The following is a 47,429-nucleotide window of genomic DNA, read 5'->3' on the forward strand; positions in this document are numbered from 1 at the left end:
CCCGAAGCCCGCCCCCACCCCCGTTCACCCGCTCCCGGAGCACTACGCGCCGGTGCCCCGTCAACCGCACGCCGGGCACTCCACGGTGACCACGACCCTGCTGATCACCACCCCGGCCGTCCTGGCCGCCGCCGCCCTGCGCCCCCGTTCGCGCTCCTCGTCCGGCTCCGCCGGACGCCGTTCCCCGTAGGAGGTCCTCATGTCGCAATGGCTGGTACTGGGCATCGCCATAGCCTCGGTCTGCGGCGTCGTCCTGCTCATCATGGTTCTCAAGCAGCGCCGGATCGGCGACGACGACGATCCGTCCGACACCCCCGATGCCATCGAGTACATGACGATGATGGTCGGAGTGGTCTACGCGATCGTCCTCGGCCTCGCCATCGCCGGTGTCTGGGAGGCCCGGGGCGCCGCGGAGGACACCGTGCGGACCGAGGCGCAGTCCCTGCACGAGATCAGCGCACGGGCCCGCGCGTACCCACCGGCGGTACGCGATCACCTCCGCGCGGACGTCGACGCCTACGTCTCGTACGTGGTGCACAAGGAATGGCCGGCGATGGCCGACCGGGAAGAGGTCACCCGGCGCGGTACGGATCTGCTCGCGCAGGTGCGGGCCGATGTCACCGACTACCACCCGCGCAACGACTTCGAGGCGCGCTCCTACCAGCCCCTCACGGATCAGCTCGCGGTCGCCGACGGGGCCCGTACCTACCGTGCCGACAACGCCGGTTCGACGCTGCCCGGTGTGGTCTGGTTCGGACTGATCACCGGTGCCGTGATCACCATCGGCCTCATCTTCGCCCTCCAGATCCGCCGCTCCGGAACGGAGTTGCTGATGGCCGCGGTCTTCAGCACCCTGATCGCCCTGCTGCTCTTCCTGGTGTGGGACTTCGACGCCCCGTTCACCCGGGGACTCTCCGCCGGCCCCGAATCCTTCACCGGCCTCTTCCCGCATCTCTGAGGCCGTTCCGCCGTCCACGAGGCCGTTGCGGTTCCCGTAGCAGCGGGGAACGTACGCCGCCGGCCGGTCCGTCCCGTCGGCCGGCGGCGTGCACCGGCCCCCGGCCCGTCCTCCTCGCCGGGACGGGGCGGGGGCGGAACGCCGGGTCCGCCCCGCTAGTCGAAGAGATCCGGCTCGCTCCGGGCGATGTCCTGGTACAGGGGCTGGTAGTTGATCCACGCCACCAGGTCGCTGCCGAGCTGCTCGCGGGTACGGACGGCGTCGTGGTGGCCGATCGGCACCGGATTGCCCGCGGCCCTGGCGGTCAGCTGTACCTGGCAGGACCGTTCCATCGCGATGAACCACCAGGCCGCCGCGTCCACCGAATCGCCGACCGTCAACAGCCCGTGGTTGCGCAGGATCACGGCCTTGTGCGGCCCGAGCGCGGCCGCGATCCGGCGCCCCTCCTCCTCGTCCACGACGACGCCCGTGTACCGGTCGTAGAGCACATGCGCTTCGTAGAAGGCGCAGGCGTCCTGGGTGATCGGGTCCAGCAGTTCCCCGAGGGAGGAGAGCGCCCGCCCGTAGGTGGAGTGGCTGTGGGCCGCGGCGACGGCGTCCGGGCGGGCCCGGTGGACCTGCGCATGGATCACGAACGCCGCCTGGTTGACGTGGTGGCGGCCCTCGACGACCTTTCCGTCGTGGTTGACCAGGATCAGTTCGCGCACCGTGATGTGCCGGAAGGCCATCCCGAAGGGGTTGACCCAGAAGCAGTCGGTGAACTCCGGGTCGCGAACGCTGATATGGCCCGCGACGCCCTCCTCGAAGCCCAGCCGGCCGAACAGGCGCAGCGCCGCGGCCAGGCGTTCCTTGCGGTACTGCCGCTCGCCCTCGACGGTCGCATGCCTCGGCGGCATCGCGAACCGCAACTGCTCGGTGGGCACGGGCGTCGGTTCGGGCATCTCGGCTCTCCTCCTGGCGGTACGGCACGGCCCGGCCGTACGGGTCGCGGCCGCCGCACGGCCGGCCCCCGGCCGGCTCACGGCTGACTCACCGCGCTCGGGGCGGAAGCTATCCCCCACCGCGCGAGGAGGCCAGAACTCCGGCAGGCCCGGATGCCGGCGGGCCCCGGATGCCGGCCCGGCCGACCGCCACCGCAGTCCCCCGCCGGGCCCGTACGGTCCGGTTCCGCGACCGGGCCGTACGGGCGGGTGCCGCGGCCTACGACACCAGCCGGGCGCCCGGTTCCCGGCGCCACACCGAGCCGCGGCGCTCGTGTTCCAGGGTCTCTTCCATCTCCACCGCCAGGTCGGCGCCGAGTTCGCGCTGGACCATCCAGAGGGCCAGGTCGATCCCCGAGGTGATCCCTCCGGAGGTAACGAGGTCCCCGTCGTCCACCACGCGGGCGTCGCGCAGCAGCGCGCCCTGGGCCCGCAGGGTGTCCTTGACCTTGTGGTGGGTGGTGCAGGGGCGGCCCCGGGTGAGGCCGGCCGCGGACAGCAGCAGGGCGCCGGTGCACACCCCGGCGAGGGTCAGCCCGGGTCGGCGGGCGGCCGCCAGGGCCCGGGGCAGGGTGCCGCGGCGGATCTCCCGCAGCACTCCCGGGCCACCCTTCCCGTCACCGCCGCCCCCGGGCACCACGAGGATGTCGGCCGCGCCCGGCGACCAGCCGTGGCCGACGGCGATCCGGGTGCCGTAGACGGCCGTCACCGTCCGGGGCCCGTCGAGGGTGACATAGCGCGTCTCGACGGCGCCGCCGAACCGCTTCGCCCCCGAGAAGACCTCGTACGGGCCGATGAAGTCCTGCTCCTCCACCCCGTCGAAGAGCAGGACCTGTACGCGCAGCGGTCCGCGCCGGGGCCCGCCCGCCCCGCCCGTGGCACCGGCCCCGGGTGCCGGCCGGGCGGCCGCGGCGGCGCTGCCCGCGGTCCCGAACGCTCCCGCCACCGCCACCGCCGGTGCCGACCTCAGAATGTCCCTGCGACGCACTGTTCCTCCTCGTCCCCCGCGCCCCTCTGTCCTTGCCGGATCAGCCTCGCGCCCGGCGGCGGTCCGCCGAAAGTGGCACGCATGCCGCCGTGCGATAGGTTCTGGCCATGCACACCGTCGCCGTCCTCGCCCCCGACGGGGTGTCCGGATTCGACCTCTCCGCGGCCTGCCAGGTGTTCGCCAGCGCCCGGCTGCCCGATGGTTCGGCGGCCTACGAGGTCAGGGTCTGTGCGGCGGGCGACGCCACCTCCTTCGCGGCCGGTGTCCCCTGCTACCAACTGCGGGCGCCGTACGGCATGGCCGACGCCGCCGACGCTGACACGATCGTCGTCCCGGGGATCGGGGACTCCGCCGCCGAGCCGCCCGCCGAACTGCTCGCCCTGCTGCGCGCGGCCGCCGGGCGCGGGGCGCGGGTGGTCTCGATCTGCACCGGGGCCTTCGTGCTGGCCGCGGCGGGGCTGCTGGACGGACTGCGCGCGACGACCCACTGGGCCCTGGCCGGCCGGCTGGCCGAGCGGTACCCGCGGATCGAGGTGGACCCCTCGGTGCTGTTCGTGGACAACGGCCGGCTGCTCACCGCGGCGGGCGCCGCCGCGGGGTTGGACATGTGCCTGCACCTCGTCCGCGCGGACCACGGCGCGCGGGTCGCCGCCGAGACCGCGCGCCTGGTGGTCATGCCGCTGCAACGCGGCGGCGGCCAGGCCCAGTTCATCGCGCAGGCGATGCCGGAGGGCGGGGACGCGGGCGTGAACCTGCAACCGGTCCTGGAGTGGATGCAGCGCAATGTGCACCGCGCGCTCACCCTGGACGAGATCGCCCACCAGGCGCACCTGAGCGTACGCAGCCTCAACCGGCGGTTCCGCGCGCAGACCGGCACCACGCCCGTGCAGTGGTTCCTGCGCGCCCGGATCCACCACGCCCGCGCGCTGCTGGAGTCCACCGACCTCCCGGTCGAGCAGGTGGCCGCGGCGTCCGGCTTCCGGTCGCCGGTGACCCTGCGGCTGCACTTCCGGCGCCAGGTGGGGACGAGCCCGGTGGGGTACCGGACGGCGTTCCGGCCCCCGGCGCCCCAGCCGCCCGCCTGACCGGGACCGGTATACGCCGACGCCGCCGCTCAGCGGGTGAGCGACGGCGTCGGCGGGACGGGCGGGGTACCGGTCAGGTCACTCCCACTCGATGGTGCCCGGCGGCTTGCTGGTGACGTCGAGGACGACGCGGTTGACGTCGGCGACCTCGTTGGTGATGCGGGTGGAGATACGGGCCAGCACGTCGTACGGCATCCGCGTCCAGTCCGCGGTCATCGCGTCCTCGGAGGAGACCGGACGCAGCACGATCGGGTGGCCGTAGGTGCGGCCGTCGCCCTGGACGCCGACCGAGCGGACGTCGGCGAGCAGCACGACCGGGCACTGCCAGATCTCGCGGTCGAGTCCGGCGGCGGTGAGCTCCTCGCGGGCGATGGCGTCGGCCTCGCGGAGCAGGTCCAGGCGCTCCTTGGTGACCTCGCCGACGATCCGGATGCCCAGACCGGGGCCGGGGAACGGCTGCCGCTGGACGATGGCGTCCGGCAGGCCCAGCTCGGTGCCGACCATCCGGACCTCGTCCTTGAAGAGCTGCCGCAGCGGCTCGACGAGCTCGAACTCGATGTCGTCCGGCAGGCCGCCCACGTTGTGGTGCGACTTGATGTTGGCGGTGCCGGTGCCGCCGCCGGACTCGACGATGTCCGGGTAGAGGGTGCCCTGGACGAGGAACGCCACCGATTCGCCGCTGGCGCCGGCCTCGGCGACGAGCTCGGCCTGCGCCTGCTCGAAGACGCGGATGAACTCGCGCCCGATGATCTTCCGCTTCTCCTCCGGGTCGGACACCCCGGCGAGGGCGGTCAGGAAGCGCTCCTCGGCGTCGACGACCTTCAGCTGGACGCCGGTGGCGGCCACGAAGTCCTTCTCGACCTGCTCGGACTCGCCCTTGCGCTGAAGCCCGTGGTCGACATAGACGCAGGTCAGCTGGTCACCGATGGCCTTCTGGACGATCGCGGCGGCCACCGAGGAGTCCACACCGCCGGACAGCGCGCAGATGGCCCGCTTGCTGCCGACCTGCTTGCGGATCGCGGCGACCTGCTCCTCGACCACGTTGTGGGTGGTCCAGTCCGGCTCGATGCCCGCGCCGCGGTAGAGGAAGTGCTCCAGGACCTGCTGGCCGTGGGTGGAGTGCAGCACCTCGGGGTGGTACTGGACGCCGTAGAGCTTCTTCGCGTCGTTCTCGAAGGCGGCGACCGGCACCACGTCGGTGGAGGCGGTGACCGTGAAGCCCTCGGGGGCGGCGGAGCAGGCGTCGCCGTGCGACATCCACACCGACTGCTCGGCCGGGGTGCCCTCGAAGAGCGTGGAGGACGGGCGGGAGACGGTCAGCGGGGTGCGGCCGTACTCGCGGGCCCCGTTGTCGTCGACGACGCCACCGAGGGTGGTCGCCATGAGCTGGAAGCCGTAGCACATGCCGAAGACCGGGACACCGGCCTCGAACAGCGCACGGTCGACGCTGGGGGCGCCGTCGGCGTAGACCGACGAGGGGCCGCCGGAGAGAATGATCGCCTTCGGGTTCTTGGCGAGCATGTCGGCCACCGGCATGGTGGACGGCACGATCTCGCTGTAAACCCGTGCCTCGCGGACGCGGCGGGCGATGAGCTGGGCGTACTGCGCGCCGAAGTCGACTACGAGGACGACGTCCGGGGCGGCGGCAGGGGGTCCTGATGGCACTTCGGCGGCCTTCCGGCGGTGTGACAAGGGGTTGGACTTTCAATTCTAACGGGCTCATACTGAGCCTCATGTCCCAGCAGATGACCTTCGTCTTTACCTATGGCACCGGCCCGTCCGGCTGCCATGGTCGTTCTGCTTGATCAACTGACAGGCAACTTCCCAGGCGCCCCGGGCCGACAAGGCCCGGGGCGTCTGCGTGTGCCGGGCCAATTCTCGGCTCCGGGGCCATCACCCCAGGAGACACGGATATGAGCACCGACACCACGGCAGCGGTCACCGGCACGACGGCGGCGGCCGGCGCGGGCCCCGCCCCCGACACCGGGGCGCGGACCCCGGAGGCCGCCGGCGTGATCACCGATGCCCGCGGCCGGATCGACGATCTCGACGGCCGGATCATCGCCCTCGTACAGGAACGGATGGGCGTCTCGGCCGTCATCCAGCGCGAGCGCATCGCCTCCGGCGGGCGCCGGGTGAACCTCTCCCGCGAGATGGAGGTCCTGGCCCACTACCGCGACCGGCTGGGCAAGCCGGGCACCGCACTGGCGATGACCCTGCTGGAGCTCTCCCGGGGCCGGATCTGAGCGGTCGGCGCGGGCCGGCACGGGGTCCGGCGCACGGCACGGCCGCCGCATCTGAGTTCGGGTCCGCTCTCACCCGTACGGCGCGTGACCGGCCGCCGAGAGGCTTCGTTGTTCCCGGTGCCACGTCAGCCAGGCGCGGCCAGTGGGACTACGCGTAGACGCCGCCCCTCGGGCGGAAAGCCGGAGCGATGAGACGCCGACCGCTTGCCGTGGTCCGTGTCGTGGGACCTCGTTCCGGTGCGGTGGCCGGTCAGCAGGGGACAGCAGCCCGGTCACATCCGAGTGGGGTGGTCGGTCCTGGGGACGCCCGGGGCCGACCGCATCCGGTCGGAACGGTTGCGCCCGGTGAGGCGCGTCCAGGGCGATGCCTGACGAACCACCTGCCGTGCGTACGGTACGGGTCGGCGCCCGGTGCGCACCGTACGGCACCACCTCCAGCACCACCCCAGAGCCAGCGGTGCCACCCCCCGGCGCCGCCCGTCGGTACCGGCGACGCCCTGACGCCGGCGCCGAAAGCCAAGGGCCCCGTGGCCGGCCGCGAACCCCCCTCGCGGACGGCGTTCCGGGGCCCTTCGCTCTGTCCCGGACGCGACCCACGGCCCGTATCGCGCGACGGCTCGCCCGCCCTCAGGACACCTCGCCGTCCGCGGCTTTTCCTTCCCCGTCCGCCGTCCGTTTCGGCGGCACCGGCGGTACGGCCAGGAACGGCAGGTTCAGGGCGCCGAACGCCTTCTCGGGGACGGCGGGGCGGACCGGCGCGACCGGCGCGAGCCGCCGGTACGGCCGGCCCGGGGCGGGGCGGGGATCCCGTTCGCCCTTGTTGGGCCAGAACGACATCGCGCGTTCGGCCTGGGCGGTGATCGTCAGGGACGGGTTGACGCCGAGGTTGGCGGAGACCGCGGAACCGTCGACGACGGAGATGCCCGGGTGGCCGTGGAGGCGGTGGTAGGGGTCGATGACGCCGTGGTCCGCGTCCTCGCCGATCGGGCAGCCGCCCAGGAAGTGCGCGGTCAGCGGCGTACCCATCAGCTCGCCGATGTTGCTGCCCGCGAAGCCGTTGATCTCCCGGGCGATGAGGGTGGCCGCCGCGGTGGCCTCGGGGATCTGCTTCGGGTTGGGCGCGCCGTGGCCCTGGCGGGCGGTGAGCAGGCCCTTCCCGATGCCGCCGGGTTTGCGGTACGTGGTCAGGGAGTTGTCCAGTGACTGCATCACCAGGCCGATGATGGTGCGCTCGGACCAGCGGCGGTTGGAGAGCGAGCGGAGCAGCAGCGCGGGGTGGCGGGCGCAGTTGGCGAGCCAGGCGGCGGCGCGCGGGGCCCGGGTGCCGGCCGGCACCTGGAGGATGGACAGGGCGCCCATCGCGTTCGATCCCCTGCCGTAGCGGACCGGTTCGATATGGGTGTCGGCGTCGGGGTGGATGGACGAGGTGATCGCGACGCCGCGGGTGAAGTCGGGCCGGGTGCCGTGTGCCGTGCGGTAGCGGCGGTTGTCGGTCTGCGCGCCCACCAGCGCCTCGGAGTTCGTCCGGGTCAGCTCGCCCAGCCTGGCGGAGATGCCGGGCAGCAGACCGCTGTCCCGCATCGTGTGCAGCAGGGTCTGGGTGCCGTACGTACCGGCCGCGATGACGACCCGGCGGGCGGTGAAGGTACGGCCGCGGCCCCTGCGCCGGCGGCCGGTGGGGAGGGTGGCGACGGCGAAGCCGCCCCGGGAGTCCTCGGTGACGGTGACGGCGGAGGTCATCGGGTGGACGACCGCGCCGGCCTGCTGGGCGAGGTACAGGTAGTTCTCGTTGAGGGTGTTCTTGGCGCCGTGCCGGCAGCCGGTCATGCACTCGCCGCACTCCGTGCACGCGGAGCGGGCGGGGCCCTGCCCGCCGAAGTAGGGGTCGGGGACCTCGGTGCCCGGCGCGGCCTTCGCGGTGCCGGTCCTTTCCCCGCCGACGGCGTCCAGGCCGTCGCCGAAGAAGACGCCGACCGGGGCGAGGTGGAAGGAGTCGCCGACGCCCATCTTGTCGGCCGCGGCCTTGAGGTGGACGTCGGAGGGCGTCATCGTCGGGTTGAGGCGGACCCCGAGCATCCGCCGGGCCTGGTCGTAGTAGGGCGCCAACTCGGCGTGCCAGTCGGTGATGTGGCCCCACTGGCGGTCCTCGAAGAACTGCCGTGGGGGGACGTAGAGGGTGTTGGCGTAGTTGAGCGAACCGCCGCCGACACCGGCGCCCGCGAGCACCATCACATTGCCGAGCAGATGGACGCGCTGGATGCCGTAGCAGCCGAGTGCGGGGGCCCAGAGGTAGTTGCGGATGTCCCAGGAGTTCTTGGGGAGCGTCTGCCGGGTGAACCGCCGGCCGGCTTCGAGGACGCCGACGCGGTAGCCCTTCTCGGTCAGCCGCAGCGCGGAGACGGAGCCGCCGAAGCCGGAGCCGATGACGAGGACGTCGTAGTCGTATCCGGCGTACCCGTCGGCGCCGGTTTCGTCCGGGTCCGCCGCCCGGGTCCGGGCAGAGTGGTCCTGGGGCACTGGCTCTCCTGGGTTTCTGGTGGGCGGGTCCCGTGGCTCCCTCAGCGCAGCCGCAGTGCCTTCATCGCGCGCAGGCCGCGGGACATGAACCGGGCGTACTGCTCGTCCGTCATCCCGAGCGACGGCCCGAGCGGCAGCACCCGCTGCTGGGCGACGGTCTGCGCCTCCGTGTACTTGAGGATGCCCTCGGAGCCGTGCCGGCGGCCCAGCCCCGAGTCGCCCATGCCGCCCATCGGCGACTGGACGCTGCCGTAGCCCGCGGCGTAGGACTCGTTGACGTTGACGGTGCCGGTGCGCAGCCGGGCGGCGACCGCGTGGCCGCGGCGGCCGTCCTTGGTCCAGACGCTGGAGTTCAGGCCGTACGGGGTGGCGTTGGCGAGCGCGACCGCCTCGTCCTCGTCGCCGAAGCGGTAGACGGAGACGACCGGGCCGAAGGTCTCCTCCTCGCAGACGGCCATCGGTGCCCGTACGCCGTCGAGGATCGTCGGCTCGTAGAACAGCGGGCCGATGTCGGGGCGGGGGCGGCCGCCGGTGACCAGCTCGGCGCCCTGGGCGACGGCCTCCTCGACATGGCGGGTGACGGTCGCCAGCTGGCGTTCGCCGGCCAGGGAGCCCATCTCGGCGCCGTAGGCGAGGGCGGTGCCCAGCCGCATCGCCCTGGTGCGGGCGGCGAAGCGCCGGACGAAGTCGTCGGCGATGGACTCGTGGACGTACAGCCGCTCGATGGAGATGCACAGCTGGCCCGCGGAGGAGAAGCAGCCGCGCACCGCGCCGGCCGCGGCCTTCTCCACGTCGGCGTCGTGCAGCACCAGCATGGCGTTCTTGCCGCCGAGTTCGAGGGAGACGCCGACCAGCCGGGCGGCGGCGCCCTGGGCGACCTCGCGGCCCGTACGGGTCGAGCCGGTGAAGGAGACATAGTCGGCGTGCCCGACGACGGCCGGGCCGATGACCGGGCCCTCGCCGATCACGACCTGCCAGACGTCCTCCGGCAGCCCGGCCTCGATGAGCTGCTCACGGGCCCAGAGCGCGGTCAGCGCGGTCTCCGTGTCGGGCTTCATGACGACGGCGTTGCCCGCGGCGAAGGCCGGCAGCGCGTCGCCGACGGAGAGTTCGAAGGGGTAGTTCCAGGGGGCGATCTGGCCGACGACGCCGCGCGGCTGGCGCAGTTCGGTGACCTTGGTCAGGGTCGGGACGACACCGGTGTGGCTCCTGGGCCTGAGGTACGCGGGTGCCTTGCGGCCGTAGTGGCGGGCGGCGACGGCGACCGCCTGCACCTCTTCGTGGGCGTGCAGCCGCGCCTTGCCGGTCTCCAGCTGGATCAGGTCGAGCACCTCGGCCTGGCGGCGCAGCACCAGGTCGTGGAAGCGGAGCAGGACGGCGGCGCGCCGCTTGACCGGCACCCGGGCCCAGCGCCGCTGGGCGGCACGGGCCCGTTCGAAGGCGGTGGCGACATCCGCGGGGGTGGACTCCGGCAGGTCGGCGAGCTTCTCCCCGGTGAACGGGGTGTGGTTGGCGGTGCGGCCGCTGCCGACCACGCCGCGGGTGAGCCGGGCGGCCACCTCGGGGGTGACCACGTCCGCGGCGGTGCGGGTGCCCGCCGCGGTGGGCGCGACCGGGTTGCCGTCGGCGGGCGCGGGGGCGGGCGCCGGGGCCTCGTCGGCGGGGGCGGCGGCTGTTCCGGTGTCCTGCGAGTCCGTCATGTCGGCGAGGGTATTCCTCCCCGCGCGCTTTGTGTACCAGGGAGTAACGAGTTTTCGCGCGGGCCGCGGAATCGCGCCAGTGGCCGCTGGCCGTAAGGGGCCTGGTCAGCACGGATGGCGTGGCGCGCGGGCTCCGCGCTCAGCGGTCCGTGCCCTCGTACGCGTCCTCGTCCGGCTCCTCGTACGCGTCCGGGTCCGCCGCCCGGAAGGTGCCGAGCGCGGTGGCGAAGTGGCGCCTGGACTCGGCGAGTTGGCCGACGGGGGCGGAGACCCATACGTCGATCATCCGGCCGTCCTGGTCCCAGCTGAGGTCGTAGGTGTGGCGCGGGCCGCCGTCCTCGGGGCCGCCGTCCCAGGAGAACTCCCAGAGGGCGGCCGGATGTCCGTGGTGGGTGGTCCCGGTGACCCGGCCGGCGTGGTAGCCGGGGTAGCTGCCGGGGCCCTGTGCGTGCGCCGCGCGCATCGCGCCGAGCGGCCCGTCCGGCGCCGGCCGCTGGAGGTGGATGCCGAGCCGGAAGCGCCGGCCCGCGGAGTAGTAGTAGACCCGCGGCTTCTCGTAGGAGCGGGTGAACCCGTGCGGTACGGCGAGCGCGAAGCCGGCCGGGTCGCGGACGATGCCGTAGCCGGCGGGGGCGTCGGCGGTGTCGCCCGGGGCGGAGGGGACGGCAGTGACGGCGGTGCCGGGTGCGCCCTCCGGGTGCCGAGCGCCCGGGGCGGCGCGCCGGGGCCGGATGTCCTGGGTGGGATGCGGGTCCGGCGCCGGCCGGTACCGGCCGGTCCCGGCGCCCCTGCCGTCCGTTACGTCCCCGGTGTCCCCGCCGTCCGCGCCGCTCCGGTTCATGATCAGTACCGCGATACCCGCCCCGGCGCCCCCGAGCACGAGCACCGCCAGCACGATGAGCAGGACGGTGCGGATCCGGCCGGTGTGCGGGCGGGCGGCGGCGGCCAGCGCGCGGTCGTCCAGCGCGTCCGGGATCGGGACGCCGGGGGTCCGGCCGCCCGCCCGGCCCGCGGTGCGGCCGCCGCGGCCGAAGGACGGACGGCCGTGGGCGCGCCCGTCCGGAGTGCGGCCGGCCGGCCCGGGTCCAGGCGCGCCGCCCGCCGCCGGGAACCGGCCGTCGGCCGGGTCCTCGCCGGCCGGATGTCCGCTCGGCGGCCCGTCGCCGGGCCCGTCGTGGAGCGGGGCGTGGGTGGCGGGGCGGTCCGCCTCGGGGCGGTGGGCGGCCGCCGGTGCGCCGACGCCGCCCGGTCCGTGCCCCGCCGCCTCGCGTTCCGGGGCGCGGCCCGAATGGAGATAGCCGCGCAGCAGCCGTTCGGTCTCGCCGACGCCGAGCCGGCGCAGCGGATCGCGCTCCAGCAGGCCGCCGACGACGGCGAGCAACGGGCGGGCCGCCTCCGGGAGTTCGATCGTGTCGTGGATGACGGCGTGCAGGATGCCGCCCAACGAATCGCGGCGGAAGGGCGATTCGCCGCTGAGGGCGGTGCAGAGCAGCACGCCGAGCGACCACAGGTCCGCTTCGGGGCCGGCGCCCTGGCCCGCCATCCGCTCCGGCGCGGTGTACTCGGGCGAGCCGACGAACCCGCCGGTCTCGGTGAGCGTGCTGACGCCGGGGACCTTGGCGATGCCGAAGTCGGTGAGCACGACCCGGCCGGTGCCCGCCTCCATCAGGACGTTGGCGGGCTTGAGATCGCGGTGCAGCACCCCGCGCGCGTGCGCCGCCCGCAGCGCGCCCAGCAGCGCCACCCCGATCCGGGCCGCCTCGCGCGGGGCGACGGGACCGCCGCCGGAGAGCCGGTCGGCGAGCGAGGGGCCCTCCACCAGCTCCATCACGATCCACGGCCGGCCGTCCTGTTCGACGACGTCGTGTACGACGATCACGTTCGGATGTTTGATCCGGGCGACCGTGCGTGCCTCGCGCATCGTGCGCTCGCGCTGCACCTGCTGCGCGGGCTCGCCGGGGTCGTCGTCCAAGTGCAGTTCCTTCACCGCCACTTGACGATCCAGCAGCTGGTCGGAGGCCCGCCAGACCGTGCCCATACCGCCACGGCCCAGCCGTACTCCCAGGCGATAGCGGCCCGCGATCAGCCGGCCTTCGCCCCCGAAGCTCCCCATGGGCCCATCTTGCCGCACCGTCACCGCACCGGCAGTGGCGGCGCCCCGCACACCCGCCCCGTGTCGCCCGCCCGCCGCGCCGGCCGCCGGCCCGCCCCGGCGCCCGAGCCCGGCGACACACGGGCCGGGGCCCCGGCCGTACGGGAGCCGGCCCCCGCGACACGCGGCGCACAACCCCCGGCGCACCGGGCGCGCCGCCGACACACGGGGTGGAACCTCCGTCGGCCCGCGGGCCGTCCTTGACACAGTGAAGCTGCCGTACCGTACCGGACCGGCCGGTGCGGGAGCCGGCGCGGGCGGAGCGGGGGGTCGGCCATGGTGATGCAGGACGGCGGAGCGGTGGATGTCCGGCCGGACCCCGACCCCGGCCGGGCCGCCCAGGAGCACAGCGGCGGGTATCTCGCGGCCGGTCTCTGCCTGGCCGTGTGCGGTGGTGCGCTGGCGGCGTGGACGGTCTACGACACCGTCCAACGGGGCGCCGGCGCCGGTGATTTCGTCGAGAGCCTGTTCAACCCGGGCGCGTTCTCGGCGACGCAGGTGGTCGGTCCCGGCGAGTGGGCGTTCGCCGCGGCGCTGCTGGTCGTGGCGGTGCTGCTGCTGGCGCAGCGGCGGGTGGCGCGGACCGCCGCGCTGCTGTGCGGGTTCGTACTGCTGGCCGCCGCGCTGCGCGAGGGCGTGGGCCTGCTGGACGCCGCCTACCGCGCCCAGTACGACGCCGACCCGCGGGGCGGCTGGGCGCTCGCCACCCATGGGCTCGGCCTGGTGACGGCACTGGTGGTACCGGCCGCGCTGCTCCCGGCCACCGAGCGCCGCGACCCGCGCGCCCGGACCGGCGCCGGCGCCCGGCCCGGACCGGACGCCCGCAGCGGTCTCGCCCCCGGCGGCTGGTGGCGCCGCCCGTCCCGGATCTGCGGGGTGCTCTTCCTGGTCCTGGGGGTGGCGCGGCTCGCCTGGACCGTCTGGGATCTGACGTCCGGGAGGCTGGATACGGCGCGCTATCTGCGCGGGGTGGTCGACGCCGCCGCGCCCGGCGATCTCCGGCTGGCCGCCACCGCCGGGTTCACGACCGTGGGAACGGTGATCGCGCTGCTGCTGCTCGGGGTGCTGGCGTTCCGCGGCCGACGCGATGTGCGGGGCGCGCTGCTGGTGTGCGCGGCGGTGCAGCTGTATCTGACCGTCCGGGGGGTGGTGTGGCTGACGGTGTCGGGCTTCTTCAACCACGCCTTCGACACAGTGACGGGCGCACTGTCCATGGCGCTGACGGCGTACGCCCTGGCGGCGACGACCTCGGTGGTGGTGCTGGCCACCGGCCGCGCCCGGGGGCCGTACGGCGGGGTCCGCGCGGAGGCGTTCCGCGCGGCGCCGGACGGGCGGTACGGGGAGCGGTAGACGGCCGGATACGCCACATGGCGCATGCATGGCGCCACATAGGCTTGCGATGGCACCACGATGGTGCCATGATGACGTCATGGACCTCACCCCGTACGTCGACAACCTCCGGCACGAACTCGCGGTCGCCGCGGACGCCGGCGGCGACGAAGCCCGCGCACTGGCCGAACGGCTCACCGCCCCCCTGGAGTCGGCCGCCCGGCTCACCCTGCTGAACGTCCTCTCCGCCGCGATGGGCGAAGTCACCCGCGACCTGGCGCCGGGCTCGGTCGACGTACGGCTGCGCGGCCTCGACCCCGAGTTCGCGGTGACCCCGCCACCGGCTTCGGAGCCGTACCAGCCGGCCGGGGAGCGCGAGAGCGCGCCGAGCGGCGTACGGGCGTCCGCGCCGCCCGCCCCCGCGGAGGGCGACGAGGGCGGTACGGCGCGGATCAACTTCCGCCTTCCCGCCCACCTCAAGACCCGGGTCGAGGACGCCGCGGGGCAGGAAGGGCTGTCGGTCAACGCCTGGCTGGTCCGGGCCGTCGCCACCGCTCTGGAACCGGACGGGCGCGACCGCCCCACGGGCCGCAGCCGCCACGGGGGCCGGCAGGGCTTCACGGGGTGGGTCCGCTAGCCGGCCCCGGCGTACCGCGCACCGCCTCCCCTTCACCCCCATCGCCCCCTTCACTCCCTTCGCTCCTTCACCCGCCCGACCGGCGGGAACACACACCACAGCCATGAGGACGGGACAGCCATGCCTGCTTTCGACACCCCCGAACCGATCTCCGTCACCCTCGAATTCGAGATCGGGACCGCCCGCATCACCGCGGGCAGCCGCACGGACACGGTCGTCGAGGTCCTGCCGACCGACGACACCGCGGACGCCGACGTGCGGGCCGCGCAGCAGACCAAAGTCACCTGCTCGGACGGCACCTTGGTGGTCAAGGGGCCCAAGAAGCGCTCCCCGTTCGGCCGGAACGGATCGCTGGACGTGCGCATCGAGCTGCCGGCCGGCTCGGACGTCCAGGGCACCTCGCCCATCGGGGACTTCATCTGCGCGGGCCGCCTCGGGAGCTGCCGGCTCAAGACCTCGGTCGGTGACATCCAAGTCGACGCGGCGGCGGCCGTGTATCTGAAGACCGATCACGGCGACATCCGCCTGGACCACGCGGCGGGGGACGCCGAGATCACCGGATCGGGCCGGATCGACGCGGGTCTGTTCGCGGGTGCGGCGACGGTCAAGAACAGCAACGGCGAGACCACGCTCGGCGAGGTCACCGGCGAGCTGCGGGTGAACGCCGCCAACGGCCGGATCTCCGTCGGCGTCGCGCACGCCGGGGTCGACGCCAAGGCCGCCAACGGCGGCATCCGGATCGGCGAAGTGGCGCGCGGCCAGATCGTGCTGCAGACCGCCGTCGGTGATCTGGAGGTCGGCATCCGGGAGTCCAGCGCCGCCTGGCTCGACGTACACACCCGCCTCGGCGGTGTGCGCAACACCCTCGACCCGTCCGAGGGCCCCGAAAGGTCCGACGAGACCGTCGAGGTACGCGCCCGCACCGGGCTCGGCGACATCGTGATCCACCGCTCCTGACCGGCCACACCACCGCAGAGACAGGGAAGAGACACGACCGCCATGACCGTCACGACCGGCCCGACCACACCGACCGCAGCCGCCACGGCCACCCGTCCCCCGGCGATCACCGCCACCGGGCTGGCCAAGTCCTACGGCGACAAGGTGGTCCTCGACGGCATCGACCTGCGCATCCCCGAGGGCACCGTCTTCGCCCTGCTCGGGCCCAACGGCGCGGGCAAGACCACCACCGTGCAGATCCTCTCCACGCTCATCCCCGCGACCGCCGGCGAGGCGCGCGTCGCGGGCCACGACGTCACCCGGGACGCCGATGCCGTCCGCGCCGCGATCGGCGTCACCGGCCAGTTCTCGGCGGTGGACAACCTGCTCACCGCCAGGGAGAACCTGCTCCTCATGGCGGACCTGCACCATCTGGACCGCCGCGAAGGCCGGCGGCGCGCCACCGACCTGCTGCGCCGCTTCGAGCTGACCGAGGTGGCGGCCAAGCCCGTCGTCACCTTCTCCGGCGGGATGCGGCGCAAGCTCGACCTCGCGATGACCCTGGTCGGCGATCCGCGCGTCATCTTCCTCGACGAGCCGACCACCGGTCTCGATCCGCGCAGCCGCCGCACCATGTGGGAGATCATCCGCGGCCTGGTCACCGACGACGGCGTCACGATCTTCCTGACGACCCAGTACCTGGAGGAGGCCGACCAGCTCGCCGACCGCATCGCCGTCCTGGACCACGGGAAGCTGGTCGCCGAAGGCACCGCGGAAGAGCTGAAGCGGCGTATCCCCGGCAGCCACGTCCGCCTCCAGTTCGCCGACGCGGACGGGCTCGCGGCGGCCGCCGCGCTCTTCGGCGCCGGCACCCGCGACAGTGAGGCGCTCGCCCTGCACCTCCCCGGCGACGGCAGCATCCCCGCCCTGCGCGCCGTCCTCGACGCCCTCGACGCCGCGTCGGTCCGGGCCGAGTCGCTCACCGTGCACACCCCCGATCTCGACGACGTCTTCCTCACCCTGACCGGGCAGCCCCGGCCCGGCCACCCGGCCGGTTCACCCAGCACATCGAACTCGTCGAACTCGTCGAAGGAGAACGCGCGATGACCACCCTGTCCTACGCCGTCAGCGATTCGGCGACGATGCTGCGGCGCAATCTGAAGCACGCGCTGCGCTACCCCTCGATGACGGTCTCGGTCGTCGCGATGCCCGTCCTGATGCTGCTGCTGTTCAACTACGTCTTCGGCGGCGCCCTGGGGACCGGTATCGGCGGGGCGGCCAAGGGCGGTGCGGGCTATATCGACTACGTCGCCCCCGGCATCATCCTGATGGCCGCGACCTCGGGGGCCGTGTCCATCGCGGTCGGCGTCTGCGTCGACAAGACCGAAGGCATCGTCAACCGGTTCCGCACCATGGCGATCTCCCGCGCCTCCTTCCTGACCGGGCATGTCGTCGGCGGCGTGATACAGACGATGGTCAGCATCGCGTTCGTCATCGGCGTCGCGCTCCTCATGGGCTTCCGGCCCGACGCCACGCCCGTCGAGTGGCTCGCGGCCATCGGCCTCCTCGCCCTGCTGACCCTGGCCCTCACCTGGCTGTCGGCCGCGATCGGCCTGGTGGCCAAGACCCCCGAGACCGCCAGCAACATCCCCATGCCGCTGACGTTCCTCCCCTTCCTCGGCAGCGCCATCGTCCCCCCGGAGTCCATGCCGACCGGGCTCCGCTGGTTCGCCGAGTACCAGCCCTTCACCCCGGTCATCGAGACCCTGCGGGGCCTGCTGACGGGCACCGCGATCGGCGACAGCGCGCTCATCGCCGTCGCCTGGTGCGCCGGCCTCACCCTGGTCGGCTACCTGTGGGCGCGGGCGGTCTTCCGCCGCGGCGCCACACGCTAGGGGGCTTCTGACGGACCTCCGGGACGACCCCCTGGGGCTGTCGGAGCGGACCCCCAACGGCCGTCGCGTGCACCACGCGGCGGCCCTCGTCCGGTGGGGCCGCGCGAACGTATTCGGAGCCCGCGCGGAACGCGGGCAGCGCGTCATACGCCCGGCGGCGGCTTCCTCGTACGGGCGGAATTCCCGTACGGGGCCGGGCGAACGGGGCGGCGGAATCTCACGCGCCGGAGTGAATCAGCGGCGGGCGGCCGGGGTCCCCGGGGCCGGACCCGACCGGATCGGACCCGGAACGGGACGCCCGGAGAACGAGAGCGACCGACAACGGCCGGGCGGTGAACGGGTCGGGCCGCCGGCGGTACGGGCCATGAACGGGCCGGGCCGTCAACGGCGCGGGCCGCGACCGCGTCAGGCCGTCAGCGGTGCGGCCCCCTCGTCGACGGCCGTGTGCAGGTCGGGGTAGACCTCGAAGAGCCGGCGGACGCCGAGCGCCGCCAGCACACGGTTGACGTGCGAACCGTCGACGGCCCCCTGCGCGGGGAGGATCAGCCGCAGCCGCCCCTGGCAGGAGCGCATCAACCGGCGCGCGGCGATCAGCACTCCGACGCCGCTCGAATCGCAGAACAGCACCTCGGAGAGATCGAGCACGATGCTGCGCCGGCCGTCCGCCACCGCGTCGTGCACATGCTGGCGCACCGCGGGCGAGGTGACCAGGTCCATTTCACCGGAGACCTGGAGTACGGCCCATGCGCCCTGTGCGTCCTCCGCCACCTTCAATGACACGCGCTCGAAGCCTTTCGCTCGCTTTCGTGCTGGATGCTCCCCAGATGTACCGGGAAGTCATCCTTCCCCGGCACGAGTGCCCGGCCTCGCTCCCCTGAAACTCTTTCGAATCCTTAGCGCAAGAGGCCGTTCCCACCCAACTATGCCCATGAAGAGGCCCCCATTCCCACGGATCCGGTCACACACGGATAACACATCGCCCGATACGGGCACGAACGATCCACTTCGCTGCGCTTCGATCCGCCCCAATCGGGCATTACCACCACGAAATGATGCACCTCCGCCGCCTCGTCACCGCCCGCGTACTCCCGCGGGCACCGTTTGCGCGAAGGGGCATGCGTTGTCGGACCCGCGCACTACATTCGATGACACGGCGGACCGTGTGATCGTGAGCACAGATCCGGGCACGGGTACCGGCAGATGTGTGAGCACGGCGGCGACGGGCATGGATGGGGGTCCGATGGGAAACGACGCACCACCCCGCTGGGACAGGCGGATGCAGCAGCGGCTGGCCCGTGGCGAGGCGGCCGCGCTCGGCGAGCTCTACGACCGCTTCGCCTCGCTCGTGCACAGCCTGGCGCACCGCGTCCTGGACGACGAGGACGCGGCCGACCGCATCACCCGCGAGGTGTTCGGCTACATCTGGGAGCACCCGGACTCCTACGACCCCAAGCAGGGCTCGCTGCGCTCCTGGGTCGCCGCCCTCACCCGCCACCAGGCCGTCCAGCGGCTGCGGCAGACCGAGGCCGACTCGGCGCGCGACAGCGGTCCCGACGCCCCGGCGCCCGCCGAGATGGAGCGGAAGATCCGCGAGGCGTCCACCGCCGCCCGCGCCGACTACATCGTCACGTCCATGCCCGCACCGCTGCGCGCCGCGCTGGAACTCGCGTATTTCCAGCGGCGGGACTACCGCCAGACCGCCGCCGACCTCGGCGTCACGGAGGACGAGGCGCGCCGCCGGCTCCGCCTGGGCCTGCAACTCCTGTCCACCGCCCACAACCACCAGTCCCCGCCGCCCGTCGCATCCCGCTCCGCCCGTCCCCCGCACTCCCCGTCCGCGCCGTCCCCCGCGTCCCAGCCGCCGCACACTCCCCTCGGCCCCCGGCCGCACACCCCGCACGCGGGCCCGGGGATGAGCCCGCCGCCCGGCACGGACCACGGACGGCCGTGGTGAACGGCCCGGACGAGTACGGCGGTTACGACGGCACCGGGGAACCGCACGATCCGGAGGACCACGAGGGCCGCCCCGGTCCGCGGCCCGACCGGCACGGCCCGCGTGGACCGCAGAACCCGCAAGAGCCGCAGGGACCGCAAGGACCTCAGGGTGACGCTGTGCCCGGCGTGCCCTTCGGCCTGCCGCGGATACCGGCACCGCGTTCCGCCGCCGAGGACCACGGCCCGCTGCCCGACGTCGCACCCGCCCCCGGCCCGGTGAGCGGCCCCACCCGGACCGGCTTCGGGCACGCGCCCGCGCTGCCGTCCGGATCCCCGCCCGAGCCCGCCCCGGCGCCCCTCCCGTTCCCGGTCCCGGGCACGCCCGCCGGGTCCGCCGCGCCGCCGCACCGGGTCCTCAAGTCGCTGCTCGGCGCCTGGGCGCTGGCCGCCTGCTCCGCCGAGGAGACGGCCCTCGTCGAGGCGCATCTCACCGACTGCGCCTCCTGCGCGGACGAGGCGCTGCGGCTGCGCGACGCCGTCGGCCTGCTGCACCCCGCCGACAGCCTGGACCTCGATCCGCTGCTGCGCTCCCGCGTCCTGGCGGGCTGCCTCGGCCGCCGTCCGGCCCGTATCCCGGTGCCCGAGTGGGCGACTCCGTACGACGCCGAGACCGCCAAACTCGACGCGCTGCTCCGCGATATGGGCCAGGCCGAGTGGCGCGCACCGGTGCGGCTGCGCTGGTTCGAGGGCGACCGGCCGGTCGAGCGCGAGACGACCGTGGCCGGTGTCATCGGGCATCTGACGGCGGTGGACGGCATGGTCGCCGCCTCGCTCGGGCTGGCCGACCCGCTCGGCGCCGTCCCGCCGGACAACCGTGGGCCGACCGTCCGCACCGAGGCGTTCTGGCGGACGGCGCACGGCGAGCACCGCCCGTCGGCCGCCCACGGCCCGTGGCGCGAGCAGAGTCACACGCTGATAAGGACGGCGTCGTTCGGCGGCGCCCAGGTGGCCGAAACCGCCGTACCGTACGGCCATTTCGGCCTTCCCGTGCGCGACGCGTTCCTGGACCGCGCCTTCGAGTGCTGGGTACACGCCGGAGACATCGCGGACGCGGTGGACTATCCGTACGAACCCCCGGTCTCCGGGCATCTGCACCGGCTGGTCGATCTCGCCGCCCGGCTGCTGCCCCGTGCGCTGGCCCACCGGCGCCGGGCCGGGCTGGCCTCGCCGCCACGGCGGCTGGTCGAGGCGGGCACCCCGGGCCGTACGCTCCATCTGGAGGTCGAGGGCAACGGCGGCGGTGACTGGTTCATAGCCCTGGACTCCCCGGCCGCCCTCGGCACGCGGGAGCTCACCGTCGCGCATATCGCGCTGGACAGCGCCGAGTTCTGCCAGCTGGCCGCCGGTCATGTCGCACCGGACGAGGCCGCCGCGGGCCAGCACGGTGAACGCGAGGCGATCCGCGAGGTCCTCTTCGCGGCCGCCTCCCTGTCCCGCCTCTGACCGGCACCTGCGGGCGGGACGGCCGGGCCGGTCGGAGGACGGACCGGGCCGGCCCGCGCGAAGCCGGACGGGCTGCGGACTACGGGCGCGGGCTACGGGCTACGGGCTACGGGCTACGGGCTACGCGAAGACGACCGTGCGGCTGCCGTTCAGCAGCACCCGGCGCTCGCTGTGCCACTTCACGGCGCGCGCCAGCGCCTGGCACTCCACATCGCGGCCGATCGCCACGAGCTGGTCCGGCGTGACGCCGTGGCCGACCCGCTCGACCTCCTGCTCGATGATCGGGCCCTCGTCGAGATCGGCCGTCACGTAGTGGGCGGTGGCCCCGATGAGCTTCACACCGCGGGCGTGCGCCTGGTGGTACGGCTTGGCGCCCTTGAAGCTCGGGAGGAAGGAGTGGTGGATGTTGATGATCCGGCCGGACAGCGCCTTGCAGAGATCGTCGGACAGCACCTGCATATAGCGGGCGAGCACCACCAGCTCGACGTTCTCCTTGCGGACCAGTTCCAGCAGCTCCGCCTCGGCCGCGGCCTTGGTGTCGCGGCGCACCGGTACGTGGTGGAACGGGATGCCGTACGAGCCGACGAGCTCGGCGAAGTCCGTGTGGTTGGAGACCACGGCCGCGATCTCCACCGGCAGCGCGCCGATCCGGGAGCGGAAGAGCAGATCGTTGAGGCAGTGCCCGAACTTGGACACCATCAGGATGATGCGCATCTTCTCGTCGGCCCGGTGGATCTGCCAGTCCATGTGGAAGGAGTCGCCCACCGCGGCGAAGCCGGCCCGCAGGTTCTCGACGCTCGCCGCGGCGTCCGCGCTGAAGTGGACCCGCATGAAGAACAGGCCGGTGTCGTGATCGCCGAACTGCTGGCTGTCCTCGATGTTGCAGCCGGTGATGAAGAGGTAGCTGGACACCGCATGCACGATCCCCTGCTTGTCCGGGCAGGACAGCGTCAGGACGTACTGGTCGGGCCGACCGGGCTGGGGGGACTGCGACTCGCTCATGACCTCATAGGGTCGCACACCTGTGGGACCGGTCAGGCCGGGGAGTCCGCCCTGCGCGTCATGATGGCCAGGACCTCCAGCGAATGCGGCGGCACGTCCGGGTCCTCGCCGTCCGCCACCGCCAGCCGCACATGCGCCTCCCGGGCCGCCCGTACGGCCTCCGGCCAGGCGTGGTGCCCGACGTAGGCGGCGACCGGGGCATCCGCGCCCACCTGGTGCATGATGCGCAGCACCCGCAGCACGGCGAGGTCGACCAGGGCCGCTTCCTGGGTGTCCCGGAAGACCGTGCCGATGTATTTGTCGGCGGACCAGTTGTCCAGCCAGGTGTCCTCGACGAGGCGGTAGACCGCGTCGGTCACGTCTCCGTACCCGGGGAGACCGGCCAGCCAGGCTTCCTGCTGGAAGGCGGGGTCGGAGAGCATGTGCAGCGCGGAGCGCACATTGCTGCGCCAGCGCCACCACGGCATGTCTTTGAGTGGCATACCGCCCATGGTGGTCGAGCGGCGCCCGCGACGGGAAGACTTCTCCGAACCTTGCACAGTGTTCGATCGTACGTTCCCCGCCGATGGGCTGCGGCGGGCCCCCGGAGTTCACGACCGTGTCACTCTCCGTTGACCCGTCTTCACTCATCCGTTTCGAGCGGCGCGGAATCTTCCTGAGCATGACCGGACGGCGCCGTACCTTCCCCCGCCCCTTCCCGCCCGCGACCGCTTCGGCGGTGGCGTGTGCGGCGGCCGTCGCGTCGCTGGTGACGGGCTGCGGCGCCCTCCCCTGGGCCTCGGGCGACTCCGGGGACAAGTCGCCGGTCACGGTGATGACCTGGGCGCCGGAGGGCACCAAGGCGACCAATATGCCGGGAATGCCCGCCATGGCGCAGGCATACGCCCGGTGGGTCAACTCCCGGGGCGGTCTCGCCGGGCACCCGCTGACCATCCTGACCTGCAACGAGCGCAACGACTCGGTGGCCGCCGCCCGGTGCGCGCAGCGCGCGGTGGACGAAGGGGCCGTCGCCGTCGTCGGGTCGTACAGCCAGTTCGGCCGCTCGTTCATCTCGCCGCTCGAAGCCAAGGGCATCCCCTTCATCGGCGGCTACGGCGCCTCCGACGAGGAGTTCGCCAGCCCGCTCTCCTACCCCGTCAACGGCGGCCAGGCGTCGTTGCTCGCCGGGAACGGACGGCAGCTGGCGGCCGCCTGCAAGCGCGTCGCGCTGGTGCGGCCGGACACCCTCCAGGGCGACCGGATGCCCGAGCTGCTCAACTCCGGTCTGGAGAGCGGCGGCCGGGACCCGGCGAAGGACATCCGGGCGCCCGAGGACGGCACCGACTACGCGGACGCGGTGACGCGCACGCTGGACGGCGTACGCGCGGCGGCGGGCGGGACGGCGGCGGGCGGCTGTGTGACCGCCTCGCTCGGCGACCACACGGACGCCTTCTTCGACTCCTTCCGGCGGCTCCGGGACGACCGCGCCAAGGTGCGGATCTCCTCCGTCCAGGGCAGCGTGGACCAGTCGCTGGTGAACCGTACGGGCGGCCGGTCGGGGCCGCTGGAGGGCGCCTATCTCACCGGCTGGTACCCGGTCGCGAGCGACGCCCGCTGGAAGCCGATGCGCAAGGTCATCACCGATTTCGCGTTCGGCGACAACCGCATCGACCCGGCCGACCAGGGCGTCCAGACGACCTGGATCGCCTACACCGCGCTGCACGCCCTCGTCCGGCAGCTCGACGACGAGGGCGTCGAGGACATCACCTCGCACGCCCTCCAGACCGCGCTGGACCGCGGCGGCCGGGCCATCGACACCGGCGGCCTGACCCCGAAGCTGCGCTGGCGCGCCGCCGACATGCTGGCGGTACGGGACTTCCCGCGCATCGTCAACGCGATGGTGACCTACCAGACCGTCCGGGACGGCCGGGTGGTCGCCGCCCAGGACGGCTTCGTGAACGTCACGACGACGCTGGAGCGACGCCGCACGGGCGGCTGAGGAGGTACGGGACCGGCCGCGGATGACCGGGGCGGCCGGGGCCGGGAGCCGCGGGCCGGGGATCCGCCCGCCGCCCGGAACCGTCCGGCCCCCTCGCCGACCGCCCGGCCGCCGCTCAGAGCTGCTCGGGGCGGCGCTCCGTCAGACCGTACTTCTGGGCGATCGGGTTCCAGATCTTCGCCGCCTGCTGCTTGGCCTTGGTCGCCTCGCCGCTGGCGGTGTTGCCCTGGACGGCGCGCTCGGTGCCGCGGGCCTTGCCCTTGTGGCAGCCCTTGTCGCCGCCGACCTGGTCGGCCCAGGCCGCGTAGTGGTCGTCCGCCGCCGCGGACGACTGCCATGCCGTGGTCAGCGCCGCGGTCAGCTGGTCGTTGCCCGGGATCTTGTCGACGGGCAGCTGCTTCAGCCGGTTCACCAGATCGTTGCGCTGCCCGGCCGCGGACCGCAGGTCCTTGGCCGCACCGTCGAGGTTGTCGCAGCTCTTGATGTTCTTGACGGCGTTGACCACGGCGGAGCGGCTGCTGTTGCTGTCGCCGAGCAACGCCTCCAGGCCCTTGGCCTGCGCCTCGGCCGGATCGCCGGCGGACTGCGCCGGCGGCTTGTCCTTCGCCTTCTGCGCCGGCTTCTCCTCGCTCGTACCGGCGTCCGGCTTCTTCGCGGTGTCGTCGCCGCTGCCGCCGCTCAGCGCCCAGCCGACGCCGAGCCCCACCCCGGCCAGCGCGACCACGACGATGCCGATGACCAGGGCGGGCGCCGGTTTGCGGCGCCGCCCGTCGTGGCCGTCGTCGTACGACGCCTGCGGCTCATGGCCACCGCCCTGCGGCGGGACCGGCTGCTGCCCGTGGCCCGGCCGGCCGAACGGCGGCCGGCCCGGCTCCTCGAAACGCGGCAGCTGCGCGGTGGAATCCGGGGTCGCGGCCGGTCCCGGCGTACCCGGCCCGCTGCGGAACAGCCCGTCGAACTCGGCGGGCGTAGGCCGCTCCTCGGGCGCGCCGGGGCGGCTCCCGAACGGTGCGCCGGGCGGCGGGGTCGGGCCCCCGCCCGGCGGGGGCGGCGTACCCGGGCCGATCGGGGGGATCAGCTGAGTGGGCGCCGAACCGTCCACCGCGCCCGCGGCGAGCGGCTGGGACTGCCCCGGGGGCGGGCCCTGCTGCGGTTTGACGCGGCGCAGCATCGTGGTGGACTCGCCGGGCGTCTCGGGCCGCGCGTGCGCCCCGGGCAGCGGCGCGGCGCCCGGTCCGCCCGGCTGCGCGCCGATGGGCGGTATCAGCGCGGTCTCCTCCGCGTCGCTCACCGCGGGCGGCAGCGGCGCACCGGGCTGCGGGGTCGCCGGTACGAGCTGCCCGGAGGCGGCCTGCGGCGGCTGCTGCCCGTACGCCTGCGGCTGGTGCTGGGGAAGCTGCTGACCGTACGTCTGCTGCCCGTGCTGCTGGGCGAAGTTCTGCTGATGTCCGTAGCTCTGCTGCTGGGCGAAGTTCTGCTGCCCGCCGTACGACTGGCCCTCGGGCGGCAGCGCGCCGGGGGCACCGGGGCCGTCGTGCGCGGCGATGGGGGGCAGGAGGGCCGTCGCCTCGGCGTCCGCGGCGGGCGGGGGCGCCTGCTGCGCCATCGACGGCGGCGGCATGGGCGGCACCGGCGGCTGCCCCTGGGCCGGCGGGAACGCCCCGCCCTGCGGCGGGAACGGCTGTTGCGGCGGGAGCGGCTGCGGGGAGAAGGACTGCTGCGGTGCGAAGGGCTGCTGCGGCATGGGGGCCTGGCCGTAGGGCTGTCCCTGCCCCTGTCCCTGTCCCTGCCCCGGTATCTGGTGGGAAGGCTCCCCCTGAGGGGAGAACTGCCCCTGGTGGGGAGGCTGTCCCTGGACGGGCGGCTGCCCCTGGGCCGGAGCCTGGCCGTACGGCTGAGCGCCTGGCTGCTGGCCGCCGGGCTGCTGGGCGGTCTGGCCACCGGGCTGACCGCCGGAGTGCTGACCGGGTCCCCAGGGCTGGCCCCACGGCTGGCCGGGTGGCGGAGCGGCCTGGTGGTCGGGCGCCCACGGCTCGCCATGGGCGGGCAGCACACGGCCCTCTCGTGCGGGGCCGGCCGCAGAATTCTGCGGGTCCTGGCCCTGTCCGCTCTGCCTCACCGGGACTCCTACCATCGCGCAGACCTACGGAATCGTCGGCTCACGCTACCGGTTCGCAGCGGCGTTCGACCATGTCGCCTGGTCACCACCCCCGCCCTCCCCAAGGGGCGGCGGGCGGACCCGGGCCTCCGGTCCGCCCGCCGCGGACGGCCAACTCCCCACCATCCCCGCCATCCCCGCCATCCACCGATATCCCCGGCATCACCGAATATCCCCGGCACGCCGTCCTGTCCCCGGCCGGCCCCGCGGGCTTCTCCGGACCGCTTCCCTTCGCCGCCCCTGTGCCCGCATTCCTCGGGCGGAACGGCTGGGGGCTTCTGACGGATCTCCGTGGCGGAAGGAGCGGTGCCTGGTGCGTGCGATCGCAAGTCGCCGGGATGCCTTCACAGCGGAGCCATGGGGACATCCCGGCAACGCCGCGTGGGGGTACCTCCCGGCAGCAGCCGGGCGAGGGCGTGCCAGGCACCGCGACGCCGCGGAGACCGACAGAAGTCCGCTAGGCCGCCGCGACGGCCTTCAGCTCCATCCGGGCGCTGAATTCCCGTACCACCGGTTCGTCCCGGTACGGTTCGAGCCGCAGCTGGAGGTCCTCCACGTACTCCGCGCCGCGGTCCGAGCGCAGTCCGCTCAGCAGTTCCACCGCCTGCGTGCCCGTATAGCAGGCTTGCTCGATCTCGCGCTGCTGCGCCTGGGCCCCGGCCAGCAGCACCAGATCGATGGCGCGGCGCCGCACCCGGCCCTCCGGATGCCCGTCGAGCGCCTCCTGCGCACGCTGGCCGGCCGGACCCGGCTGTCCCAGGTCCCGGTGGCAGTGGGCGAGTTCATCGGCCAGGTACGCCTGGTCGAAGTGGCTGATCCAGGCCGGGTCGTCGCCCGCTTCGGACGCCGCCTCGGCGCGCTCCAGCGCGGCGACGGCCCGGCCGGCCACCGTCTGGAAGGCGCGGCCGTCACCCAGCAGCGCGTGTCCGCGCGCCTCCGCCGCGAAGAACATCGCCTCCACCCGCGGGGTGACCTGGCCGCGGGCGCCCTCCTGTGCGGCGCGGGCGAGCTGGGCGATCTCCCGCGGATTGCCGAGCGAGGCGGCGAGATGGCTCATGCTCGCGGCCAGTACGTAGCCGCCGTAGCCGCGGTCGCCGGCCGCTTGGGCCAGCCGCAGCGCCTGGATGTAGTAGCGCTGCGCGAGGCCGGGCTGACCGGTGTCGACGGCCATGTAGCCGCCCAGCTCCGTCAACCGCGCCACCGCCGCGAACAGTTCGCGGCCTACGGATTCGCGGTACGAGCCCGCCAGCAGCCCCGAGACGACGCTGTTGAGGTAGTGCACGACGACCGGCCGGACGTGGCCGGCGCCGAAGCGGTGGTCCAGCTCGCCGAGCGCCGAGGTCATGGCGCGGACGGCCGCGACGTCCGAAAGGCCGACCCGGGCCCCCGCGTTCCGGGCGACCTGCGAATCGGCGCCGGTGATCAGCCAGTCGCGGCTCGGCTCCACCAGCGCCGAGGCCGCCACCGTCGAACCGCTCAGGAAATCGCGGCGCCCGACATCGCTGCGCCACAGCTCGCAGACCTGCTCGATCGCGCCGAGAACGGTCGGGGAGAACTGGAGCCCCACCCCGGACGCGAGGTTCTTGCCGTCGGCCATCCCGATCTCGTCGATGGTGACCGTGCGGCCCAGTTTGCGGCCCAGCGCCTCCGCGATGACGGCCGGGGCGCGGCCGCGCGGCTGCTGTCCGCGCAGCCACCGGGCCACGGAGGTCTTGTCGTACCGCAGGTCGAGGCCGTGCTCCGCGCCGCACATGTTGACGCGGCGGGCGAGCCCGGCGTTGGAGCACGCGGCTTCCTGGATCAGCGCTTGCAGCCGCTCATTGGGCTGCCGCGCGACGAGTGGCCTGGCGGCCATGCTTGTACCCCCTGTTACTGCGGCGCGTTCACCGTCGAACGCCGTTCCCTGCGATCAATTCCCCACAGATATCCCGGATACCCGAGACTTCCGGGACATCCTGAATACGAGTGATACGAGCGATACGCACTTTGCAAGGGATGCAAGGGATAGACGGAAAACGAGCGGTTTGGGCGGTACCCTTTGCATCCTCGTGCGAAGCCGGCCCGTATCCGGACCCGTATCCGGGTCCCAGGAGTTGACCTGCGGGATGAGAATGGCGCGCGGTGCCCACGTACAGATCGCGGCGCCGCCGTGCCCGGGACTGCCGGTGCACCGGGGGCTGCCGTCGGGCGGCCTCTCCGCCCGTCACGCAGGTGGCTACCCGCTCCCCGGACCACGTCCGCATACGCGCCCCCGCCGATGCACCCATGCGCCCTACGTGCGAGAACGATGCGCCGGGGCAGCTTCGGGCAGGCCGTAACCCTTGGTGACAGCCAAAGTTGACCCCTGCATGGAAGAGACCATCGGAGTCACAGCAGTCACACAGCTCCCACGGCAGCGGGACGAGCAACTGCTCGACGCTGCGGTGCGTTACGCGGAAGAGCGGCACTGGGACGTATTCCCCGGCGCATGGCTGGAGCACGACAGCGGAGCGCCCCGCTGTTCGTGCGCCGATGCCGGTTGCACCGCGCCCGGCGCACACCCCACCGCGCCCGGCTGGACGGGCCAGGCCAGCGGCAGCGCGAGCGCGGTGCGCCGGATGTGGACCAAGCAGCCGGGCGCGTCGATCCTGCTGCCGACGGGCCGGACGTTCGAGGCGGTCGACGTACCGGAGACCGCGGGCTGCCTGGCGCTGGCCCGGATGGAGCGGCTGGGCCTGCCGCTCGGCCCCGTCACCCGCACCCCCGGCCGCCGGATGCTCTTCCTCGTACTGCCCGGTGCGGCGGCCAAGGTGCCGGACCGGCTGCGGGGTCTGGGCTGGTCGCCGGCCGGCCTCGACCTGGTGTGCCGCGGCGAGGGCGAGTACATCGCCGCGCCGCCGACCCGGGTGGGACCGTACGGCTCGGTGCAGTGGGCGCGCCGCCCGACCGCCACCAACCGCTGGCTGCCGGACGCGGACGATCTGATCAGCCCCCTCGCCTACGCCTGCGGGCGGGACGCGGCGGCTGCCCGCGGCGCCTGATCCGCCCGCCGTCCGCCGTCCACCCGCCCGCGTCCGCACCCTCTCCGACCCGCTGCCGCACGCCGTCACGGGTACCCGCCACCCGGCACCTTGTAAGGACATTGCACGTATTGTGGGCGCTTGACGGGGGCACGACCGCCCCTGCGGGGACGTCGAAGGGCAGGACCGGTGGCAAACGAGCCGGAGCACATAGGTCAGCGGAGCGAGTCGGCACCGCCGGAGAACGGGGCGGCCACTTCCCAGGGTGAGCCGCAGGGAGCGTCTAGGGGGGACGCCGTTCAGGGGGGCGCGACGGCGGCCGGCGGCGGGGCCGCGGCCGGTCCGCCCGCGGTACGCATCCAGGGGCTGTGGAAGAAGTTCGGCGACCAGATCGCCGTCAACGGCATCGATCTGACGCTGCCCGCGGGCCGTTTCATCGGGCTGGTCGGCCCCAACGGCGCGGGCAAGACCACCACGCTGTCCATGGTGACGGGGCTGCTGCGGCCGGATGCCGGAGTGGTGGAGATCGGCGGGCACGACGTCTGGCGTGACCCGGTGGCCGTCAAGTCCCGGATCGGCGTACTGCCGGAGGGGCTGCGGCTCTTCGAACGGCTCTCGGGCCGCGAACTCCTGGGCTACATGGGGCGGTTGCGCGGGCTGCCCGGCGACGAGGTCGACAAGCGGGCCGGTCAGCTGCTGGACGTGCTGGACCTGGCCGGCTCCCAGAACAAGCTGGTCGTGGACTACTCCACCGGTATGCGCAAGAAGATCGGGCTGGCCGCCGCGCTGCTGCACAACCCCGAGATCCTCTTCCTCGACGAGCCCTTCGAGGGCGTCGACCCGGTGTCGGCGCAGACCATCCGCGGCGTCCTGGAGCGCTACACCGGCTCCGGCGCGACCGTGATCTTCTCCAGCCATGTGATGGAACTGGTCGAATCGCTCTGCGACTGGGTCGCGGTGATGGCCGGCGGGCGGATCCGTGCCGACGGCCCGATCGCGCAGGTGCGCGGCGACGCGCCCTCGCTCCAGAACGCGTTCCTCGAACTCGTCGGCGCGCAGGGCCGCGGCGCCGGGCAGAACCTGGACTGGCTGGGCGGCGGCGCCCGATGAGTACCCGATCCGCCGCCCCGGCCGCGCCCCCGGCCGCCGCGCCGTCGCTGACCCCGGTCTTCGTACGGCTGAAACTGTCCCTGCTGCGCAACGGGCTGCGCCAGTCGACGGGGCGCACCCTCGCCTACGTGGCGTCGGTCGTCGTCGGCCTGCTCTTCGCGGCCGGTGCCATGGCCGGGCTGATCGCGTTGCGCGGCAATGCGCACATCGGCTCGCTGGCCGTGCTGCTCACCGGGATCGTCACGCTGGGCTGGGCGGTGATGCCGCTGTTCTTCCCCACCGGCGACGAGACCCTCGACCCGACCCGGCTGGTCATGCTGCCGCTGCGGCCGCGCTCGCTGATCGTCTCGCTGCTGACCGCGTCGCTCATCGGCATCGGACCGGTCTTCACCGTGGCGCTGGTGACCGGCTCGGTGATCGCGGTCGCCGACGGTCCGGTCGCCGCGGTCGTCGGCGTACTCGCCGCCATCCTGGTGGTGCTGGTGTGTGTCTCGCTGGCGCGCGCCGTCGCCACCGCGTCGGTGCGGCTGCTGACCAGCCGCCGCGGCCGTGATCTCGCCGTACTGGGCGGTCTGTTCATCGCGATCGGCGCCCAGGGCGTCAACATCGCCGCGACGAAGCTGGGCCGCCCGGACGGCCTGTCCGCGCTGGAGCCGGTGGGCGAGGTGCTGCGCTGGGTGCCGCCGGCCTCCGCGATCAGCGCCGTACAGGACGCGGGCCAGGGCGCGTACGGGCGGGCCGTGGCCGGTCTCGCGCTGACCGCGCTGGCGCTGGCGCTGCTGCTGTGGTGGTGGCAACGGACGCTGACGACCGTGATGACCTCGCCCGACTCCTCCACCCTCCAGGCGGCGGGGAAGGACAGCGGGCGCAGCTCCCAGCCGGGCGACCGCGGACTGGCGCGGCTGCTGCCCGGCGGGCGGACCGGCCCGGTCATGCTGCGCATGATGCGCTACGCCTGGCGCGACCCGAAGACGAAGATGGCCTGGGCGATGGCGATCGGCGTCGGCCTGATGGTGCCGGTCGTCTCGTCCCTCCAGGGCAACGGCACCATCTACACGTCGTTCTCGGCGTCCGCGCTGCTCGGCATGCAGATGTACAACCAGTTCGGGCAGGACACCTCGGCGTTCTGGATGGTCGCCTCGACGATCTCCACACCGCGGGACGCCTATCTGGAGCTGCGGGCCCGCGCGTTCACGCTGGCGCTGGTGGCGGTCCCGTTCGTCACGGTGGTCGTGGCCGGTACGGCGGCCTTCATCGGCCCGTGGTCCGACTTCCTGGAGGTGTACGGGCTCTCGCTGGCCCTGCTGGGCGCGCTGCTGGCCACCGGGGCGCTCGCCTCGGCGCTCTTCCCGTACTCGATCCCCTCGGAGGGCAACAAGAACGTCGCTCCGGGGCAGGGCTCCATCGCCTGGTTCAGCCTCTTCGGCGGCATCGTGGTCGGCAGCCTGCTGAGCTCGCCGATGCTGGCGCTGACCCTCTGGCTGCATCTGGCGGACCTGCACGGCCTGTTGTGGATCCTGCTGCCGGTCGGCGCGGTTTACGGAGTGCTCATCGCCCAGCTGGGGCTGCGGGTGGCCGCGCCCCGGGTGGCGCGGCGGCTGCCGGAGATCCTGCAGGCGGTCAGCAAGGGCTGACACATCCGACGGAAGCGGGCGGGGCCGGGTCCTGACGGACCCGGCCCCGCCTTTTCCACACCCTCCGCGCTGCCGGGGAGCCACCGCACGAGCGTCGCCGTGACGTTGTCCACAGGCTCCGTCGGCCGGGGCGCGGGGGCGGTAGCGTCATGGAGCGACACGGACAACGGGGGGTGGTGCGGGGTGAAGGCAGTGCTGCGCGCCGGAATGGTGCTGCTGGCGGGCTGGCTGACGGTGGTGTGCGCCGCGGGTACGGGACAGGCCGCGCCCGCGCCGCCGGACGACCGGGCCCAGACCGCCTATCTCGCCGACCGGCTGCGGGAGAATCCGGTCTACATCAGCGATCAGTTCCCCCGCGAGGTTCCCCGCTCGACCGCACCCGAATTCGCCGAGCAGGCCCGGCGGGTCGGCGTTCCGACGTATGTGCTCGTCCTGCCCGGCTCCTCCCTCACGGCCAGCCCGGCCGGGCTGCTCGCCGGCGTCCACGACCGGCTGGGCCGCCCGGGTCTGTATGTCGCGGTGGACCGATCGGGCCTGGCCGCCGTGGAGACCTACGGCGTGAGCCTGCCCGAAGCCACCGACGCGCGCCGGGCGACGCTGTACGAGCTGCCGTACGACGCCACGGCCCGCGAGGTGTTCCGGCACTTCGTCGACGTGCTGACGTCGGGGAAGGCCCGTCAGCGTCTCGACGCGGCCGATGCCGGGCACGACGGCGCGACGCGGTCGCACGAGCCGGCGAGACTGCACATGACCCGCACCGACCGCGAGAACCAGAGCTTCGTGACCGGTCTCGCGGTCACCGGAATCCCGCTCGCGGCCCTGCTCGTGACGGTCCATGTGTGGCGGCGCCGCCGGGTCCGCCGGGCCCTCTCGGCGCCCGTCCCCGCGCCGGGCGGCGGCCGTCCGGACGCCGCCCCGGGCGTGTCCCTGCGGAAGCCGGCGGCGTCACCGCCCCGGTCGCCGTCCGCGGCGCCCGCGCCCGCGCGGCGGGGGCGGGCGGGCCTCGCTTCCGGCCCGTTCCCCCGCGCCCTGCTGATCTCCCTGACCGTGGCCGCTCTCGCGCTGTCCGGGCTGATCGCGTTCACCGCGTCGCGGCTCTTCACCGACACCACCTCGGGCGACGGTTCGTACCCGACGGCCGCCGATATGCGGGCCCGCGTCGACCGGGTGGCCGACGGACTGCGCCGCGACCCGCTCTATGTCGACCCCGAGAGCCCGTCGGCGCTGGACGCCGCGGACCGCGCCCGCCTCCGCGCCCGGCTCGGCTCGCTGCGCGTCCCGGTGCTGATCGCCGCGGTCCCCACCTCGTCGGGCGACGAGTCCGGCGGCAACCCGGCGCTGCTGGCCGCGGCGCTGCACGACCGGCTCCACCGCGACGCCCTGATCGTGATCGCCGACCCGGCGACCGGCAGTATCGCCCCCTTCAACCACGGCGCCCCGGTCAACGGCGGGTACCTCATCGAACGTCCGCGTGAGACGTACACCGGCGGCACCGACCTCGCGCTCGGCTCCCGGCTGGACGCGTTCCTCGGCTACGTCGCCAAGTCCCCGCCCGCCAAGGCGGGGGCCACGCCGTACCCCCCGGAGCCGGCGACCGACCCGGTGCAGGAGAAGGCGCTGCCCGGCCTCTTCACCGGGGACTTCCGGCCCGGCCTGCTGATCGGTGCCTTCCTCGGGGGCCTGGTCTTCGCGCTGGTGGCGCTGGCGCTCTCGCTCGCCCGCCGTCTCCGCCTCCGTCCCGGGCAGTCGTCCGCGGCGGCGGACGGGGCGCGGGGCGACGCCGCGACGCCGGAGGCCCCGGACCGGCCCGATCCGGCGTGGCTGCGGCGCACCGCCCGGGAGGAGATCGCCGCTCTCACCGCCGCGCTGGACCCGGCGGATGCGCTCTCCGCGGAGGCCCGGCGCCGGGCCTGGGAGTGCCTGGACGCCACCGCGCTGCTGATCGACGGCGACAGCGACGGCCGGATGGACGCCGATACCGCGCCCGCCGACCTCGCCTGCGCGGTCGTGCTGGCCCGTGCCGGACGGACCGCGATCCGGCGGCCCGACGCCGCGGCGCAGATCTGCCATCGCAACCCCCTGCACGGTGCGGCCTCCGGGCGCCGGCAGATACGGACCGCGGGAAGCGGCCGGGCACGGTCGTTGCCCGTGTGCCAGGCATGCCGGGCGGTCCCCGGTCCGGTGCTGCGGCTGGGTTCTTCGCCACGTACCAGGCACGACGCGTACGTCCCGTACGCCACCCTTCCCGGGCCGCTGGCCACACTGGCCGACGGCGCCGGAATCGATCAACTCACCCGCACCGTCCGGGAGTACTTCGGTGTCCACTGACCCCCGCCGCCACCCCGCGCCCCTCGCCACCGCACAGGGGGCCGCGCCGACCGCGCTACCGGCCGCCGCCGTGGACCACCCGGCCGCGACCGGCGCGGCACACCGCACCGTGGCGCGCCGCGGCGTGCTCCGCCCGCGCCCCGTCCGCCCCGCGCGTCCGTCGCTCCCCGCCGGTGGTGCGCGCCGCTCCTCGGTGAGCGGGAAACCGGGCCGGCGTATGTCGTGGTCCGGTGGCGCGCGCCGTCCCGTCCGGACCGCCGCCGCGCTCCTCGCGGCATCCGTCGCCCTGCTGTTCTGCGCCGCGTCGCCCGGGGTGGCCGCGCAGAGCCCGGGACAGCGGATCGCCGACGCGCTGCGCACCTCACCCGTCTACGTCGATCCCTCCCTCTCCTCGGCCGTCGACCCCGGCCAACGGCAGCAACTCGTCGACCGGATCCACCACTCCGGCCTGCCGATCCGTGTCGCGCTGGTGCCACTGGTCGAGGGCGACAGCTGGGGCGGCGACGCCCGGCAGCTCGCCGAGGTGATCCACGACCGGATGGGCGGCGGCCCGTCCATCGTCATCACGCTCGGGGAGTTCTCCCCGTCCATCGCCGCCCACGAATGGCCCGCCGACACCCACCATGCACAGCAGGCCGCCGCCGCGGTCTTCCACCAGCGCGATATGGCGGGCGCGGGGCTGCCCAAGCGGCTCGCCCGCGCGATCGACATCATCGAGGCGGGCAACGGCGACAAGGTGTACGAGCAGGCCACGGCCGGCCTCCGGGCCCCGGCGCCCAAGGCCGATGCGTCGTCCTCCCCGCTCGCCCGGCTCCTGACCCTCGCCATCGGCCCGGTGCTGCTGCTCGCGGCGGCCGGGCTGCTGCTGCGGCGGCGCTCACGGATGCGCGATCTGTCCACACCGTTCGCGCTGCCGCGCTCCGTCTTCGCCGCCGCCCGCCGGGCCGACGAGGCCCAACTCCGCGACCGCGCGGGGGAACAGGTCGTACGGCTCGGTACGGAGGCGCGCGCCGCGCAGGGCGATCCAGCTGCCATCGAGCGCGCCCTCGACGCCTACGCCGCGGCCGGTACGGTCCTGGACCGGGCGCGCGGAATCCCGGATCTGGCCGGTGTGTTCGCGCTGATCGCCGAGGGCCGCGCGGCCCTCTCCGCCGCGCCGGACCCGCTCCCCCTGTGCTTCTTCCACCCCCTGCACGGCCCCGCCGTCCGCCGCATACCCTGGCGCCCCCTCGGGCGCCGCGAGGAACTCCGGGTGGCCGCCTGCGAGACGTGCCTGCGCGCCGTACGGGCCCGCCGCGCACCGGAGGTGCTCACCGACCGTCTGGACGGCCGCCCGGTCCCGTACTTCGAGGTCCCCGCCGACACCAGCCTCTGGGCGGCCACCGGCTACGGCTCACTGCTCACCGAGGACGCCGAGGACGCCAAGGGCTCCCTGACCGCCCGCGTCCAGCGCGGCGACTTCACCCGCACCTTGCGCTGACCGGCCGTGCACGGTCTCCGTCCACCCTCTTCCGGTCCGCGTACCCGGGCACACGCCCGAGGCGATGTCATCGGCATCCGCGCGCTTGCGCACCACGCCGGGCCTTCGCCGACGGCGGGACAACTACGGCACCGCGATCCTTGGCGAAGGCTTGCCGGAGCGCCTTGGCGGGGCCTTACCGGACCGCCTTGCCGGACCGCCTTGCCGGACCGCCTTGCCGGACCGCACCGGCCGACCCCGCCTCCCCGACCAACGCCCCGCCTCCGGCCCCGGCCTGCATCCCTGGTTCACGCCCCCACTCACGAACCCGGCTCACGCCCCGGCTCATGGCTCCGGTTCACGCCCCGGCCATGGCCCCGACTCGCCTCCGTCGCCGCCGCCGTGTGGCGGGACGGCCGACCGCAGGAACGGTTCGATCACCCGGCGCCATTCGCCGGGGTGCTCCCAGGGGAGCAGATGGCCGGCGTCGGGGAGTTCGGCGTAGGAGCCCTGGGGCAGTACGCGGACCATTTCCTGGGCTTCGGCGCGGCCCAGTTCGCCGTCGAGGCCGCGGACGACGAGGGCGGGGCACCGGACCTGGGCGAGTTCGTCCCAGTGGGCGTCGCGGACCCAGGTCTCGCGGGCGGTGAGCATCTGGCGGCGGGAGAAGACGGGGCGCCAGCCGTCGGCGCGCTCGGCCATCACCTCGGCGAAGAACTCGCCGCGGGCCGGTCTGGGCCGCTCCAGAACCGGGTCGTCCGCACCGAACCACTTGCGGACGTCCGCGAGGGTGGCGAACGGGACCGGCCAGGTGCGGAACCACTCGGCCCATTCGCGCTGCGAGGCAGCGCCCAGCGCCGCGGCCCGCATATCGCAGATGACCAGCGCGCTGACCAGGTCCGGGCGGCGGGCCGCCAGCTGCCAGGCGGTCAGGGCGCCCATGGAGTGCCCGATGAGGGCGACCGGTGCCAGCCCGAGCTGCTCGATGGCGGCGATGGCGTCATCGACATACGCCTCGCGGTCGTACGGACCGTCGGCGGGCTTCTCGCTGCGGCCGTGGCCGCGCTGGTCCAGGCCGACCGGGCGGTGTCGCGCGCTCAGCCAGCGGGCGGTGTCCGCCCAGTGCACCGCGCGGCCCATCAGACCGTGGAGCAGCAGCACTCCCGGGCCGGGCGCGCCCTCCCCCGGACCGCCGCCCGCCTTGGGCGGGTCGGTGAACTCCCAGGCGGCGAGCCGGACACCGCCGGCTCCTGTCACATCGATGCGCCGCGCCATCTGCCCTGGCACCCCCCATCATCCCGTGCACAACCCCACAGTATCGAACCTTTATTCGAACGCACTGTCCGCACACCCAACACCGCTCGTTCGAGTGACTTCGCTCAGGGATAGGCCGCACCCCGCGAGGGGAGACAGCTACCGGGAGGCGGGCCCTACCGGGAAGGGGGCCCGCAGGGGAAGACCCTGGGAGCTCGGGGCTCCGGGTCTCGACGGGGGGACATGGGGAGGCGGGGCCCCGGCTGCTCGCAGCGCCGGGGCCCCGATCGTCCACCGCCACACGGCAGCCCGCACCACTCGGCGGCCCCTCCCGCCGCGGCCGCCCCCACCACGGGCCACTCAGCAGCCCCCACGGTCCCGGCAGTCCAATCGGCCCCGGCGGCTCCGGCAGTCCCGCACCACCTCGGGCCCCGCCCCGTACACCACGCCACGGCCCCACCGGAACCGACGGGCTCGGCCGAGCCGACCGGGCCATCCGGTCCGACCCGGCAGCCCAGTGCGGCGAATCCAACAAGCTCGGCCAAACCCGCACACCCGACGGACTCAGCGAATCCATCCGAGCCCCCTCCCCGACCCGCGGAGCCGACGGCGGGTGCCCCTGCCCCGTACCAGTTCAGCCGCCCGGCCCCGGAATTCCGGCGGCACGTGGGTGCCGACATGACTTGTCCGCGTCGGCGCCAGCCTGACATGGCACCCGGCCGTACCGCACGGATTCCCACAAGTCCGTTCACCGGAGCGGGAGTCGGCACACCCGGCAGGCGGTATGGACGAGCCCGCCGAGCGGCGCGTCGGCGCGGTTCGGCGGGCTCATGGGAAGCGGTGGAGGAGCGGGCGGACGGGGAGGGTGGGTGAGCGGGAGATACGGAGCGCGGGCGGGGACGGGGCGGGCGCTACGGGGTCAGCGCTTGGCGACGAAGACGTGGGAGGCGATCTCGGCCTCCAGCTCCGCGGCCTCGCCGCTGCTGCCGACCAGCACCCCGGCCGGCGACTCCGTGACGCTCACCACCGCGCCCGGCTGCACACCGGCCCGCCGCAGCGTGTACATCAGCTGGGCGTCGGCCTGGATGGGCTCGCCGATCCGGCGCACCACGACCGTCTTGCCGTCGGTCCCGGCGTCCAGCTCCGTCAGGCTCACCATGCCGGAGTCCAGGAACGGGTCGGCCCCGGACATCTCGCCCAGCTCCTCCAGCCCCGGGATGGGGTTGCCGTACGGCGACTCCGTCGGGTGCCGCAGCAGCTCCAGGACGCGGCGCTCGACCGCCTCGCTCATCACGTGCTCCCAGCGGCACGCCTCGGCGTGCACCTGCTCCCACTCCAGCCCGATGACGTCGACGAGCAGGCATTCGGCGAGGCGGTGCTTGCGCATCACCCGCGTCGCCAGCCGCCGGCCCTCTTCCGTCAGCTCCAGATGCCGGTCACCCGCGACCGTCAGCAGGCCGTCTCGCTCCATGCGCGCCACTGTCTGGCTGACCGTCGGGCCGCTCTGTTCGAGCCGCTCCGCGATCCGGGCGCGCATGGGGACCACACCTTCCTCTTCGAGTTCGAGGATGGTGCGGAGATACATCTCCGTGGTGTCGATCAGTCCGGACATGCGTGCCCCTCGATATGTCGTGCGGTGGCCCTGGACTCAATTCTGACGCATCCCACTGACAACGGGGTCTCCTTCCTCGTGCGCCGGACCCTGCACTCGTATTGACAGGGCACTGGTCCAGACCGCAACGTGATCCGCGCCACGACTGCCCGGCCGCCGGAATCTGGCGATACCGCGGTGGCCGTGACACGGGTGGCCCGACGGTACGGCGGACGACATCCGATGAGATCCGACGAGATTCGACCAGTTTCGACGAGAGGGGCCGCGGCAATGGCTGAGAGCGACCGGTTGGCCGGGCAGTACTTCGACGCCGCGATCGACCTGCTGCGGCAGGTCCGCGACGGGGAGGGCGACCGGATCACCGCGGCCGGGCAGCTGATCGCCGACACCTTCGAGGCGGGCGGCCGGGTCTTCGCCTTCGGCGCCGGGCACTCCTCGCTGCCCGCCCAGGACACGGTCTACCGCGCGGGCGGCCTCGCGATCATGAATCTGCTCTCCGTCCCCGGCGTGGTCGGCATCGACGTCCGGCCCGCGACGCTCGGCAGCGCGCTGGAGCGGGTGGACGGGCTGGCCGGGGCCGTCCTGGACACCAGTCCGCTGGAGCCGGGCGATGTGCTGGTGATCATCTCGCTCTCCGGGCGCAACTCGCTCCCCGTCGAGATGGCGATGAACGCGCGGGCGCTCGGCCTGAAGGTCATCGGCGTCACATCGGTGGCGTACGCGGACGCGACCAAGTCCCGGCACACCTCCGGGACGTTCCTCAAGGACCACTGCGACATCGTTCTGGACAGCCGGATCCCGGTCGGCGACGCGGAGTTGACGATGCCCGGCATCGAGGCGCCCTTCGCCCCCGCCTCGACGGTCGTCACCAGCGCGATCATGCAGGCCGTGGTGGCGACGGCCGCGGGCGCGCTGGCCGAGCGGGGCATCGTCCCGCCGCTGCTGCGCTCCGGGAACGTGGACGGCGGGCACGACTGGAACGGCCGGGTGATGACCGAGTACGCGGACCGGATCTACTACCGGCAGTAGGCGGCGAGCCCGATCCACTGCCGGCGGCGGGCGGATCCCCTACCGGAAGCAGCAGCCCGGCGGCCCGCCTCGGGACACCGCCGCCCCGCCCCCGCCCGGCGCTCCGCCCGGCCGCGTCGTCAGCCCGTCCACGTCTGCGTCCAGCTCTCCGTCCCCGCCCCGGCCAGGTCGAGGGCCGCCGCGATACGGGCCGCGACGTCCTCGGCGTAGGCGGCGTCCGCGCGGTCGAAGGGGCGGCGCGAGGGCACCCGCAGGAACGTCGCGACGCCGAGCGTGCGGCCGCGGCTGCGCAGTGCGACGCACAAACCGTGCACCGTGCCGTCCGGCCATTTACGGGCGGCCGCCCAGCCCTCGGTGGCGGCGCCGCCCGCGCTGGTGCGCACCGATCCGCGGCGTTCGTACGCCTGGGCCGCCGGATGGCCCGGTCCGTACGCCACCGGGATGCCGGTGGCCGGCAGCGCCTCGGTGGGGCCGGGTGAACCGGCCGGGGAGGCCAGCGCCCGCACCAGCCGTGGCGAGCCGCCCCGCCACGCATCACCGCCGCCGGGCCCGGCCGCCCCGTCACCACGACGGCCCGCCCCGGCCTCGGGGACCGCGCCCCCGCCCGTGGCGGTCTCCGTATACGTATCCGCATCGGCGTCCACCGCCCCGTACGCCGCCGGTGCCGACGCCGTCGCGAGGTCGATCAGGCCGTGGTCGGCGAAGCCCGCCAGGGCGAAGTCGAGGTGGAGTGCGGCGGCCTCGGCCGGGTCGGGGCACTCGGCGGCGGCGCGGCCCGCGCGGTGCAGCTGATGGAAGCGGAAGCGCAGCAGGGAGCTCTCGCGTTCGGCCCGTTTGGCGTCCGTCACGTCCTGGAAGAGCCAGGCGACGCCCAGCGGGACCGGTTCCTCGGCCAGCGGGGAGGCCAGCCGTACGAAGCCGCTGCGCCAGCACCGGCGCGGCTGCTCGTCCTCCTCGGAGCGCAGCGTCACCCACAGGTCGGCGGCGGCCGGCGGGGTGCCCTCGGCCAGGACGTGCTGGAGCGCGCTCTCCAGTTCCTCCACGCCCTGCGCCAGGAGGCCGGCCAGCGGGCGGCCCAGCAGGGTCGTCCGCCCCACGCCCAGGGTGCGGGCGGCGTGGGTGTTGACGGCGGCGGGGCGCAGATCGGCGTCGACCAGGATGACGCCCCACGAGGCGTCGTCGAAGAGCGCCTCGCTCAGCGCGATGGACCGCTCCAGGTCGATCTGGGCATGGGCCTCGCTGAAGGCGCAGTACACACCGGCGGCCCGGCCGTCGGGCCCGCGGACCGCGGAGGACTGGGTGCGGACCAGGACGCGGTGGCCGTCCTTGGTCAGCAGGGCGAACTCATGGACCTGGCGGCCCGGGGCGCGCATCGCGGCCCGCAGCGTCGCCTCGATCTCGTCGGCGTCCTCCTTGCGGACCGCCCAGCCGGCCAGGCCCGTACGGCCGACCGCCTCCGCGGCGGTCCAGCCCAGGATGCGTTCGGCCTCGTGGTTCCAGTGGGTGACCGCGCCGTCCGCCCCGAGGGCGAGCAGGGCGGCGTCCATACCGTCCAGGAGGGCGGCGAGCAGACCGGAGTCGTCGTTGTCCGGTGGCCGGTCGTGGTCCGCCGCCGGGTCGGACGCCGGACCCGGGGATCCCTGGGCCGGGGCCCGGTCCGCCGCACCGGGCGGCGCCGCGGAGCGGGCGGCCGAGGACGACGGCGGGTGGGACGGAGAGGAGGGAGACGACGCTGATGAGCCAGATGAAGCAGTCACTGGCACCCCTTACGAACGCGGCCGCACGTGCTGCACCTCGGCACATTCAACTCGAACGTGACCCAGCCCACACCCGATTCGCGGAAATCGTTGCCTCCCGGAAATTCGGTTGTCCGGCGTGCGTCGGCTTCCTAGGGTGTGGAGCACACAAGAAGGGAGGTGGTTCGGCAGATGATTTCGCACCGGACATGTGAGGTGGCTGCGGGCTGACGGCCCGTCGCTTCACGTAGTGCAGTGCCGGACCGGCGCACCACGCAGGTGCGCAGCCGGCCAATCCCAAGCAGTCACCCGACCCGCGGGCTGCCGGTTCGTCCGACCGGCCCTTCGCGCCACCGAGCGCGGGGGAAGCAGCCCGCGGGTCGTCTGCGTGTACGGACCCCGAGCCCTTCGGGACGGCCCGCGGGTGCGGCGGTCACGGGCACGCCCGAGGCGCGCCCGCCCGCGTCAGGGTGCCAGCCGCTCGACCCGCCAGAGGGCCCCGCCGGTGCCGCCGTTGCGGCCCGCCCGTACGTACCGCAGCCGGTCGTGCAGGCGGTTCTCCCGGCCCTGCCAGAACTCCGCCGCCTCGGCGGTGACGCGGTAGCCGCCCCAGTGCGGCGGTACGGGCACCTGCTCGCCCTCCGGGTAGCGGGCCGCCAACTCCTCGTAGGCGCGCTCCAGTTCGGCGCGGGAGCCGACCGTCGAGGACTGGTCGCTGGCCCAGGCACCCAGTTGGGAGCCGTGCGGACGGGTGCGGAAGTAGGCGGCGGTCTCATCCCGGCCGATGCGTTCCGCGGTGCCGGTCACGATGACCTGGCGGGCCAGGGAGTGCCAGGGGAACAGCAGGGAGACGTAAGGGTTCTCGGCCAGTTCGCGGCCCTTGCGGCTGGTGTAGTTGGTGAAGAAGACGAATCCGCGGGCGTCGAATGCCTTGAGGAGCACGGTCCTTGAGCTCGGCCGGCCCGCGGCGTCCGCGGTCGAGACGATCATCGCGTTCGGCTCGTGCAGACCGGCGGCGGCCGCGTCCTTGAACCAGCGCGCGAACTGCTCGTACGGGCCGGCGGCGAGTTCGGACTCGACGAGTCCCTCGGCGCGGTAGTGCTTGCGCATGGACGAGGGGTCGGGGGCTGACAGGAGGTCGGAAGTTTCGTCGGGGGAGGGCGCGTCGGCGGAGTGCACGGCCTCATCTTGCAGCATCGGGCCCGCCGGGGGCACCGGGCGGGCCGGAAGTCTGCCCCCCGTCGACCGGCCGTAACCCTCTCGTCAGCGAATCGACCCGTGTGCCGGACATCACGCTTCCCCGCACGTCGCGGACCCGCCAAAATCAGGCTCCGCCCACTGTGGCCTCCGGACCTCGGGAGCTATCGTGTCCCGCCTGAAGGGACACGGGACACGGCTGCGTGCCCTGGCCGTCCCGCCGCGGGCACCACGCCGCGTGGCGCATGCCCCGTCGGGGGCATACCGCGCATACCGCGCATGCGCGATGACCGGTACGGACCGCGAGCTGCCCGGCGCAGCCGCGTACCCTCGCCAGCACCGCACACCAGACTCGACCGCACGGCATCCGGTCACCATCCGCTTGCCGTCCCCATCTTGAGGAGCCGCGTGATGTCCGACTTCGTACCCGGACTTGAGGGTGTCGTCGCGTTCGAGACGGAGATCGCCGAACCGGACAAGGAGGGCGGCGCGCTCCGGTACCGCGGCGTCGACATCGAGGATCTCGTCGGGCAGGTGTCCTTCGGGAACGTCTGGGGCCTGCTGGTGGACGGGGCGTTCAACCCCGGTCTGCCGCCCGCCGAGCCGTTCCCGATCCCGGTGCACTCCGGTGACATCCGGGTCGATGTGCAGTCCGCGCTGGCCATGCTCGCGCCCGTGTGGGGCCTGCGGCCGCTGCTGGACATCGACGAGCGGACGGCCCGCGACAACCTCGCCCGCGCCGCCGTCATGGCGCTGTCCTACGTCGCCCAGTCGGCGCGCGGGCAGGGCCTGCCGATGGTGCCGCAGCGCGAGATCGACACGGCGGAGACGGTCGTGGAGCGCTTCATGAAGCGCTGGCGGGGCGAGCCGGACCCCAAGCACGTCGCGGCAGTGGACGCGTACTGGACGTCGGCCGCCGAGCACGGCATGAACGCGTCCACGTTCACCGCCCGGGTCATCGCCTCGACCGGCGCGGATGTCTCCGCCGCGCTGTCCGGCGCGGTCGGCGCGATGTCCGGACCGCTGCACGGCGGCGCGCCGTCCCGGGTCCTGGGCATGATCGAGGAGATCGAGCGGACCGGCGACGCGGCGGCCTACGTCCGCCGGGCCCTCGACAAGGGCGAGCGGCTGATGGGCTTCGGGCACCGGGTCTACCGCGCCGAGGACCCCCGGGCGCGGGTGCTGCGGCGTACGGCGCGCGAGCTGGGCGCGCCCCGGTTCGAGGTCGCCGAGGCGCTGGAGAAGGCGGCGCTGGCGGAGCTGCACAGCCGCCGCCCGGACCGGGTGCTGGCCACCAACGTGGAGTTCTGGGCGGCCATCGTGCTGGACTTCGCGGAGGTGCCGGCGCACATGTTCACGTCGATGTTCACCTGCGCCCGGACGGCCGGCTGGAGCGCGCACATCCTGGAGCAGAAGCGGACCGGCCGGCTGGTGCGGCCGTCGGCGCGGTACGTGGGGCCCGCCGCCCGTGACCCGCGGGAGATCGCGGGGTTCGGCGACATCGCCGGCTGAGGCGCGCGGCGCGGGGGTACGGGGGACGGGCGGGGGCCGGCACGGTCCGCCCGTCCCCCGCCGCCCGCGCTATCCCGTCACCGGGTTCAGTACCCCGTCGAGGATCCTCGACCACTGCGACACGACCCGCTCCCGGCGGGCCGAATCGTCCGTCAGCAGGTTGGCCAGGCCCAGGCCGCGGGCCATGTCCAGCAGGCCCTGGACGGTCTCGCGCACGCCGGGGACGGTCTCGTCGGCCGCCAGGAGGGCCACCGCCGTACGGTGTGCCTCGCGGCCGACGCGCGCCTCCAGGGCCGTCACCCGCTCGCGCAGCTGCGCCTCGTCGCCGGCGGCCACCCACAGGTGGAGCGCGGCCCGGAACAGCGGGCCCGTGTAGAGGCCGACGAGTTCCTCGACGATGATCCGGGTACGGGCGCGGGAACCGGGCGGCGGCAGGTTGTCCGCGACCGCCTGCACGGCCCCCTGGCGCATCTCCGCGACGTGCTCGACGGCCGCCGTGAAGAGGTCCTCGCGGGTGCGGAAGTGGTGCTGGGCGGCGCCCCGGGAGACGCCCGCCCGCTCGGCCACGACGGAGACCGTGCTGCCGCTCCAGCCGTGGTCCGCCAGACAGGAGATGGCGGCCTCCAGCAGTCTGCGGCGGGTGGCGCGGCTGCGCTCCTGCTGGGGCTGCCGGGCGCCGCGGGCCGGGGTCACCGTTGCCATGCCGGGGCCCGTCGCCCGAGGAACGCGGTCATGCCCTCCCGGGCCTCGGCGGAGCCGAAGAGCCGTGCGGAGCGGGCGGCCAGCGCGTCGGTGTCGCGGTCGAAGACCCGCAGCAGTTCGGCGGTGACCAGCCGCTTGGACTCGGCCAGGCCCTGCGGCGAGCCCTTGCGCAGCCCGTCGAGGACCGGTGCGAGTCCGGCGTCCACCTCGTCCGCCGCCAGCGTCACCAGCCCGATCCGGGCCGCCTCCGCCGCGTCGAACCGTTCCCCGGTCAGGTAGTAGCGGGCCGCGGCGCGCGCGTCCAGCCGCGGCAGCAGCGGCATGGAGATCACGGCGGGGGCCAGGCCGAGCCGGGCCTCGGTGAAGGCGAAGGTGGCGCCGGGCCCGGCCACCGAGATGTCGCAGGCCCCGAGCAGGCCCAGACCGCCGGCCCGTACGTGCCCGGTGACCCGGGCGACGACCGGTTTGGGCAGCTCCACGAGGGTGCGCAGCAGCCGGGCGAGGCCGAGCAGTCCGGCCGTGGCGGGATCGGTGTCGGTGACCGTCGCTGGCGCCGTGGCGGTGGCCTCCGTGAGGTCGGCGCCGGCGCAGAAGGTGGTGCCGGTGTGGGTGAGGAGGACGGCGCGGGTGTCCTCGGACGCGGCGGCCGCCGCCAGCCCCGCGTACAGCTCGGCGACCAGACGGGCGGAGAGCGCGTTGCGGTTGTACGGGGAGTCCAGGGTGAGGGTGGTGATCCCGCGGTCGAACGCGATCCGGACCAGCGGTTCGGGCGGGGCCGCAGCGGTGGCCGAGGCGGCGTCCGAAGCGATATCCGGGCCGGCGTCCGTACCCGCTTCCGTACCCACGTCCTTTCCCACATCCGTACCCGCCGCCGTACCGGCCTCCGCACCGGTGTCCGTCACGCCGTCCCCCGTCCGCGCCTCATGTGCCTGCCCGTCACGTGCCCTCCCGTCCTGCGCATTCCTGTCATGTGCCCTCCCGTCGTCCGCTCCCGCGTCCCGCGTCGTCTCGTTCATCGGGCCGTCGAGCTCCCTTCCCTGGTGCGCAGTTCACGCCGCAGGATCTTGCCGGTGGTGGCGCGCGGCACGCTGTCCAGGAACTCCACGCGGCGCACCTTCTTGTACGGGGCGACCTGCCCGGCAACGTACGCGATGACCTCCTCGCCGCTCAGCGCGCTCCCCGGCCGCCGTACGACGAACGCCTTGGGGATCTCGTTGCCGTCGCCGTCCGGGACGCCGATGACCGCCGCGTCGGCGATGTCGTCATGGGCGAGCAGCAGCGCTTCGAGGTCGGCGGGGGCCACCTGGTAGCCCTTGTATTTGATCAACTCCTTGACGCGGTCCACGACATACAGCCAGCCGTCGCCGTCCACCCGCCCGACGTCCCCGGTGTGCAGCCAGCCGTCGGTGTCGAGCATCGCGTCGGTCTCGGCCGGACGCCCCAGATACCCCTTCATCACCTGCGGGCCGCGGATGAGGATCTCGCCGGTCTCCCCCACACCGAGGTCGGCGCGCGGTCCCGTACCGCCCCCGCCGTCGCCCTCCGCCACCGGGACGATGCGCATCTCGGTGCCGGGGAGCAGCTTGCCGACGGCGCCCGGCGGCGGGTTCTGCGCGCCGAGCGGGACGACATGGGTGGCGGGCGACAGCTCGGTCATGCCGTACGCCTGCATGACCGGGGGCAGTCCGAGCCGCCGGGAGCAGGCGGCCGCCAGTTCGGCGTCCAGGGGCGCGGCGGCGCTGACGAGGTACCGGAGGGAGGAGAGGTCGTACTCGGCGACCAGGGGGTGTTTGGCGAGGGCGAGCACGATCGGCGGTGCGACGTACGCGGCGGTGATGCGGTGTTCCGCGATCGCCGCGAGGAAGCGTTCCAGGTCGAAGCGGGGCAGCACGACGACGGTGCAGCCGTTGCGCAGCGGGGCGTTCATCAGGGCGGTGAGGCCGTACATATGAAAGAAGGGCAGTACCGCCAGGACGCGGTCACCGGGGCCGCTGGTGATCAGCGAGTCGAGCTGGGCGAGGTTGGTGGCGATGCTGCGGTGGGTGAGCATCACGCCCTTGGGGGTGCCGGTGGTGCCGGAGGAGTACGGCAGCGCGGCCAGGTCGGTGGCGGCGTCGAGGGTGACGGCGGGTTCCGGGGCGGTGCCGGCGAGCAGGTCCTGGACCGAACGGTGGCCCTCGGCGCGGTCGCAGACGAAGATCTCGGTGATCCGGCCGGTCTGCCGGGCCGCGGCGCGGGCGGTGTCCAGCAGCGCCGATACGGTGACGATCCAGCGGGCCCCGGAGTCCGCCAGCTGCTTGCCGAACTCGGCTTCCGTGGCGAGCGGGTGGACGGTGGTGACGGCCGCCCCGCAGCGCGAGGCGGCGTAGAAGACGACCGGGTAGACGAGGGAGTTGGGGCTGTGCAGGGCCAGCACCTCGCCCTTGCGGACCCCGGCCGCGGCGAGGGCGGCCGCGAGCCGGCGGGTGGCGTGGTCCAGCCGGGCGTAGCTGAGGATGGTGCCGTCGAGACCGTCGATCAGTGCGGGGCGGTCGCCGTAGGAGGCGGCGGGGCCGAGGACGGCCTCGTGGATGGGGAGTTCCACGGGCGCGATGTCGGCGTACTCGCTCCGGTACACCCGGGACGCGGGTGGCGCGGCGGACGTATTGGAGACACGGGACGTGGAGAACACCATGACCGGTCCTGCCCTTCAGCGGTGAGAGTGCGGCTCAACGGTGCGAGTGTGGCGCGGTTTCCCTGCCCTCGGTGCACATCCCCCTACCGTTCCTAAACAGTGTTCAGGAGTGGCATTTGCTGCCAGCTCCCGGAACTGCGCGCGTCCCGAACGGTGTTGGATGCGCTGGTCTCCCGCGTTCGCT

At 73.9% G+C, this 47,429-nt stretch carries 37 protein-coding genes; 19 read left to right on the plus strand and 18 right to left on the minus strand.

What is annotated here, in order from left to right; all coding sequences use genetic code 11:
* Together IH09_RS30530 and IH09_RS30535 are read left to right on the plus strand one after the other, a co-directional pair.
* A partial coding sequence (locus IH09_RS30530; RefSeq protein WP_052860764.1) for a hypothetical protein occupies positions 1-190 on the plus strand: 190 nt, incomplete at its 5' end.
* A gap of 9 nt (positions 191-199) precedes the next feature.
* The gene (locus IH09_RS30535) at positions 200-958 is read left to right on the plus strand and encodes a bestrophin-like domain (protein ID WP_052860765.1); all 759 of its coding nucleotides are present in this window, start codon (positions 200-202) and stop codon (positions 956-958) included.
* Between the two features lie 155 nt (positions 959-1,113).
* Here the strand turns inward: IH09_RS30535 and IH09_RS30540 are convergent, their stop codons facing one another.
* Positions 1,114-1,899: a class II aldolase/adducin family protein gene (locus IH09_RS30540; protein ID WP_052860766.1), complete on the minus strand. Its 786-nt coding sequence runs from the start codon at positions 1,897-1,899 to the stop codon at positions 1,114-1,116.
* 259 nt (positions 1,900-2,158) lie between these two features.
* On the minus strand, positions 2,159-2,926 hold the full coding sequence (locus IH09_RS30545; protein ID WP_052860767.1) for a DJ-1/PfpI family protein: 768 nt from the start codon (positions 2,924-2,926) through the stop codon (positions 2,159-2,161).
* Between the two features lie 107 nt (positions 2,927-3,033).
* On the opposite strand from IH09_RS30545, the gene IH09_RS30550 reads away from it, so the two are divergent.
* Entirely contained in the window at positions 3,034-4,011 is a 978-nt protein-coding gene (locus IH09_RS30550) for a GlxA family transcriptional regulator (RefSeq protein ID WP_052860768.1), read from the plus strand.
* A 78-nt stretch (positions 4,012-4,089) separates the two neighbouring features.
* Here the strand turns inward: IH09_RS30550 and guaA are convergent, their stop codons facing one another.
* Positions 4,090-5,676, minus strand: coding sequence for a glutamine-hydrolyzing GMP synthase (guaA, locus tag IH09_RS30555; protein ID WP_052860769.1), 1,587 nt, complete (start codon positions 5,674-5,676; stop codon positions 4,090-4,092).
* Positions 5,677-5,924: 248 nt separating this feature from the next.
* On the opposite strand from guaA, the gene IH09_RS30560 reads away from it, so the two are divergent.
* A complete protein-coding gene (locus IH09_RS30560; protein WP_052860770.1) occupies positions 5,925-6,257 on the plus strand; it encodes a chorismate mutase in 333 nt (110 codons plus the stop codon).
* Between the two features lie 627 nt (positions 6,258-6,884).
* Here IH09_RS30560 and IH09_RS30565 read toward each other — a convergent pair.
* The 3 genes from IH09_RS30565 to IH09_RS30575 all read right to left on the minus strand — a co-directional run bounded on the left by IH09_RS30565 (position 6,885) and on the right by IH09_RS30575 (position 12,587).
* On the minus strand, positions 6,885-8,774 hold the full coding sequence (locus IH09_RS30565; RefSeq protein WP_052860771.1) for a GMC oxidoreductase: 1,890 nt from the start codon (positions 8,772-8,774) through the stop codon (positions 6,885-6,887).
* 41 nt (positions 8,775-8,815) lie between these two features.
* Positions 8,816-10,474: a succinic semialdehyde dehydrogenase gene (locus IH09_RS30570; protein ID WP_052860772.1), complete on the minus strand. Its 1,659-nt coding sequence runs from the start codon at positions 10,472-10,474 to the stop codon at positions 8,816-8,818.
* A gap of 139 nt (positions 10,475-10,613) precedes the next feature.
* A complete protein-coding gene (locus IH09_RS30575; protein WP_052860773.1) occupies positions 10,614-12,587 on the minus strand; it encodes a serine/threonine-protein kinase in 1,974 nt (657 codons plus the stop codon).
* A 315-nt stretch (positions 12,588-12,902) separates the two neighbouring features.
* On the opposite strand from IH09_RS30575, the gene IH09_RS30580 reads away from it, so the two are divergent.
* From IH09_RS30580 to IH09_RS30600, 5 genes are all read left to right on the plus strand, one after another.
* Entirely contained in the window at positions 12,903-13,976 is a 1,074-nt protein-coding gene (locus tag IH09_RS30580; RefSeq protein ID WP_052860774.1) for a hypothetical protein, read from the plus strand.
* A gap of 79 nt (positions 13,977-14,055) precedes the next feature.
* Complete coding sequence (locus IH09_RS30585; protein ID WP_052860775.1) at positions 14,056-14,592, plus strand: hypothetical protein; 537 nt, start codon at positions 14,056-14,058, stop codon at positions 14,590-14,592.
* A 120-nt stretch (positions 14,593-14,712) separates the two neighbouring features.
* A complete protein-coding gene (locus IH09_RS30590) occupies positions 14,713-15,549 on the plus strand; it encodes a DUF4097 family beta strand repeat-containing protein (RefSeq protein ID WP_052860776.1) in 837 nt (278 codons plus the stop codon).
* A gap of 42 nt (positions 15,550-15,591) precedes the next feature.
* Positions 15,592-16,635, plus strand: a complete 1,044-nt coding sequence (locus IH09_RS30595) for an ATP-binding cassette domain-containing protein (RefSeq protein ID WP_052860777.1) — start codon at positions 15,592-15,594, stop codon at positions 16,633-16,635.
* Positions 16,632-17,423 carry an ABC transporter permease gene (locus IH09_RS30600; protein ID WP_052860778.1) on the plus strand — a complete coding sequence of 264 codons (792 nt, stop codon included), beginning with the start codon at positions 16,632-16,634 and terminating at the stop codon, positions 17,421-17,423. Before IH09_RS30595 ends, IH09_RS30600 begins: the two co-directional genes overlap by 4 nt.
* Before the next feature lie 405 nt (positions 17,424-17,828).
* On the opposite strand, the gene IH09_RS30605 is transcribed toward IH09_RS30600, so the two are convergent.
* Positions 17,829-18,203 carry an STAS domain-containing protein gene (locus IH09_RS30605; protein WP_052860779.1) on the minus strand — a complete coding sequence of 125 codons (375 nt, stop codon included), beginning with the start codon at positions 18,201-18,203 and terminating at the stop codon, positions 17,829-17,831.
* A gap of 460 nt (positions 18,204-18,663) precedes the next feature.
* On the opposite strand from IH09_RS30605, the gene IH09_RS30610 reads away from it, so the two are divergent.
* Together IH09_RS30610 and IH09_RS30615 are read left to right on the plus strand one after the other, a co-directional pair.
* On the plus strand, positions 18,664-19,377 hold the full coding sequence (locus IH09_RS30610) for a sigma-70 family RNA polymerase sigma factor (protein WP_052860780.1): 714 nt from the start codon (positions 18,664-18,666) through the stop codon (positions 19,375-19,377).
* Positions 19,378-19,535: 158 nt separating this feature from the next.
* Positions 19,536-20,861, plus strand: coding sequence for a zf-HC2 domain-containing protein (locus IH09_RS30615; RefSeq protein ID WP_052860796.1), 1,326 nt, complete (start codon positions 19,536-19,538; stop codon positions 20,859-20,861).
* 120 nt (positions 20,862-20,981) lie between these two features.
* Here the strand turns inward: IH09_RS30615 and purU are convergent, their stop codons facing one another.
* On the minus strand, positions 20,982-21,863 hold the full coding sequence (gene purU, locus IH09_RS30620) for a formyltetrahydrofolate deformylase (RefSeq protein WP_052860781.1): 882 nt from the start codon (positions 21,861-21,863) through the stop codon (positions 20,982-20,984).
* 32 nt (positions 21,864-21,895) lie between these two features.
* Positions 21,896-22,354: an SCO4402 family protein gene (locus IH09_RS30625; protein ID WP_052860782.1), complete on the minus strand. Its 459-nt coding sequence runs from the start codon at positions 22,352-22,354 to the stop codon at positions 21,896-21,898.
* A gap of 170 nt (positions 22,355-22,524) precedes the next feature.
* Here IH09_RS30625 and IH09_RS30630 point away from each other — a divergent pair, with 170 nt between their 5' ends.
* Positions 22,525-23,841: an ABC transporter substrate-binding protein gene (locus IH09_RS30630; RefSeq protein ID WP_052860783.1), complete on the plus strand. Its 1,317-nt coding sequence runs from the start codon at positions 22,525-22,527 to the stop codon at positions 23,839-23,841.
* A gap of 115 nt (positions 23,842-23,956) precedes the next feature.
* Here IH09_RS30630 and IH09_RS30635 read toward each other — a convergent pair whose 3' ends face one another.
* Both IH09_RS30635 and IH09_RS30640 read right to left on the minus strand, forming a co-directional pair.
* A complete protein-coding gene (locus IH09_RS30635) occupies positions 23,957-25,960 on the minus strand; it encodes a hypothetical protein (RefSeq protein WP_318279599.1) in 2,004 nt (667 codons plus the stop codon).
* 496 nt (positions 25,961-26,456) lie between these two features.
* Complete coding sequence (locus IH09_RS30640; protein WP_052860785.1) at positions 26,457-27,854, minus strand: hypothetical protein; 1,398 nt, start codon at positions 27,852-27,854, stop codon at positions 26,457-26,459.
* Between the two features lie 493 nt (positions 27,855-28,347).
* On the opposite strand from IH09_RS30640, the gene IH09_RS30645 reads away from it, so the two are divergent.
* The 5 genes from IH09_RS30645 (at position 28,348) to IH09_RS30665 (ending at position 35,550) form a co-directional block, all read left to right on the plus strand.
* A complete protein-coding gene (locus tag IH09_RS30645) occupies positions 28,348-29,019 on the plus strand; it encodes a bifunctional DNA primase/polymerase (RefSeq protein ID WP_052860786.1) in 672 nt (223 codons plus the stop codon).
* Between the two features lie 168 nt (positions 29,020-29,187).
* Positions 29,188-30,108 carry an ABC transporter ATP-binding protein gene (locus IH09_RS30650; RefSeq protein ID WP_052860787.1) on the plus strand — a complete coding sequence of 307 codons (921 nt, stop codon included), beginning with the start codon at positions 29,188-29,190 and terminating at the stop codon, positions 30,106-30,108.
* Positions 30,105-31,742 (plus strand): hypothetical protein, encoded by a 1,638-nt coding sequence (locus IH09_RS30655; protein ID WP_052860788.1) that lies wholly within the window; start codon positions 30,105-30,107, stop codon positions 31,740-31,742. Before IH09_RS30650 ends, IH09_RS30655 begins: the two co-directional genes overlap by 4 nt.
* Positions 31,743-31,925: 183 nt before the next feature.
* On the plus strand, positions 31,926-34,070 hold the full coding sequence (locus IH09_RS30660) for a hypothetical protein (protein ID WP_052860789.1): 2,145 nt from the start codon (positions 31,926-31,928) through the stop codon (positions 34,068-34,070).
* Between the two features lie 217 nt (positions 34,071-34,287).
* The gene (locus IH09_RS30665) at positions 34,288-35,550 is read left to right on the plus strand and encodes a hypothetical protein (protein WP_052860797.1); all 1,263 of its coding nucleotides are present in this window, start codon (positions 34,288-34,290) and stop codon (positions 35,548-35,550) included.
* A gap of 324 nt (positions 35,551-35,874) precedes the next feature.
* Here the strand turns inward: IH09_RS30665 and IH09_RS30670 are convergent, their stop codons facing one another.
* Positions 35,875-36,804 carry an alpha/beta fold hydrolase gene (locus IH09_RS30670; protein ID WP_110952684.1) on the minus strand — a complete coding sequence of 310 codons (930 nt, stop codon included), beginning with the start codon at positions 36,802-36,804 and terminating at the stop codon, positions 35,875-35,877.
* 898 nt (positions 36,805-37,702) lie between these two features.
* Positions 37,703-38,395 carry a metal-dependent transcriptional regulator gene (locus IH09_RS30675; RefSeq protein ID WP_052860790.1) on the minus strand — a complete coding sequence of 231 codons (693 nt, stop codon included), beginning with the start codon at positions 38,393-38,395 and terminating at the stop codon, positions 37,703-37,705.
* A gap of 270 nt (positions 38,396-38,665) precedes the next feature.
* On the opposite strand from IH09_RS30675, the gene IH09_RS30680 reads away from it, so the two are divergent.
* Entirely contained in the window at positions 38,666-39,424 is a 759-nt protein-coding gene (locus IH09_RS30680; RefSeq protein ID WP_052860791.1) for an SIS domain-containing protein, read from the plus strand.
* Positions 39,425-39,543: 119 nt separating this feature from the next.
* Here IH09_RS30680 and IH09_RS30685 read toward each other — a convergent pair whose 3' ends face one another.
* Together IH09_RS30685 and pdxH are read right to left on the minus strand one after the other, a co-directional pair.
* Positions 39,544-40,971, minus strand: coding sequence for a PAS domain-containing protein (locus tag IH09_RS30685; protein ID WP_052860792.1), 1,428 nt, complete (start codon positions 40,969-40,971; stop codon positions 39,544-39,546).
* 654 nt (positions 40,972-41,625) lie between these two features.
* Positions 41,626-42,357: a pyridoxamine 5'-phosphate oxidase gene (gene pdxH / locus IH09_RS30690; protein ID WP_190233454.1), complete on the minus strand. Its 732-nt coding sequence runs from the start codon at positions 42,355-42,357 to the stop codon at positions 41,626-41,628.
* Positions 42,358-42,768: 411 nt separating this feature from the next.
* Between pdxH and IH09_RS30695 the strand changes: the two genes are divergently transcribed.
* A complete protein-coding gene (locus IH09_RS30695; RefSeq protein ID WP_172450465.1) occupies positions 42,769-43,869 on the plus strand; it encodes a citrate synthase 2 in 1,101 nt (366 codons plus the stop codon).
* Between the two features lie 69 nt (positions 43,870-43,938).
* Here the strand turns inward: IH09_RS30695 and IH09_RS30700 are convergent, their stop codons facing one another.
* The 3 genes from IH09_RS30700 to IH09_RS30710 form a co-directional block, all read right to left on the minus strand.
* Positions 43,939-44,571, minus strand: coding sequence for a TetR/AcrR family transcriptional regulator (locus IH09_RS30700; RefSeq protein WP_052860794.1), 633 nt, complete (start codon positions 44,569-44,571; stop codon positions 43,939-43,941).
* The gene (locus tag IH09_RS30705; protein ID WP_052860799.1) at positions 44,559-45,380 is read right to left on the minus strand and encodes an enoyl-CoA hydratase family protein; all 822 of its coding nucleotides are present in this window, start codon (positions 45,378-45,380) and stop codon (positions 44,559-44,561) included. Before IH09_RS30705 ends, IH09_RS30700 begins: the two co-directional genes overlap by 13 nt.
* A gap of 203 nt (positions 45,381-45,583) precedes the next feature.
* Positions 45,584-47,245 carry a 4-coumarate--CoA ligase family protein gene (locus IH09_RS30710; RefSeq protein WP_052860795.1) on the minus strand — a complete coding sequence of 554 codons (1,662 nt, stop codon included), beginning with the start codon at positions 47,243-47,245 and terminating at the stop codon, positions 45,584-45,586.
* Positions 47,246-47,429: the final 184 nt, after the last annotated feature.

This window comes from Streptomyces celluloflavus, from assembly GCA_000720995.1.
GTDB classification, from domain to species: Bacteria; Actinomycetota; Actinomycetes; order Streptomycetales; family Streptomycetaceae; genus Streptomyces; species Streptomyces celluloflavus.

Coding starts and splice junctions, on each gene's coding strand:
- IH09_RS30535 (WP_052860765.1), top strand. CDS start 200: ATGTCGCAATGGCTGGTACTGGGCATCGCCATAGCCTCGGTCTGCGGC.
- IH09_RS30540 (WP_052860766.1), bottom strand. CDS start 1,899: ATGCCCGAACCGACGCCCGTGCCCACCGAGCAGTTGCGGTTCGCGATG.
- IH09_RS30550 (WP_052860768.1), top strand. CDS start 3,034: ATGCACACCGTCGCCGTCCTCGCCCCCGACGGGGTGTCCGGATTCGAC.
- IH09_RS30560 (WP_052860770.1), top strand. CDS start 5,925: ATGAGCACCGACACCACGGCAGCGGTCACCGGCACGACGGCGGCGGCC.
- IH09_RS30570 (WP_052860772.1), bottom strand. CDS start 10,474: ATGACGGACTCGCAGGACACCGGAACAGCCGCCGCCCCCGCCGACGAG.
- IH09_RS30575 (WP_052860773.1), bottom strand. CDS start 12,587: ATGGGGAGCTTCGGGGGCGAAGGCCGGCTGATCGCGGGCCGCTATCGC.
- IH09_RS30580 (WP_052860774.1), top strand. CDS start 12,903: ATGGTGATGCAGGACGGCGGAGCGGTGGATGTCCGGCCGGACCCCGAC.
- IH09_RS30585 (WP_052860775.1), top strand. CDS start 14,056: ATGGACCTCACCCCGTACGTCGACAACCTCCGGCACGAACTCGCGGTC.
- IH09_RS30590 (WP_052860776.1), top strand. CDS start 14,713: ATGCCTGCTTTCGACACCCCCGAACCGATCTCCGTCACCCTCGAATTC.
- IH09_RS30595 (WP_052860777.1), top strand. CDS start 15,592: ATGACCGTCACGACCGGCCCGACCACACCGACCGCAGCCGCCACGGCC.
- IH09_RS30600 (WP_052860778.1), top strand. CDS start 16,632: ATGACCACCCTGTCCTACGCCGTCAGCGATTCGGCGACGATGCTGCGG.
- IH09_RS30610 (WP_052860780.1), top strand. CDS start 18,664: ATGGGAAACGACGCACCACCCCGCTGGGACAGGCGGATGCAGCAGCGG.
- purU (WP_052860781.1), bottom strand. CDS start 21,863: ATGAGCGAGTCGCAGTCCCCCCAGCCCGGTCGGCCCGACCAGTACGTC.
- IH09_RS30625 (WP_052860782.1), bottom strand. CDS start 22,354: ATGGGCGGTATGCCACTCAAAGACATGCCGTGGTGGCGCTGGCGCAGC.
- IH09_RS30630 (WP_052860783.1), top strand. CDS start 22,525: ATGACCGGACGGCGCCGTACCTTCCCCCGCCCCTTCCCGCCCGCGACC.
- IH09_RS30640 (WP_052860785.1), bottom strand. CDS start 27,854: ATGGCCGCCAGGCCACTCGTCGCGCGGCAGCCCAATGAGCGGCTGCAA.
- IH09_RS30645 (WP_052860786.1), top strand. CDS start 28,348: ATGGAAGAGACCATCGGAGTCACAGCAGTCACACAGCTCCCACGGCAG.
- IH09_RS30655 (WP_052860788.1), top strand. CDS start 30,105: ATGAGTACCCGATCCGCCGCCCCGGCCGCGCCCCCGGCCGCCGCGCCG.
- IH09_RS30665 (WP_052860797.1), top strand. CDS start 34,288: ATGTCGTGGTCCGGTGGCGCGCGCCGTCCCGTCCGGACCGCCGCCGCG.
- IH09_RS30670 (WP_110952684.1), bottom strand. CDS start 36,804: ATGGCGCGGCGCATCGATGTGACAGGAGCCGGCGGTGTCCGGCTCGCC.
- IH09_RS30675 (WP_052860790.1), bottom strand. CDS start 38,395: ATGTCCGGACTGATCGACACCACGGAGATGTATCTCCGCACCATCCTC.
- IH09_RS30680 (WP_052860791.1), top strand. CDS start 38,666: ATGGCTGAGAGCGACCGGTTGGCCGGGCAGTACTTCGACGCCGCGATC.
- IH09_RS30685 (WP_052860792.1), bottom strand. CDS start 40,971: ATGGACGCCGCCCTGCTCGCCCTCGGGGCGGACGGCGCGGTCACCCAC.
- pdxH (WP_190233454.1), bottom strand. CDS start 42,357: ATGCTGCAAGATGAGGCCGTGCACTCCGCCGACGCGCCCTCCCCCGAC.
- IH09_RS30695 (WP_172450465.1), top strand. CDS start 42,769: ATGTCCGACTTCGTACCCGGACTTGAGGGTGTCGTCGCGTTCGAGACG.
- IH09_RS30700 (WP_052860794.1), bottom strand. CDS start 44,571: ATGGCAACGGTGACCCCGGCCCGCGGCGCCCGGCAGCCCCAGCAGGAG.
- IH09_RS30710 (WP_052860795.1), bottom strand. CDS start 47,245: ATGGTGTTCTCCACGTCCCGTGTCTCCAATACGTCCGCCGCGCCACCC.